Source organism: Novosphingobium hassiacum, from assembly GCF_014196055.1.
GTDB lineage: Bacteria > Pseudomonadota > Alphaproteobacteria > Sphingomonadales > Sphingomonadaceae > Novosphingobium > Novosphingobium hassiacum.
In genome coordinates this window covers 208,601-265,020 of sequence record NZ_JACICY010000005.1, presented here as the reverse complement: position 1 = coordinate 265,020, position 56,420 = coordinate 208,601, and the positions used below count along the sequence as shown (strand labels likewise).

The 56,420-nt window shown below is 63.2% G+C and carries 55 protein-coding genes and 2 tRNA genes (1 of these 57 cut by a window edge); 17 read left to right on the top strand and 40 right to left on the bottom strand.

Going from position 1 to position 56,420, the window contains the following annotated elements:
- The 6 genes from GGQ88_RS12300 to GGQ88_RS12275 all read right to left on the bottom strand — a co-directional run.
- Nucleotides 1-389, bottom strand: the 5' portion of a protein-coding gene (locus GGQ88_RS12300; RefSeq protein ID WP_183613625.1) for a TadE/TadG family type IV pilus assembly protein. Its footprint begins 256 nt before the window's first position; only the first 389 of its 645 coding nucleotides appear in the window; the start codon lies at nt 387-389; its stop codon lies beyond the left edge, outside the window.
- Nucleotides 390-415: 26 nt separating this feature from the next.
- Nucleotides 416-1,006: a TadE/TadG family type IV pilus assembly protein gene (locus GGQ88_RS12295; protein WP_183613623.1), complete on the bottom strand. Its 591-nt coding sequence runs from the start codon at nt 1,004-1,006 to the stop codon at nt 416-418.
- Nucleotides 1,003-2,862: a Tad domain-containing protein gene (locus GGQ88_RS12290; protein WP_183613621.1), complete on the bottom strand. Its 1,860-nt coding sequence runs from the start codon at nt 2,860-2,862 to the stop codon at nt 1,003-1,005. Before GGQ88_RS12290 ends, GGQ88_RS12295 begins: the two co-directional genes overlap by 4 nt.
- A gap of 203 nt (nt 2,863-3,065) precedes the next feature.
- Nucleotides 3,066-3,521: a TadE family protein gene (locus GGQ88_RS12285; protein ID WP_183613619.1), complete on the bottom strand. Its 456-nt coding sequence runs from the start codon at nt 3,519-3,521 to the stop codon at nt 3,066-3,068.
- Nucleotides 3,518-3,973, bottom strand: coding sequence for a TadE/TadG family type IV pilus assembly protein (locus tag GGQ88_RS12280; protein ID WP_183613617.1), 456 nt, complete (start codon nt 3,971-3,973; stop codon nt 3,518-3,520). The genes GGQ88_RS12285 and GGQ88_RS12280 overlap by 4 nt, the downstream gene beginning before the upstream one ends.
- Nucleotides 3,974-3,978: 5 nt before the next feature.
- Nucleotides 3,979-5,556, bottom strand: a complete 1,578-nt coding sequence (locus GGQ88_RS12275; RefSeq protein WP_183613615.1) for a pilus assembly protein TadG-related protein — start codon at nt 5,554-5,556, stop codon at nt 3,979-3,981.
- Nucleotides 5,557-5,752: 196 nt separating this feature from the next.
- Here GGQ88_RS12275 and GGQ88_RS12270 point away from each other — a divergent pair, with 196 nt between their 5' ends.
- Both GGQ88_RS12270 and GGQ88_RS12265 read left to right on the top strand, forming a co-directional pair.
- Nucleotides 5,753-6,310 carry a hypothetical protein gene (locus GGQ88_RS12270; protein WP_183613613.1) on the top strand — a complete coding sequence of 186 codons (558 nt, stop codon included), beginning with the start codon at nt 5,753-5,755 and terminating at the stop codon, nt 6,308-6,310.
- Nucleotides 6,311-6,395: 85 nt separating this feature from the next.
- Nucleotides 6,396-6,872 carry an EF-hand domain-containing protein gene (locus tag GGQ88_RS12265; protein WP_183613611.1) on the top strand — a complete coding sequence of 159 codons (477 nt, stop codon included), beginning with the start codon at nt 6,396-6,398 and terminating at the stop codon, nt 6,870-6,872.
- A gap of 76 nt (nt 6,873-6,948) precedes the next feature.
- On the opposite strand, the gene trmFO is transcribed toward GGQ88_RS12265, so the two are convergent.
- Nucleotides 6,949-8,316, bottom strand: a complete 1,368-nt coding sequence (gene trmFO, locus GGQ88_RS12260) for a methylenetetrahydrofolate--tRNA-(uracil(54)-C(5))-methyltransferase (FADH(2)-oxidizing) TrmFO (protein ID WP_183613609.1) — start codon at nt 8,314-8,316, stop codon at nt 6,949-6,951.
- Between the two features lie 68 nt (nt 8,317-8,384).
- Here trmFO and GGQ88_RS12255 point away from each other — a divergent pair, with 68 nt between their 5' ends.
- Nucleotides 8,385-9,092 (top strand): lysoplasmalogenase family protein, encoded by a 708-nt coding sequence (locus tag GGQ88_RS12255; protein ID WP_183613607.1) that lies wholly within the window; start codon nt 8,385-8,387, stop codon nt 9,090-9,092.
- A 16-nt stretch (nt 9,093-9,108) separates the two neighbouring features.
- Here GGQ88_RS12255 and GGQ88_RS12250 read toward each other — a convergent pair whose 3' ends face one another.
- Together GGQ88_RS12250 and gyrA are read right to left on the bottom strand one after the other, a co-directional pair.
- Nucleotides 9,109-9,459 carry a DUF952 domain-containing protein gene (locus tag GGQ88_RS12250; RefSeq protein WP_183613604.1) on the bottom strand — a complete coding sequence of 117 codons (351 nt, stop codon included), beginning with the start codon at nt 9,457-9,459 and terminating at the stop codon, nt 9,109-9,111.
- Nucleotides 9,456-12,212: a DNA gyrase subunit A gene (gene gyrA, locus GGQ88_RS12245; protein ID WP_183613602.1), complete on the bottom strand. Its 2,757-nt coding sequence runs from the start codon at nt 12,210-12,212 to the stop codon at nt 9,456-9,458. Before gyrA ends, GGQ88_RS12250 begins: the two co-directional genes overlap by 4 nt.
- Nucleotides 12,213-12,517: 305 nt before the next feature.
- Here gyrA and GGQ88_RS12240 point away from each other — a divergent pair, with 305 nt between their 5' ends.
- Complete coding sequence (locus GGQ88_RS12240; RefSeq protein WP_183613600.1) at nt 12,518-13,858, top strand: hypothetical protein; 1,341 nt, start codon at nt 12,518-12,520, stop codon at nt 13,856-13,858.
- A gap of 78 nt (nt 13,859-13,936) precedes the next feature.
- Here GGQ88_RS12240 and GGQ88_RS12235 read toward each other — a convergent pair whose 3' ends face one another.
- On the bottom strand, nt 13,937-14,590 hold the full coding sequence (locus GGQ88_RS12235; RefSeq protein WP_183613598.1) for a carbonic anhydrase: 654 nt from the start codon (nt 14,588-14,590) through the stop codon (nt 13,937-13,939).
- 65 nt (nt 14,591-14,655) lie between these two features.
- On the opposite strand from GGQ88_RS12235, the gene lipA reads away from it, so the two are divergent.
- Nucleotides 14,656-15,606, top strand: a complete 951-nt coding sequence (gene lipA, locus GGQ88_RS12230) for a lipoyl synthase (RefSeq protein ID WP_183613596.1) — start codon at nt 14,656-14,658, stop codon at nt 15,604-15,606.
- A 16-nt stretch (nt 15,607-15,622) separates the two neighbouring features.
- A complete protein-coding gene (locus GGQ88_RS12225; protein WP_183613594.1) occupies nt 15,623-16,084 on the top strand; it encodes an SRPBCC family protein in 462 nt (153 codons plus the stop codon).
- Here the strand turns inward: GGQ88_RS12225 and GGQ88_RS12220 are convergent.
- Genes GGQ88_RS12220 through GGQ88_RS12210 form a run of 3 tightly spaced genes read right to left on the bottom strand, consistent with a single transcriptional unit; the run spans nt 16,045 to nt 18,272 of the window.
- Nucleotides 16,045-16,548, bottom strand: coding sequence for a CinA family protein (locus GGQ88_RS12220; protein ID WP_183613592.1), 504 nt, complete (start codon nt 16,546-16,548; stop codon nt 16,045-16,047). The genes GGQ88_RS12225 and GGQ88_RS12220 overlap by 40 nt on opposite strands.
- A gap of 4 nt (nt 16,549-16,552) precedes the next feature.
- Nucleotides 16,553-17,095: a hypothetical protein gene (locus GGQ88_RS12215; RefSeq protein WP_183613590.1), complete on the bottom strand. Its 543-nt coding sequence runs from the start codon at nt 17,093-17,095 to the stop codon at nt 16,553-16,555.
- A gap of 16 nt (nt 17,096-17,111) precedes the next feature.
- Nucleotides 17,112-18,272, bottom strand: a complete 1,161-nt coding sequence (locus tag GGQ88_RS12210; RefSeq protein WP_183613588.1) for a bifunctional 2-C-methyl-D-erythritol 4-phosphate cytidylyltransferase/2-C-methyl-D-erythritol 2,4-cyclodiphosphate synthase — start codon at nt 18,270-18,272, stop codon at nt 17,112-17,114.
- A 102-nt stretch (nt 18,273-18,374) separates the two neighbouring features.
- On the opposite strand from GGQ88_RS12210, the gene dusB reads away from it, so the two are divergent.
- The 7 genes from dusB to hflX all read left to right on the top strand — a co-directional run bounded on the left by dusB (nt 18,375) and on the right by hflX (nt 27,814).
- Entirely contained in the window at nt 18,375-19,427 is a 1,053-nt protein-coding gene (gene dusB / locus GGQ88_RS12205) for a tRNA dihydrouridine synthase DusB (protein WP_183613586.1), read from the top strand.
- On the top strand, nt 19,424-20,542 hold the full coding sequence (locus GGQ88_RS12200; RefSeq protein WP_183613584.1) for a two-component system sensor histidine kinase NtrB: 1,119 nt from the start codon (nt 19,424-19,426) through the stop codon (nt 20,540-20,542). Before dusB ends, GGQ88_RS12200 begins: the two co-directional genes overlap by 4 nt.
- Before the next feature lie 2 nt (nt 20,543-20,544).
- Nucleotides 20,545-21,981 (top strand): sigma-54-dependent transcriptional regulator, encoded by a 1,437-nt coding sequence (locus tag GGQ88_RS12195; RefSeq protein WP_183613582.1) that lies wholly within the window; start codon nt 20,545-20,547, stop codon nt 21,979-21,981.
- Nucleotides 21,982-22,066: 85 nt separating this feature from the next.
- On the top strand, nt 22,067-24,298 hold the full coding sequence (locus GGQ88_RS12190) for a sensor histidine kinase (RefSeq protein WP_183613580.1): 2,232 nt from the start codon (nt 22,067-22,069) through the stop codon (nt 24,296-24,298).
- Nucleotides 24,299-24,311: 13 nt separating this feature from the next.
- Complete coding sequence (gene ntrX, locus GGQ88_RS12185) at nt 24,312-25,697, top strand: nitrogen assimilation response regulator NtrX (RefSeq protein WP_183613578.1); 1,386 nt, start codon at nt 24,312-24,314, stop codon at nt 25,695-25,697.
- A gap of 189 nt (nt 25,698-25,886) precedes the next feature.
- Nucleotides 25,887-26,468, top strand: a complete 582-nt coding sequence (gene hfq, locus GGQ88_RS12180; protein WP_183613575.1) for an RNA chaperone Hfq — start codon at nt 25,887-25,889, stop codon at nt 26,466-26,468.
- A complete protein-coding gene (gene hflX / locus GGQ88_RS12175) occupies nt 26,465-27,814 on the top strand; it encodes a GTPase HflX (RefSeq protein WP_183613749.1) in 1,350 nt (449 codons plus the stop codon). Before hfq ends, hflX begins: the two co-directional genes overlap by 4 nt.
- On the opposite strand, the gene mazG is transcribed toward hflX, so the two are convergent.
- The 10 genes from mazG to GGQ88_RS12125 all read right to left on the bottom strand — a co-directional run bounded on the left by mazG (nt 27,791) and on the right by GGQ88_RS12125 (nt 36,727).
- The gene (gene mazG / locus GGQ88_RS12170) at nt 27,791-28,579 is read right to left on the bottom strand and encodes a nucleoside triphosphate pyrophosphohydrolase (protein WP_183613573.1); all 789 of its coding nucleotides are present in this window, start codon (nt 28,577-28,579) and stop codon (nt 27,791-27,793) included. The two genes, hflX and mazG, sit on opposite strands and share 24 nt — an antisense overlap.
- 69 nt (nt 28,580-28,648) lie before the next feature.
- Nucleotides 28,649-28,819 (bottom strand): hypothetical protein, encoded by a 171-nt coding sequence (locus tag GGQ88_RS12165; RefSeq protein ID WP_183613571.1) that lies wholly within the window; start codon nt 28,817-28,819, stop codon nt 28,649-28,651.
- Complete coding sequence (locus GGQ88_RS12160; protein WP_183613569.1) at nt 28,816-29,583, bottom strand: MBL fold metallo-hydrolase; 768 nt, start codon at nt 29,581-29,583, stop codon at nt 28,816-28,818. Before GGQ88_RS12160 ends, GGQ88_RS12165 begins: the two co-directional genes overlap by 4 nt.
- Nucleotides 29,580-30,356: a TatD family hydrolase gene (locus tag GGQ88_RS12155; RefSeq protein ID WP_183613747.1), complete on the bottom strand. Its 777-nt coding sequence runs from the start codon at nt 30,354-30,356 to the stop codon at nt 29,580-29,582. The genes GGQ88_RS12160 and GGQ88_RS12155 overlap by 4 nt, the downstream gene beginning before the upstream one ends.
- Entirely contained in the window at nt 30,356-31,915 is a 1,560-nt protein-coding gene (gene metG / locus GGQ88_RS12150) for a methionine--tRNA ligase (RefSeq protein WP_183613567.1), read from the bottom strand. The genes GGQ88_RS12155 and metG overlap by 1 nt, the downstream gene beginning before the upstream one ends.
- Nucleotides 31,916-31,949: 34 nt before the next feature.
- Nucleotides 31,950-32,906, bottom strand: coding sequence for a DNA polymerase III subunit delta' (locus tag GGQ88_RS12145; protein ID WP_183613566.1), 957 nt, complete (start codon nt 32,904-32,906; stop codon nt 31,950-31,952).
- Complete coding sequence (gene tmk, locus GGQ88_RS12140; protein WP_183613564.1) at nt 32,903-33,532, bottom strand: dTMP kinase; 630 nt, start codon at nt 33,530-33,532, stop codon at nt 32,903-32,905. The genes GGQ88_RS12145 and tmk overlap by 4 nt, the downstream gene beginning before the upstream one ends.
- The gene (locus GGQ88_RS12135) at nt 33,529-34,707 is read right to left on the bottom strand and encodes a D-alanyl-D-alanine carboxypeptidase family protein (protein ID WP_246385882.1); all 1,179 of its coding nucleotides are present in this window, start codon (nt 34,705-34,707) and stop codon (nt 33,529-33,531) included. The genes tmk and GGQ88_RS12135 overlap by 4 nt, the downstream gene beginning before the upstream one ends.
- A 45-nt stretch (nt 34,708-34,752) precedes the next feature.
- Nucleotides 34,753-35,697, bottom strand: coding sequence for an SPOR domain-containing protein (locus GGQ88_RS12130; RefSeq protein WP_183613562.1), 945 nt, complete (start codon nt 35,695-35,697; stop codon nt 34,753-34,755).
- Nucleotides 35,681-36,727, bottom strand: coding sequence for a lytic murein transglycosylase (locus tag GGQ88_RS12125; RefSeq protein ID WP_183613561.1), 1,047 nt, complete (start codon nt 36,725-36,727; stop codon nt 35,681-35,683). The genes GGQ88_RS12130 and GGQ88_RS12125 overlap by 17 nt, the downstream gene beginning before the upstream one ends.
- A gap of 100 nt (nt 36,728-36,827) precedes the next feature.
- Between GGQ88_RS12125 and GGQ88_RS12120 the strand changes: the two genes are divergently transcribed.
- A tRNA-Ser gene (locus GGQ88_RS12120) sits at nt 36,828-36,917 on the top strand.
- A gap of 8 nt (nt 36,918-36,925) precedes the next feature.
- On the opposite strand, the gene GGQ88_RS12115 is transcribed toward GGQ88_RS12120, so the two are convergent.
- From GGQ88_RS12115 to GGQ88_RS12100, 4 genes are read right to left on the bottom strand one after another with little or no spacing between them, the layout of a single operon-like run.
- Nucleotides 36,926-37,072, bottom strand: a complete 147-nt coding sequence (locus tag GGQ88_RS12115) for a hypothetical protein (RefSeq protein WP_183613559.1) — start codon at nt 37,070-37,072, stop codon at nt 36,926-36,928.
- Between the two features lie 55 nt (nt 37,073-37,127).
- The gene (lpdA, locus tag GGQ88_RS12110) at nt 37,128-38,543 is read right to left on the bottom strand and encodes a dihydrolipoyl dehydrogenase (RefSeq protein ID WP_183613557.1); all 1,416 of its coding nucleotides are present in this window, start codon (nt 38,541-38,543) and stop codon (nt 37,128-37,130) included.
- Complete coding sequence (locus GGQ88_RS12105; protein WP_183613556.1) at nt 38,536-38,943, bottom strand: acyl-CoA thioesterase; 408 nt, start codon at nt 38,941-38,943, stop codon at nt 38,536-38,538. Before GGQ88_RS12105 ends, lpdA begins: the two co-directional genes overlap by 8 nt.
- Before the next feature lie 23 nt (nt 38,944-38,966).
- A complete protein-coding gene (locus GGQ88_RS12100) occupies nt 38,967-40,289 on the bottom strand; it encodes a pyruvate dehydrogenase complex dihydrolipoamide acetyltransferase (RefSeq protein WP_183613554.1) in 1,323 nt (440 codons plus the stop codon).
- 168 nt (nt 40,290-40,457) lie between these two features.
- Here GGQ88_RS12100 and GGQ88_RS12095 point away from each other — a divergent pair, with 168 nt between their 5' ends.
- Complete coding sequence (locus GGQ88_RS12095; RefSeq protein ID WP_183613552.1) at nt 40,458-40,916, top strand: universal stress protein; 459 nt, start codon at nt 40,458-40,460, stop codon at nt 40,914-40,916.
- Between the two features lie 54 nt (nt 40,917-40,970).
- Here GGQ88_RS12095 and GGQ88_RS12090 read toward each other — a convergent pair whose 3' ends face one another.
- The 9 genes from GGQ88_RS12090 to radA all read right to left on the bottom strand — a co-directional run bounded on the left by GGQ88_RS12090 (nt 40,971) and on the right by radA (nt 52,253).
- Entirely contained in the window at nt 40,971-43,385 is a 2,415-nt protein-coding gene (locus GGQ88_RS12090; RefSeq protein WP_183613550.1) for a ribonuclease R family protein, read from the bottom strand.
- 42 nt (nt 43,386-43,427) lie between these two features.
- Nucleotides 43,428-44,750 (bottom strand): M28 family peptidase, encoded by a 1,323-nt coding sequence (locus GGQ88_RS12085; RefSeq protein WP_183613549.1) that lies wholly within the window; start codon nt 44,748-44,750, stop codon nt 43,428-43,430.
- A gap of 56 nt (nt 44,751-44,806) precedes the next feature.
- Entirely contained in the window at nt 44,807-46,354 is a 1,548-nt protein-coding gene (proS, locus tag GGQ88_RS12080; RefSeq protein ID WP_183613547.1) for a proline--tRNA ligase, read from the bottom strand.
- Nucleotides 46,355-46,419: 65 nt separating this feature from the next.
- Complete coding sequence (gene phaR / locus GGQ88_RS12075) at nt 46,420-46,971, bottom strand: polyhydroxyalkanoate synthesis repressor PhaR (protein ID WP_183613545.1); 552 nt, start codon at nt 46,969-46,971, stop codon at nt 46,420-46,422.
- A 164-nt stretch (nt 46,972-47,135) separates the two neighbouring features.
- The gene (gene alr / locus GGQ88_RS12070) at nt 47,136-48,197 is read right to left on the bottom strand and encodes an alanine racemase (RefSeq protein ID WP_183613543.1); all 1,062 of its coding nucleotides are present in this window, start codon (nt 48,195-48,197) and stop codon (nt 47,136-47,138) included.
- Nucleotides 48,190-49,815: an MFS transporter gene (locus GGQ88_RS12065; protein WP_183613542.1), complete on the bottom strand. Its 1,626-nt coding sequence runs from the start codon at nt 49,813-49,815 to the stop codon at nt 48,190-48,192. Before GGQ88_RS12065 ends, alr begins: the two co-directional genes overlap by 8 nt.
- Nucleotides 49,816-49,901: 86 nt before the next feature.
- Entirely contained in the window at nt 49,902-50,318 is a 417-nt protein-coding gene (locus GGQ88_RS12060; protein WP_183613540.1) for an iron-sulfur cluster assembly scaffold protein, read from the bottom strand.
- Between the two features lies 1 nt (nt 50,319).
- On the bottom strand, nt 50,320-50,874 hold the full coding sequence (locus GGQ88_RS12055) for a CvpA family protein (protein WP_183613538.1): 555 nt from the start codon (nt 50,872-50,874) through the stop codon (nt 50,320-50,322).
- 11 nt (nt 50,875-50,885) lie between these two features.
- A complete protein-coding gene (radA, locus tag GGQ88_RS12050) occupies nt 50,886-52,253 on the bottom strand; it encodes a DNA repair protein RadA (protein ID WP_183613536.1) in 1,368 nt (455 codons plus the stop codon).
- Between the two features lie 130 nt (nt 52,254-52,383).
- Between radA and GGQ88_RS12045 the strand changes: the two genes are divergently transcribed.
- On the top strand, nt 52,384-52,905 hold the full coding sequence (locus GGQ88_RS12045; RefSeq protein WP_183613534.1) for a hypothetical protein: 522 nt from the start codon (nt 52,384-52,386) through the stop codon (nt 52,903-52,905).
- On the opposite strand, the gene GGQ88_RS12040 is transcribed toward GGQ88_RS12045, so the two are convergent.
- From GGQ88_RS12040 to efp, 4 genes are all read right to left on the bottom strand, one after another.
- Nucleotides 52,902-54,218, bottom strand: a complete 1,317-nt coding sequence (locus GGQ88_RS12040; protein ID WP_183613532.1) for an amidohydrolase — start codon at nt 54,216-54,218, stop codon at nt 52,902-52,904. The genes GGQ88_RS12045 and GGQ88_RS12040 overlap by 4 nt on opposite strands.
- Nucleotides 54,219-54,268: 50 nt before the next feature.
- Nucleotides 54,269-54,352, bottom strand: a tRNA-Leu gene (locus GGQ88_RS12035).
- A gap of 42 nt (nt 54,353-54,394) precedes the next feature.
- Nucleotides 54,395-55,219: an inositol monophosphatase family protein gene (locus tag GGQ88_RS12030; RefSeq protein WP_183613530.1), complete on the bottom strand. Its 825-nt coding sequence runs from the start codon at nt 55,217-55,219 to the stop codon at nt 54,395-54,397.
- A gap of 4 nt (nt 55,220-55,223) precedes the next feature.
- The gene (gene efp, locus GGQ88_RS12025; protein WP_183613528.1) at nt 55,224-55,787 is read right to left on the bottom strand and encodes an elongation factor P; all 564 of its coding nucleotides are present in this window, start codon (nt 55,785-55,787) and stop codon (nt 55,224-55,226) included.
- 110 nt (nt 55,788-55,897) lie between these two features.
- On the opposite strand from efp, the gene GGQ88_RS12020 reads away from it, so the two are divergent.
- Nucleotides 55,898-56,275, top strand: coding sequence for a hypothetical protein (locus GGQ88_RS12020; protein WP_183613526.1), 378 nt, complete (start codon nt 55,898-55,900; stop codon nt 56,273-56,275).
- The last annotated feature ends 145 nt before the right edge of the window (nt 56,276-56,420 follow it).

The following is a 56,420-nucleotide window of genomic DNA, read 5'->3' as shown; positions in this document are numbered from 1 at the left end:
CCCGTACCTGCCGGGCCGTAGACCGACTGGAAGCTGCGCTTGCCCTTGCAGCGCTGCCAATGGATATATTGCGTGTCGGCAGTGCCGGGTACGACTTCAAGGCTGCTGATCACGACGCGGCCATGCTCGAAAAGATCGATCGACCCCGACTGCACGTTGGCACCAAGCAGCAGATCGTTGATATCGCTCTCATAAATCCGCAGGTTCTCGAGCAACGATACGTCGCCGATGCGCGAGCCATTATCGGCAATGTGCATGGCCAGCTGGCTAATACGCATGTGCGTCACGGCCAGATTGCCCAGTTCTGCGCCCCACAGTCCAACCGTCAGCAGCAGCGGAAGCCCGAGCGCAAACTCGACCGCAGCAACGCCCGACTTCGAGCTGCGCAACGCAGACAATGCACGCCGGACCCGCGTCATGCGCAATTGCCCAGTCTGGCGACGTTCCTCTGAAGGTCGTATGGCTGATTGCGCAGGACCGTCGCGGCTGTCGACGTGACAGTGTCTGAAAATCCCAGCAGGGATGCCATCGGTAGGGGTCGTTGATAGGTCATCGACACCTTGTACAACACCGCGTCTCGCGCACCGCCGAGGCCGTTCAAGCCACGGTCCCGGTCCCAGGTGCCGCTTCCGTTCGCGTCCTCATACGGCTCGCCCGCATCGCAAATGCCATTGGCGTTGCTATCGGTGAAGTCCTCCGCCGTGCCGACATCCGAGAAGTTCGAGTAAGCCTTGCGCGCGAAAACGAACCTTGCGTCAGGAACGACCCTACCGACCTGCGCCGCAACCGCATTGTCGATAGCTCCCAGCGAGCTTCCGGCACCCTCGACGGTCGAGGACCGTGCGGCTTCCTGCAGTGCGCCTTGCAGCATGACGTTGGCGTAAAGCGTGAACCCCATGTCGAACAGGCCCATCAGCACCAGCACAAGTGCCGGGGAAATGAGCGCGAATTCGACGACCGTGGCACCCTCGCGGTTCCGGCGCAGTTGGCGTAGCAGGTCGGTCATATCGCAAGCCTCAGGTCACCGATCGACTTGGCGATCGTGCGGAATGCGTCCTGCAGTTCATCGGCGTTGGCAGCGCTGAAGTAGTGGCCGTTCCCTGCGCATGTCGTCATCACCGGGTTCAGGTCGGTTCCGAAGGCGACGAACCAAACCGTGATGTTCTTCTTCTTTGCCTCCTCGCAAGCGAAGGAGAACCGCTTCTCGATCGTCTGGGTCAGGGTCAGCGGCGAAGCCGAATTCCACCTGCGTTGCGCGATTGGCTCAACCCCATAGGAGGAATAGCTCAGGTCCAGCGACGAGGTCTGGCCGTCAGTCAGGAAAATCAGGTGGCGACTTGTCCGCTGGCGCGTCGAGACGTCGGCGTTCTCGCTCGAGAAGATCCCGGTGGGAGAGAGCAGGCGGGCCGCCCAGATCATCCCGATGTCGTGGTACGTGCTGCCTGCAGCAACCAGACCGTCGATATAGGCGTCATAGTCGGCCTGCGCCCACTCCTGCAGCTTCTTCGATGCGGCAGGGCAGGCGGCAAAGCCGGCAATGTATGGCGACACAAACTCCAGGTTGGTCCCGACCGCCGCCTTCTGAAACGATCCGGCACCACTCCACTCCTTTGCGCGCTCGTAAATGATCGATGGGTACATCGGCCGCCACTGGGTATCGGTGTCGCTGGCGCTCGGCACCAGATCCAGATCGAGATCCAGTGCCCGATCAAGATCGACGTTGTCGTAATCGTCGATCTCGTACGTTGAGCGCTCCTCGATGCAGCCGTTGGATTCCGCGCGCCAATTGGTCGTGCTCTTGGTGACGTCCTTGTACAGCCAGTTGCTGCCGGTACCCAGGCTCGGCTCGGTTATGTAGCGGTAGGTGTCGATGTAGCTCGCGTAGGTCGTCGTCGTCAGCGTGCAGGTCGTCCCTGAAAGCGCCATCGAGTAGACGTTGCCGTTGCGTGTGCGGTTGTAGGTGTACGTCGTGCGCGTGCCCGCCGGATTGGTCACTGCCTGTGTTGTGGTCGAGAGAAGGGCGGTGGACGTGGTCAGCGTGTTGGCCGGTGGCGTACAGCTGTACGTCCCGGACCAGTTGCGCGTAGCAGCCGAGGTCGACGTGGTCGTATAGTACGTGCCCGATACGGGCGACGACGCGCTGTAATAGCCATAGAGGCTCCCCGACCCGCCGCTTCCGACCAATGTTCGCGAAGGGTAATCCCAGGAGGGCACGACCCACTCGTCCTTGAGCAGGCCGCCCACGTTGACGTTGGTCGAATAGGGCACGAAGCCGTAGCGGATACGGCTCTCCGGCTGCCGGTTCGTCTCCATCGTGGCGTAGAACTGCTTCACCACCGACTTGAGCACAGCAATTTTTGGCGAGCTGTCGCCAGCGTTGGTTTCAGCCATCGACCCGGTGACGTCGAGAGCCATCATGATGTCGGTGTTGGGGATATTGAGTTCGGCACGGCACGATACCTCGATCGGTATTTCCTCCTTGCCGAAGAACTGCATGATGTCGGTCGGCACGATCACTGACGCGACGCCGCTGATCGACATGTCATCATCGATGGACATCTGGAAGTTACGGTCGATCGAACTGTAGATGCCGTCCGCAAAGTTCACGTTGAAGAAGCGGTTGCCCTTGCCGCTGACCTGGACGCCATCGGAATCCGGATCGAAGTTGTCGATCGCACCCAGTTCCTTGCGCGCGCCCAGCACGCCCGCATCGCACGCTTGCTGCAACCGCGATTGCACCAGATATGCGCGGCCCATATCGATGCTCGAACCGACCAGCGCGAGCAGGGGTAGCAACGAAAAGCCGATGATCGTCAGCGCGTTACCGGAGGTGTCACCAAGTATGTCCCGCGCAACTCGCAAGATCGAAAGCCTCGCCCTGGAGGCGAGACTTGATCGTTGGGAATGGAAATGGGAGGCCTTGCACATGATGGCGATTTACGCATGAATACGTAAGATATCGGCAAAATTACGTGGTTAATTTATCAATAATTCCGCGTATAGCCAGTATAAGTTTGACTGAAAGTCGATTATTCTGACAGGATCTGAAATATATGATCCCAATATCAGTCTTCTACCAAGAATATGGGTTGTGAGTAAGTTATTGTAAAATCATCGATACCTATCATGGCGAGAACGGTTGGTATGGAGTAGGTGAGCGTAATGCTCTTTTCCAGTGTGTTCGCGACCCTCGATGGGGTGACGGTCGCGACGTTCACGGAAAGTGAATTGTTCTTGAGGCCGTACGGCGACCGGGTAGCAATGTCGCGCGCGTGCTGCGCCAACTCATCGCTGCTGACGCGCTCGGCAACTGGGTTACTTTGAAAATCGACCACTGCAAAACGCATCGTATCCGAAGCGATAGAGCGCAGCGCATTATAGTTCTGCATGCCCAGACCGATCTGCAGAACGCCAAGCATCATCGCGATCAAGGTCGGCGCAATTAGAGCGAATTCGGTGACGACCGAACCGTTCGTATTGAACCCGAGGTCACGGAAGAGTACATTTTGGCGCATGGTCATGACTTCGTCGCCTGACCGTACTGAACAACGCGCTCCACATGAAAGTCTATGTCGGAACCGACGCCGAATTCGCGCCAGACCGGTCGGTAAGTGTCAGTCAGGGCGATTTTGACGTAATAGGACACTCTTGAACCCGCAGCGCACGAACCAATCTGATCGACCATGGCATTTGTCAAGTCGCAACGGTATGCAGGCAGCACCGTTATATGGTCGAGCGGTAATCCCGACGTCGTCGCGACGATCTGCTGCAGGGTGGTCCGCTCTGCCGCCGTATCGGGAACGGATGCCAACGCCACCGACTCCGCAACGCCAATCGCGCTCTGCAACTCGCTCTGGCGGCTGACCAGGGTGCTTGCCTGATACGCGCCGAGACTCAGCAGAATGATCACGGGGGCCACGATCGCAGTCTCGATCGCCATTGCACCGGCGATATCGCTCAGAAAGGACCGCATGGAAATCACCCGACCAGCTTCACGCGGCTGATTTCGGTGGCGACGATCGTGTCCTCGCTGTCACCGTCAGAGCAGAAACGCGTCATGTTCGCCGTGCCGGTGATCGAGATGGTGTTTGCTGCGATCATCAGGCAGCCCGTGTTCACCGTCGCAGTGCCGGTGAAATCCATCGCGCTGTTGGGAAGATAGATCGTGCCGTTAAGGACTGTTGCCGCATTCCCGTTGATAAGGCTGCGATGATCGGCGGTCGAAGACCGATCTTCGAACACCAGCATATTGGCCAGTGCATTCGCGTTCGCAGCAGATACGCCGGCCGTTACTAGGTCTGAAGCCTTGATCCCCGTCAGATTGACGCTCGATCCGCCGTTGATGGATACGTTCGCCCCGCTTTTAAGGACGAACATCACGCCGTCTCCAACAACCGAATACTGGCTACCAATGTCCAACCCGCCGCCGGTCAGGATATAGACGCCGGGGGCGAACGATGTCGCGCATGATACCTTGATGCCGCCGCTGTAGGTTCCGGGAAGCACGGATGCGAAGTCAGGCGAGGTTGTGCTGCTGACGTTCGAATATGTGGTGGCGAGGACCGTTTCCTTTTTCTCCCACACGATGTTGTTGCCTGAACCACTGTTGGTCTGGGTCCAGGTGGCCGTCGTCGTGTAAGTCGTGCCGTTGACCACGGTGTTTTCGACAACGACGTAGCTATCGTTGGACTCGGTCGAGTAGTCCTTGTTCGCATTCTTGTTCCCGGGCACCTGCGTCGTGGCGGTCTGCCATGTCGCGCCCTTCCAGTAGGTGTAAGTGACCGTGGTCTTCTTCTTGCGATCGGCACGGGTCGTCGTCGTGCCTTTGATGCACTCGTATGACCGCGAGACCTGGCTTGCGCTCGGGTTGGGTGCCGACAAATCCTTGAACGGATCGTACAGCCCCTCAAGATACTCATGCACTTCATCGTCGGTATGTGAAGCGAACCAATCGTCGATCCCGCCCTTGGACAGGATCCAACCCGCATCGATATCCGGATTGCCGTTCACAAGGATCGACGATTCTGACGTGGATAGTGCCGCAATGCCGCAGCGCGCGGTCACGACCGATGTACCGCCTAGCGTAACCGCTCCGCTTGTATCCTCGTCGAGCGCCAGCAGGCATGACGTGAAAGACGCGCCCGACGTGAACGCCGCCCTTGCCTGCGTCGATACCGTGGTAGCCTTCCCTGTCAGGAAGTTGGAAAAAGGCAGGGTGGCTGTGACCGAGGCCGTGACGCTGACGCTGTTGTTTGCGCCCCCATCGAAATTCGACAACGCCACCGTCGGCGCACCGTCGGTCATATCCTTCACGGTGGAAAGGTTCGCGTTGAATTCCTGCAACGCCCGCGTCGCATAGCTATCCCTGGTCGCCGTCTGCGTCCGTGCCCAGGCTCCTGCGAGTGCTGCCTGATCGACGGCAAACTGCAACTCGCGCTTCCACATGTACCATTGCGCGGTATCGACAGCGAAGCCGGCACCACCGATCATCGCCGGCAGCCCGAGAGCGGTCAGCAGCGCAGCGTTTCCGCTGGTGTTCTTCCTCAGCGCACGCATCAGTGATCGAATTTTGGCGATCATCTTGTTACAGGCCTTCGTTCCGGCTCCGGGCAGCATTAAGAGTATTCCGGACTCATTCATTAGAATGTCGTGGTTTGTTCATCTTGAAGCAGCGTGGTTGAGGACTCGTTAAGTCAAAGCGCATTCCCGAGGGTTGTTTGTAATGTCGAATTTACCATCGCAACCAGCCTATATGCTTGATCCGATTGAGCGTTTGGCACTCTCCTACGCACCGCGTTCAGCACGAGCGGCGTGGGAGGCGTTGATTTTTTTTAATCTCAAACTGGCGGAAGCCGCCAAACCCGGGCGTGAGCCAATGATGATTCAGTTGCGGCTGTCATGGTGGCGCGATCGCCTGTCCGAGCCTGCCGACAGTTGGCCCAAGGGTGAGCCGGTGCTGGCCGGTCTCAAGGTTTGGGAGCGTGAAGCGGCGGCGCTCATCGGTTTGGTCGACGGGTGGGAAGCGAAAATCGTCGGCGAGGATGGTGGCGTCGAACTGGCACAAGCGCAGATCGAATCCTATGTCGCGCTCGCCCGCCTGCTGGGCGAGACCGAACTTGCCGACGTGCGTCAGACTGCGGCACAACTCATAACCCCGGGCAGAAGCTCGTCGAGGCCGCCGAAGCTCGCGCGGGCGATGCGCCCGCTCGCGATCCTTCGTGCGCTCGCCATGCGCACGGAGCAGGGCGGAGAGCCGACGCCCTTGCGCGATCTTGCCATGCTGATGCGCGTGGGGCTGCTCGGGCGCTGAAACTCTCGCCACTTTCGAATGATCTCCCACTGCCCGACAGTGCACGCGTGGCTACGCTCGGCGCGCGTTGCTGGAGAGTGGTGTTATGGTGCGTGGGTTGCTCGGCGGTCTGGCCGCACTGATGCTTGTCGCCGCGGGCATCTTCTGGTGGCAGGGCCGCGCTGAAACCGGCTTCGGTGGCGAACCGCCTTCGCTGCCGGTCGATCAAGCGCAGGAAGCCGAGCCTGAGGACCTGCCCAGCGCGGATGTCGACGGCTTGATGGGCGTCGCGCCGCCCGAAGCGACCGCTGTCGGCCGCGAAACGCGCCGCTTCAACCTCGTCGACAAGGACCGCGACAACCGCATCAGCCGCACTGAAATGCTCAGCCAGCGCGCCAAGGCCTTCCGCAAGCTCGACGTGGACGGCAACAATCTGCTGACCTTCGAGGAGTGGGCCTTCGCCTCGGTCGACAAGTTCAAGACCGCCGACGGCAACGCCGACCTGTTCCTGACCCGCGAAGAGTTTGCCACCACTCGCCCGAAGGACAAACCCAAAACAAAGCAGCGGTGCACCTGCAAATAGCTCCCCTCCCGTTCACGGGAGGGCCATCAATAAACTCCCCTCCCGCCTGCGGGAGGGGTCGGGGAGGGCCTGTCCGCTACCCCAAAGTGGCCAACCACCCCGCCATGTCAGCCTTGCCCCGCTCGGTATAAGCCTCCTTGCGGGCCTTCTTCTTTACGCCATGCAACGGCGGAAACAGCCCGAAGTTCACGTTCATCGGCTGATAGGTCTCCGCCTCGGCATCACCGGTAATGTGCGAAAGCAATGCGCCCAACGCAGTCGTGCGCGGGGGCGGCGTCCAGTCGCGACCGGCGATCTGCGCCGCCGTCATCAAGCCCGCCAGCATCCCGACCGACGCACTCTCGACATAGCCCTCGCATCCAGTGATCTGCCCGGCAAAGCGGATGTGTGGCGCCGACTTCAGCCGCAACTGCCGATCAAGCAGCGTCGGCGAGTTGAGAAACGTATTGCGGTGCAGCCCGCCAAGCCGCGCGAACTCCGCGTTCTCCAGCCCCGGAATCGTCCGGAACACGCGCACCTGCTCGGCATGCTTCAGCTTGGTCTGGAAGCCGACCATGTTCCAAAGCGTGCCCAGCTTGTTGTCCTGGCGCAACTGCACCACCGCATAAGGCCAGCGCCCGTTTGGATGCTCCGGGGTCGCCCAGTGCGGATTGTCGAGGCCCACCGGCTTCATCGGGCCATAGCGCAGCGTCTCGATCCCGCGCGCCGCCATCACCTCGACCGGCATGCAAGCGTCGAAGTAGGGGGTGTTCGCCTCCCACTCCTTGAACTCGGTCTTTTCGCCCGCGATCAGCTCTGCATGGAAATTCTCGTACTGCTCACGCGTCATCGGACAGTTGATGTAGTCGCGCCCGTCGCCGCCTAGCGCGATCGAGGCTTCGGCGCCCTTGTCCCAGCGCGATGCCATCCACGCTACGTCCATGTCGATGCTGTCACGATAGACGATCGGTGCTATCGCATCGAAAAATGCCAGGCTGTCCGCGCCCGTCGCCGCGCCGATACTCGATGCGAGGGCAGGAGCGGTCAACGGTCCGGTCGCGACGATCGTCAAGCCATCGGACGGCAGCACGTCCACGCGCTCGCGCACGATCTCCAACGTCGGCTGCGCGGCCAATGCTTCCTCAACCGCCGCCGAAAACACCTCGCGATCCACCGCCAGCGCCGAACCTGCAGGCACGCGCGCCTTCTCGGCCGCAGCCATCAGCAGGCTGTCGCACCCGCGCATTTCATGATGCAGCAGACCGACAGCATTCTTCTCATGATCGTCGGATCGGAACGAATTCGAGCACACCAGTTCGGCCAACCCGTCGCTGTTGTGCGCCGCAGTGGTATCGCCGCCCCCGCGCATCTCCGAAAGGCGCACGTGCACGCCGCGGCGCGCCAACTGCCACGCCGCTTCGCTTCCGGCCATGCCGCCGCCGATGATGTGTACCTGATGTGCCATGCTCAAGCCCTTGGCATTGCAGCGCCGTTGCGGCAAGACCGACCGAAGTCCGTTAGGGAAGGGGGCCTGTGCCAAAACGCGCGCTGATCGAGAAACGACCGTGGCTGGTAGCCAGCCTGATCGCAGGCGTCAGCTACTGGCTCGCCGCCAAGGGCCATACTCCCGGTCTGTTTCTGATCGCATGGAAAGGCGCGGGCGTTGCGTTCCTGGCGGCCTACGCGTGGGCGCACCATCCCTCGCGCAATGCGCATCTGCTGGCGCTGGTCATGGCGCTGGGCGCGATCGGGGATGTAGCGCTTGAAGTGAACTTCACCGCTGGGGCGCTCGCTTTCATGCTCGGCCATCTCGCCGCGATCACGCTGTACCTGAAAAATCGTCGGCCAGCGCCGACTGGGAGCCAGAAGGCCGCCGCCATCGCGACGTTGCTCGGAGTGCCGCTGATCACATGGCAACTGACCCACGCCGTCGATGTCACCTTTTACGCCCTCAGCCTCGCTGGGATGGCCGCCGCCGCCTGGATAAGCAGCTTCCCGCGTTATCGCGTGGGAACAGGCGCAATGCTGTTCGTTGCGTCGGACCTGCTGATCTTCGCGCGAATGGGCCCGCTGGCCACGAGCGTCATACCCGGCCTGCTGATCTGGCCGCTGTATTATTTCGGCCAGTTCCTGATCTGCACCGGCGCCATCAAGACACTGCAGACCGTCCCTTCGTCATTCCCGCGCAGGCGGGAATCAAGTGGCGAGGGCAGAGCTGGGTTCCCGCGCAGGCGGGAATGACGCGGACCGGGGGCGTTCAACCCGCTACCGGCAACTTGACCCCATTAGCCTCGTCGCGCTCCAACGGGCCGTAAGCTACCGCCGCGCTTAGCGGCAGGTCGCCGTATATATGCGGAAATAGCTGCCCCCCGCGTGATGCTTCCCACTTCACCGCATCGCCCAGCGCTTCCAGGTCCACCGCGACCACGTGCAGATCATCCTGCCCGACAAAGTGCTTGTCGACCGTCTCGGTCAGTTGCGCAGCGGTCGACAGGTGGATGTAGCCATCGGCCAGATCGACCTGCGCGCCCTTGAACACGCCGGTCTCAAGCTCGGCCATCTGCGCCGCCGTGAGCACCTTGTAAGCGACAGTCGACTGCTCGCTCATTCCGTAGCACCCTCGTCGTCAACAGCGTCGCCGACATCGGGATCAGCCTGATCCACCTCTGCACCGACGTCCTCGACCACTTCAGGATCCTCGAGCAGCCGCACCGCGCTGACCACGTGCTCGCTGTCCGCAACCGTGAACAGCCGCACGCCCGCAGACCCGCGTCCGATCACGCGCAGCGATACCAGCGGCAGACGGATCAACTTGGCCTGATCGGTCACCAGCATCAGCTGATCGGCCTGCACCGCCGGGAAGCTCGCAACCACCGGACCGTTACGCGCGATGTTGTCGATATTGGTGATGCCTTGACCACCACGACCCGTACGACGATACTCGTAGGCAGACGACATCTTGCCGTAGCCGTTGGCGCAAACCGTCAGGATGAACTGCTCGCGCTCTGCCATGAAGGCATAGCGCTCCTGGTCGGCCATCTCGCCTTCCTTTTCACCCTTCCACGGAGCGTAGCGCAGATATTCCTCACGCTCTTCAGGCGAGGCGCCCACGCGGTGCAGAATCGACAGCGAGATCACCTCGTCGTCACCCTTCAGCGTCATGCCGCGTACACCAGTCGAAGTGCGACTGGTGAACTCACGCACTTCGTCACCGGCAAAGCGAATCGCCTTGCCTGCGCGCGTTGCCAGCAGCACGTCGTCGGTATGGTTGAGCAGTGCCACGCCGATGAGGCGATCCGCGCTGTCCTCTTCGAACTTCATCGCGAACTTGCCGTTCGACGGGATGTTCGCAAACGCATCCATCGAATTGCGCCGCACGTTGCCCTTGGCCGTCGCGAACACCACCGACAGCGCGCCCCATTCCGCCTCGTCCTCGGGCAGCGGCAGCACGGTCGCGATCGTCTCGTCCTTGTCGAGCGCGGGCAACAGGTTGATTACCGGGCGTCCGCGTGTGGTCGGCCCGCCCTCGGGCAGGCGCCACACCTTCAGGCGATAGACCTTGCCCTTGGTCGAGAAGAACAGCACCGGCGTATGCGTGCTGGTGACGAACATCGTCGCCACGGCATCTTCTTCCTTTGTCGCCATCCCCGAACGGCCTTTGCCGCCCCGGTTCTGCGCGCGGAAGGTCGAGAGCGGCGTGCGCTTGATATAGCCGTCGAGGGTGATCGTGACGACCATGTCCTCGCGCTCGATCAGGTCTTCGTCCTCGATACCGTCGGCAGGCGCGGTGATCTCGGACAGGCGCGGCGTCGCAAAAGCGGCGCGCACTTCGATCAGTTCCTGGCGCATGACCTCGAACAGCTTCTCGCGGTCGGCCAGAATTGCGAGATATCCGGCGATCGCTACCGCCAGACCTTCCAGCTCGCCGCCGATCTCGTCACGGCCGAGAGCCGTGAGCCGGTGCAGCCGCAGATCGAGAATCGCGCGAACCTGCGTTTCGGACAGGCGGTAGGTGGCATCGCCCGCCGTGCCGATGTCCTCGATTGCCTCGACCAGACGGATGTAGGGCGCTATGTCGCCCATCGGCCATTCGCGCGCGATCAACTTTTCGCGCGCCGTCGCCGGGTTGGGCGATCCGCGAATGATCCGTACCACTTCGTCGAGATTGCTCACCGCAACCACGAGACCGAGCAAGATGTGCGCCCGGTCGCGTGCCTTGTTCAGCTCGAACTTGGTACGCCGCGTGATCACTTCCTCACGGAAGCGGACGAACGCCTCGATGATGTCCTTGAGGTTCAGGACCTCGGGACGGCCGCCGCGAATCGCCAGCATGTTGGCGGGGAAGCTCGATTGCGCGGGCGTGTTGCGCCAGATTTGGTTGAGCACCACTTCGGGCGTCGCATCGCGCTTCAGCTCGATGACGACGCGCACGCCTTCACGGTTGGACTCGTCGCGGATGTCCGAAACACCCTCGATTCGCTTGTCCTTGGCGGCCTCGGCCAGCTTTTCGACAAGACCGGACTTGCCGACCTGATAGGGGATCGACGTAAGCACGATCGCGCGACGGTCGCCCCGGTTTTCCTCAACCTTGTGCCGCGCGCGCATGATGATCGAACCGCGGCCTTCATGATAGGCCTTGCGCGCGCCCGAAGTGCCAAGGATCAACGGCGCTGTCGGAAAGTCGGGAGCTGGAATGATCTCGATCAACTCGTCGATCGTGATCAGTGGGTTCTCCATATAGGCGAGGCAACCGTCGATCACTTCGCCCAGATTGTGCGGCGGAATGTTCGTCGCCATGCCGACCGCGATGCCGCCAGCACCGTTAACCAGCAGGTTGGGGAAGCGCGCTGGCAAGACCTGCGGTTCGTGCTCCGACCCGTCGTAGTTCGGGGTAAAGTCGACCGTGTCCTTCTCGATGTCGCCCAGCAGCGAATCCGCGACTTTTGCAAGCCGCGCCTCGGTGTAACGCATCGACGCCGGCGGATCGGGGTCCATCGAACCGAAGTTGCCCTGACCGTCGATCAGCGGCAGCCGCATCGACCAGTCCTGCGTCATGCGCGCCAGGGCATCGTAGATCGCACTGTCGCCGTGCGGGTGATACTTGCCCATGCAATCGCCGACGATGCGCGCCGACTTGCGATAGGCCTTGGTCGAAACGAACCCGTTCTCATGGCTCGTCCACAGGATTCGGCGATGGACCGGCTTCAACCCGTCGCGCACGTCCGGCAGCGCCCGGCTCACGATCACGCTCATTGCGTAATCGAGGTAGCTGGTCTTCATCTCGTCGACGATGTCGATCCGCTGGAATTCGCCATCCGGCGAAGGAGCGGGGGGGTCGATGATCGTGGTGTCGTCGCTCACGGTGGTGGCTTTTCGCTTCTGTTAATAGGGATACCCCGAGGCACTAGGACAATTGGTTGCCCAAAGCCAGCAACGGGCGCTGAATCGCCCGGATTTTCCACACTTGCGACAGACTGCCTGAATATTCGGACGATACGCCATTCAATCGCCGTTCAAGCTAAAAAGGATAGCTATCTCCCCGTTGCAAAGGTCCGGTTTCCGCGCCACTAGCGGGACTGACCTTGGTTGAGAGGATACCGGACAAACATGCGTACCGGGCAGGGGTTACCTTGCCTTCGCATCCGGTCAGACAGGAGACGATTTCTATGCGTAGTTCTTTCGGGTTGATCGGCAAGACCGCAATGGCCCTTGCGCTCTCGGCCGGCATGCTGACGGTCGGCGCGACCTCAGCCGTCGCCAAGGAAAAGGCCCCCAAGGAGCAGAAGGGATCGTATTCCAAGGAGTTCGTTGCCGCTGCCACGCCAATCCAGAAGACCGTGGGCGCGCTCGACGCTGCAAAGAAGTCGGGTGCCACGCCTGAAGCGCAGAAGGCGCTGCTCGGCAATGCAACGGCTGAACTCGCAGCAGCCGAAGCTGCAATTCAGACCCCGCTGGATCGCATGGCGGCGGGTGGCTGGGCGGTCAGCATCGGCGGCGTCCTGAACGATACCAAGATGCGCCAGCGTGGCGTCAAGAACATGCTCGACAGCGGCCAGGTCCCTGCCGCAAACCTGACGGAATATCAGTTCTATCTCGGCAACTTCGCCTATGCGAACAAGGATTACGCAACCGTCGTCAGTGCGCTGACTCCTGTCGTTCAGGCGAACTTCAAGGACGACACTGCAGCCGAGCTTCTTGCTGATGGCTATTCGCAGCAGGGCCAGCATGCCCAGGCGCTCGAAGCGTTGAAGGCTGCCGTCGCTGCGCGCAAGGCTGCCGGCGGTGCCGTGCCCAATAGCTGGTACAAGCGTGCCAACGTGATCGCCTATACCAACAAGCTTGGCCCGCAGGCGATCGAATGGTCGACGCTGATGGTCGAGAATGAGCCCTCAGCGCTGAACTGGCTAGGTGCAGGACAACTGGTGCGCGAGTTCGGGTCGTTTACCAACCAGGAATCGCTGGACCTTGGTCGGCTGTTGCTCCGTACGGGCGGCCTCAACAACGAAAAGAAGTTCGTTGAGCGTGAATACGTCGAATATATCGAGGCAGCCGATCCGCGTCGTCTTCCCGGCGAAGTGCTGAAGGTCGCTAACATGGGCGTCGCCGCGGGCGTATTGAGTGCAAGCGATCAGTTTGTGGCCGACGCGATAAGCCAGGCCAAGGGTCGCATCGGGCCGGACAAGGCCTCGCTGCCTGCGCTCGACCGCGAAGCCCGCGCTGGCAAGGACGGCAAGAGCGCGCTGGCTATGGCTGACGCCTACCTTTCGTACGACGACGCCGCCAAGGCTGAGGAAATGTACGCGATGGCGATCGCCAAGGGCGGCATCGACAAGGATCGCGCGGTGATGCGCATGGGCATCGCCCAGATCGACCAGAAGAAGTTTGCCGAAGCCAAGGCGTCTTTCGGTCAGGTCACCAACGCCACTCGCGCTCCGCTGGCGCGGCTGTGGTCGGCCTATGCCAGCACCCAGCTCCAGCCCAATGCGGCAGCGCCTGAGCAATCGTAAGATCGCGCTCGCAGACGCTGAATACCAAAAGGGCGGCCTTCGCGGGCCGCCCTTTTTCATATCCGGGTCATCGCAGGATCAATCGATCGGCGCAAACTCACCCGTCGTTTCGTCCAGCACGTGCAGCAATCCGTCCGAGATCGCAAAAAACGCGCCGCGCAGATGAAGCTCGCCGCTGGCCTCCTTGCGCTGAATGCACGGGAAGGTCCGCAGGTTTGCAAGGCTGGCGCGGACGCCGGCCTGTTCCATCGCACGTTCGGCATCGCGCCCGGTGGTTCCGTGCTGGTGGACCACATCCTCGCGGACATCATCGAGCAGCGCGATCCAGTCCGCGATAAAGCCGCCTTCGCCCGGTACCGTGCCCTTGAGGCTCTGCGTCAGTGCCGCTTGGGCACCGCCGCAAAGACCGTGGCCCATTACGACGATTTCCTTGACCTTGAGCACCTGTACCGCAAATTCCAGCGCTGCCGACACGCCGTGACGGCCCGGGGTCGTCTCGAACGGCGGGACCATTGCTGCGACATTGCGCACCACGAAGATTTCACCGGGGTCGACATCGAAGATTTGTGCAGGATCGACCCGGCTATCGGAGCAGGCAATGACCATCACCTTGGGCTCTTGCCTGTCGCCAAGTTCCTTCCAACGCTCCAGATTCGGCGTCCATCCGTGTGTGCGGAAGCGGTGGTATCCGGCGATCAGCCGGTCGAGATCGGGTGTGGGGGCCTGGGTCATGAGCGAGCTAATGCCCGCATAGATTGGGTCTTTCAAGTGCATGAAGTTAGGCTTATCTGGGCGGCATGACCGAGACCACGATATCGCCCGCACTCCGCCCCGCAAATACGACCGAACGCCAGCGCAAGCCTGACTGGATTCGCGTCAAGGCGCCGACCAGCAAGGGTTACGGTGAAACGCGCAACCTGATGCGCGAACTCGGCCTCAATACGGTGTGCGAGGAAGCGGCCTGTCCGAACATCGGCGAATGCTGGACCAAGAAGCACGCGACCGTCATGATTCTCGGCGACGTCTGCACCCGCGCCTGCGCCTTCTGCAACGTCAAGACCGGCATGCCGCGCGCAGTCGATCCGCTCGAACCGATGAACGTGGCGACCGCCGCAGCAAAGCTTGGCCTTGAGCACATCGTCATTACCTCGGTCGACCGCGATGACCTTCCCGACGGTGGCGCAGGCCACTTCGTCAAGGTGATCAAGGCGCTGCGCGAGACGACTCCGAACACGACCATCGAAATCCTGACTCCCGATTTCCGCAACAAGATGGAAGCCGCAGTCGAGGCGATCGTCGATGCAGGTCCCGACGTCTACAACCATAACCTCGAAACCGTACCGCGGCTCTATCCCACGATCCGTCCCGGCGCGCGCTACTACGCCTCGCTGCGGCTGCTCGAACAGGTCAAGCGCCACGATCCGCGGCTGTTCACCAAGTCGGGCGTTATGCTCGGCCTGGGCGAACAGCGGCTCGAGGTGCACCAGGTCATGGACGACATGCGCAGCGCGCAGATCGACTTCCTGACGATGGGCCAGTATCTCCAGCCGACGCCCAAGCACACTAAGGTAATCGAGTTCGTGCCACCCAAGGCATTCGACGCCTATGGCGCGATCGCGCGCGCCAAGGGCTTTCTGCAAGTCGCCGCCAGCCCGTTGACCCGCTCCAGCTATCACGCCGGCGATGATTTCCGCCAGATGCGCGCCGCACGCGAAGCGCAACTCGCCAAGGCCGCGCAAAAGGCCTGAAGCAGGACACAAGATCGTGCCGCGCATTGATCAGACCCGGGAACTGCCGTGGTCGGCAGACCAGATGTTCGACCTCGTCGCCGATGTGCGCCGCTATGCCGAATTCCTGCCATGGGTCGTCGCCACCCGCGTCAAGTCGGACAGCGACGACGTGATGATCGCCGACATGCTCGTCGGCTTTAGCGCCCTGCGCGAAAAGTTCACTTCGCGCGTGGTCAAGGACCGGCCGTCATCTATCAAGGTCGAATACATCGACGGACCGCTCAAGCAACTGGCCAACGACTGGACGTTCACGCCCAACCCGAACGGCGGATGCCGGATCGACTTTTCGGTGGACTTCACCTTCCGCAACGCGATCTTCGAAAAGCTGGCCGGACAGTACCTTGATGCCGCATTCCGCAAGATGGTCGCCGCGTTCGAAAAGCGGGCCGAACAGCTTTACGGCAGCAGCAGTTCCAGCGCCACCAGCGTCGCCTGAAAGCGCACTTCGGCGCGGGTCTTGGCATCCTCGAAGTACTTCAATTCAGCATTCGTCGTCTCGGGATCTTCGTTGCGCTTGGCGCAGGCGAAGACGACTGTCCCCACCGGCTTCTGCTCCGATCCACCGTCCGGCCCCGCCACGCCGGTGATTGCCACCGCAACGTCCGCGCCCGACTTCTTCAACGCGCCTTGCGCCATCGACCACGCGACCGCGATCGACACCGCGCCAAAGGTGTCGATCACATCCTCCGACACGCCGAGCATCTGCATTTTGGCTTCGTTCGAGTAGGTCACGAAGCCCCGGTCGAGGACTGCCGAACTGCCGGAGACTTCGGTCAACGCCGCTGCCACAAGCCCGCCGGTGCAACTCTCGGCCACCGCCACCTTGCGTCCCAGCGCGGCATTCTCTTCGATCACCCGCCGGGCAAGTTCGCCGATCTCGGCAGGAAGCAGGCTGTCCATGAGGTTAGTTCGCAGCCTTGCAGATAGGGAGGGACGAGGTCTTGCCGGCTTTTGGCTTGTCCGCCATCACCAGCACGAAAGTGATCAATTCAGCCGTGTTCTCGGCCGGCAGAGGCGACAGGATCCGCACGCCGCGTTCGATCGCGGTGCACTGATCCGGCTTGATTTCGCCGCCCACCATTTCCGAAACCATCGCCTCGACGAAAGGTTGCAACGCACTATCGGGCAGGGCACCGATGGTCTTGTTGAGCGAAGGATCCTTGGCCGATCCCAGCTTGAGAAAAGCGCTCTTCGCGCCCGGCCAGTTGGCCTGCTTGCGCGAGGCATATCGCCCGGCAAATTCGCTTCCGCGCGTCGCAAAGAAGCCGGTGGGCGCCAGATGTGGCTTGCATGCCGTCATCGCGCCTTCGATCACTGAGGGCAGCGCATAACCGACCAGCGAGCCTACTTCGCCCTCGTTGAGACATTCTGCTGCATGGGCCATTTGCACTTGCGCCAGCGCCAGTCCGGCCGCCGCTAAAAAGACTTTCCGGGAAAGCGTCATCACGTCAATCTCCAGCGGTTCAAACCGCGACCACCGTCGCCACAGCCTGTGCCGCGATACCTTCGCCACGACCGGTCAGGCCCAGACGTTCGGTGGTCGTCGCCTTGACCGAGACCGCGCCCAAGTCAATCCCGAGAATCCGGGCGAGCGCCTGACGCATTTCAAGCTTGTGCGGTCCGATCTTCGGGGCCTCGCAGATGATCGTCACATCGATGTGCGCAATCCGGCACCCAGCCTCGGCCACCAAATGCCCCGCGTGAGCCAGAAATCGATCGGACGAGGCACCTTTCCATTGCGGATCGGACGGCGGGAAGTGGTCACCGATGTCGCCGGCAGCAATCGCGCCGAGCAACGCATCGACCAGCGCATGGATCGCGACGTCGGCATCCGAATGTCCCGACAGGCCCTTGCCGTGGGGGATGTGCACCCCGCAAAGCCACAGTTCCTCACCTTCAACCAGACGGTGAACGTCGAAGCCCATGCCCGTTCGCGGCAACACGCTCATTTCCGTTTCCTCAAGATCGGCTGCAAACGTCACCTTGCGCAAGGCCTCGTCCCCAACCGTCAGCGCCACGACAAGACCTGCAGCAACCGCAACTTGTGCATCGTCACCCGCATCGGTCGCGCCCTGCCAGCCACGGTGAGCCGCAAGAATCGCCGCAAAATCGAACGCCTGAGGGGTCTGCACGCGAAATAGCCCATCGCGCGAAACCGCCGCCGCCATGGCGCCAGCCTCACCGCGCACCAGACTGTCGACCACCGGCAGCACCGGAATCGCCGCAGAGCTCGTCTCAAGGGCGGCCAGCAACGCATGGATCACCACCCGAGGCAGCACGGGCCGCGCAGCATCGTGGATCAGCACCCGCGCCGGGGCGTCTACCTCCAGCGACTCAAGCGCCAGACGCACCGAATCCTGCCGCGTATCACCGCCACGAATCCGTCGAACTCCAGCGATTCCAGCAAGACAGTCCGCCGCAACTTCGTCCCAGCCTTCGGGAATAGCCACCACCACGGGTGCGATTCCCGCCGCAACCAGCGCTTCTACCGAATGGCGCACCAACGGCTTGCCCCGCCACATCACGAACTGCTTTGGCACTGCGCCGCCTGTGCGCAGGCCCTTTCCCGCAGCGACGACGACTGCGGCAACTTTCGGTCCGGTGGGGGAAGGGGAGCCATCCATTGCGCGCTGCCTCTACCAGCGCATGGGCCGACGGAGCAACAGCCTTGCCGCAATGCCGACAATCGACTAAGCGCGTGCCTGTTTTTTAGGCAGATGTCCCCAATGTCGCACGTCCCGGTCCCGCCCCAGCTTCAGCCTATCCAGATCGGCCCGGTCACGGTCGATTGCCCGGTCGTGCTCGCGCCGATGACTGGCGTGTCCGACCTGCCGTTCCGCACGATCGTTCGCCGTTTCGGCTCAGGCCTCAACGTGACCGAGATGATCGCCAGCCCCGCCGCGATCCGCGAGACGCGCCAGTCGATCCAGAAAGCCGCGTGGCACCCGATCGAGGAGCCCGTGTCGATGCAACTCGTTGGCTGCGATCCCGAACAGATGGCCGAGGCGGCCAAGCTGTCCGAGGACAAGGGCGCTGCAATCATCGACATCAACATGGGCTGCCCGGTGCGCAAGGTCGTTAACGGCGACGCCGGGTCCGCGCTGATGCGCGACATCCCGCTCGCCACCCGCCTGATCGAGGCGACGGTCAAGGCGGTCAATGTCCCCGTCACCGTCAAGATGCGCATGGGCTGGTGCCACGATAGCCTCAACGCACCGGAACTCGCGCGCATCGCGCAAGACATCGGCGCAAAGCTGATCACCATCCATGGTCGCACCCGCAACCAGCTCTACAAGGGCAGCGCAGACTGGGCCTTCGTCCGCCGCGTCAAGGAAGCCGTGACCGTACCGGTTCTCGTCAACGGCGACATCTGTGCGATCGAGGACGTTGCCACCGCCATCGAGCAGAGCGGCGCAGACGGCGTGATGATCGGGCGCGGCGCCTATGGGCGGCCCTGGTTGCTCGGCCAGGTCATGCATTGGCTGCGCACCGGCGAACGCCTCGCCGATCCGACCCTGCCTGAACAATACGCCCTGATCATCGAACACTACCAGGCGATGCAGGAACATTACGGCGCGATCACCGGTGTCAACATGGCGCGCAAGCACCTCGGTTGGTACACCAAGGGCCTTCACGGCTCGGCCGATTTCCGCAACAAGGTCAACTTCATCGACGACCCCGAAGCGGTGGTCGCCAGCCTCGCCGAGTTCTACGGCCGCGCAATCGAGCACCAGCTTGCCTCGGGCGATGCTGTGGCGGAGCGGCGCGCAGCCGCATGATCGCGCTTCCCGACTGGCGCAGGCAGGAGGCCGGGCAAAAGCCCGATCCCAAGCGCGTCGTCGCCAGCCTCCCGCTCGCGCTGCTGCAACTCGATCCAGACCTGATCGTCCAGGCGGTCAATCCCGCTGCCGAGCAACTTCTCGGGCAGGGAGCGCGCCGCCTGATCGGCAAGTCGGTCGCCGAACTGTTCGAATTCGACGAGCCGCTGATCCTCGGCAGACTGGCTGAAGGCGAGGCGCAGTTGTTCGCGCGCGGTGTGCGCGTCCACATTCGCGGTCAGGCCCCGCGTCCGTTCGACGTGATGACCAGCCCGGTGACCCATTGCCCCGGATGGCAACTGCTGATGCTGCACGAAGGCGTCGGCGTCGAAGCGCTTTCGGGCGATGGGCGCGGCGCGGGCGGGGGCGAGGGCATCGCCCTGCGCGCGCCCGACGTGCTCGCCCACGAAATCAAAAACCCGCTGGCCGGCATTCGCGGCGCGGCCCAGCTGCTCGACCGAAAACTGTCGGAAAGCGACCGCGCGATGACTGGGCTGATCACCGCCGAAGTCGATCGTATCGCCAAGCTGATCGACCAGATGCAATCGCTTTCGCGCCGTCGCGCTGAACCGGCGCAGTCATGCAACCTGCACGAGGCCGTACGCCGCGCGCAGGCCGTCATCGCAGCGGGCGCGCCCGAACCCGTTGCGATCGAGGAGGAGTTCGACCCTTCGCTGCCACCGATCATGGCAAATCCGGATTCGCTGGTGCAGGTCATGCTCAATCTGATGAGCAACGCGCGCGAGGCCTGCCGCTTTCAGGCCAGGCCGCGCATGATCGTGCGTACGCGGTTCGCCAGCGGCATCCAGCTCCATGCAGGGCCAGGCGGCAAACCGCTGCGCCTGCCGATCGAGTTGCGCATTTCCGACAACGGTCCGGGTATCGACCCATCGCTGCGAGATCACATTTTCGAACCGTTTGTCACCGGCAAGAAGAACGGGCAGGGCCTCGGCCTCGCGCTCGTCCAGAAGCTGGTGCGCGAAATGAACGGCCGCATCACCCATGATCGCGACGAGCTTGGTGGCTGGACCCATTTCCGTATTCATCTTCCCGTCGCGGGCTCGGTAGCCGGATGAGCATGACCAAACGCGTTCTCCTCGTCGAAGATGATGCCTCGATCGCGCTGGTCATCACCGCTGCGCTCGAAGCCGAGGGCTTTGAAGTCGATCGCTGCGATTCCATCGCGGACCGCGACCGCTTTCTTGCCCGCCATCACTACAAACTGCTGCTGACCGACGTGATGCTGACCGATGGCGACGGCATCGAAACCCTCGGCGGCGTACGTGAAGCCGATCCCGCGCTGCCGATCATCATACTTTCGGCGCAGAACACGCTCGACACCGCAGTCCGCGCGAGCGACACCGGCGCGTTCGAATACTTTCCCAAGCCGTTCGACCTTGAAGAGCTCATCCGCACGGTAACGCAGGCCATCGGCAAGGCCGAAGCCACCGACATCGACGTGCCGCAGGACGTGACCCAAGGCTTGCCTCTTGTTGGTCGCAGCGCCGCGATGCAGGCCGTCTATCGCATGATCACGCGCGTCCTGCGCAACGACCTGACCGTGCTGATCCTGGGCGAATCCGGCACGGGCAAGGAGCTCGTCGCCGAAGCGATCCACCAGCTCGGCAACCGCCGCTCGGGGCCATTCATCGCGGTCAACACCGCTGCCATCCCCGCAGAACTGATCGAGAGCGAGCTGTTCGGTCACGAAAAGGGTGCGTTTACCGGCGCCGTCGCCCGCTCCATCGGCAAGTTCGAACAGGCCAGCGGCGGTACGCTTTTCCTCGACGAGATCGGCGACATGCCGATGCAGGCGCAGACACGCCTGCTGCGCGCGCTTCAATCGGGCAAGGTCCGTCGCGTCGGCGGGCGGGACGAAATCACGCTCGATTGCCGCATCGTCGCCGCAACCAACCGCGATCTCCTGCCGATGATTGCCGCAGGCACCTTCCGCGAAGATCTTTACTATCGGCTTGCTGTCGTCCCCATCGAACTCCCGCCCTTGCGCGAACGCACCGACGATATCGAAGCCCTGTCGCGGCACTTTCTCGCCAAGGCCGCGACCGAGGGCCTGCCACGCCGCCAGTTGTCGAGCACCGGCGCGGAAATACTCGCCCGTCAGCCTTGGCGCGGTAACGTCCGCGAACTGCGCAACTTCATTTATCGCGTGGCACTGCTTGCGCGTGAGGAAGTGATCGACGCGGTCGCCATCGAGCCATTGCTCACGCAATCCGAGGGCGCATCGTCGCCCCGGATCGATGACGTATCGCCACCCGCCACGTCCGATCTCGCCTATGCGGTTTCGGCATGGCTCACAGACAACGCGCCGCCCCACGGCGAAATCTACGACGCCGCGCTCGCTGCGTTCGAACGGCCACTGTTCCTCAACGTGCTCGCACAGACTGGTGGCAACCAGTTGCGCGCCGCACAGCAGCTTGGCATCAACCGCAACACCTTGCGCAAGAGACTGTCCGATCTGGGTATTTCGCCCGAGGATTATCTCGTCAGAGACTGAGACACATCACGTCGGCTGACGACGAGACCGCGTTTGTCGGTTTCCCCTTGCAATAATGCCACAGGGGTGTTGTGATCGTGCAACGATGCATCAGGAACGCTCAGTCAAGGTTCGACGTCTGCCGCGCTGGTGGCGGCGCGTGCTCGTGACCCTGCGACGCGCCAATGTTTTCCTGCTACTCGAAGGTGCCACGGCTACAGTTCTCGCCCTGATGGTCGCAGTAAGCTGGCTTACCGTCACCGGGTCGAGCGAGGAGGGGCAGGTTCTGCCGTCCCGCCTCACATCGACCTTGCTGATCGGCACACTGGTCCCGGCCATGGCGCTGCTGATCCTGGGTGGCAGGCGCCTGGCGATCCGTCGCGCCACGCGCAGCGTCGTCGGGTCGAGCGGGCGATTGCATGTCCGCCTTGTCTGGCTGTTCTCGCTGATTGCCGCCATCCCGACGCTGCTCGTCGTCGTCTTTGCCTCGGTCCTGTTCCAGTCCGGTGTCGAATTCTGGTTTTCCGACAACTCGCGCGGGATGCTCGAAAACGCCAACAAGCTTGCGCGCGGTTACTACGAAGACAAGCTGCGCGATGTCGGCAACGAAACCGTCACGATGGCCGGCGACATCCGCGACTATCTCGATCAGGCCGCGATCACCTCGACCGAATTTGCCGAGGGCTACTCGTTCCAGGTCCTCAGCCGCCAGCTCAACGAATCCGCGATCCTCGAACGCGCGCCCGACGGATCGCTGCGCACCGCCGCGATCGTCGATCCGGAGAAGAGCGATAGACGCCAGCGCGTGACGCCTGAGGATCTCAAGCGGCTCGACGCAGGCGAAAGCGTTGTTGTCACCGCATCGGCCGAGCGGATCGAAGCGGTCACTCCGGTCGATAAGCGTCGTGGCATCTACCTCTACGCCGCGCGCACCTCGAACGCGCTCGCACTCGAACAATGGGAGCGCGCGCAGACCGTCCTCAAGTCCTACGACATGCTGATCTCGCGCTCGCGCGCGCTGCAGTTGCGCTTCAATCTCGCGCTGTTCGGCGTCAGCCTCATGCTGGTCGGCGTGGCAGTATGGGCGGCATTGCGCTTTGCCGACCGGCAGGTTGCGCCACTCGCCGAACTGGTCTCCGCCGCGCGCACCGTCGGCAGCGGCAATTTCGCGATGCGCGTTGCACAAAGCAGCGGCTCGGACGAAATCGGGCTGCTTGCCCGCGCCTTCAACCGCATGACCCGTCAACTCGAAGGCCAGACACAGGCGCTGGTCTCCGCAAATGCGCAGCTCGAAGTGCGCCGCGCCTTCATCGAGGCGGTGCTTGAATCGATCACTGCCGGCATCGTCTCGATCGGACGCGATGGCGCGATCCAGCTGATCAACAGTTCCGCGCTACGCCTGATGCTCGATGCCAAGGCGCCTTCGCCAGTGGGACGCCCGCTCGCCGAAGTGTCGCCGGTCTTCGCCCAGCTTGTCGCCTCGCGCCAGGCCAGCAACGTCATCCAGCACCCGCTCGGCGGCGATTTGCGCACCCTTGCGGTCCGTATCGTCGAGGACAGCAACGGCCATGTCATCACGTTCGAGGACATCACCCGCCAGCTGCTCGATCAGCGGCGTGCAGCATGGTCCGACGTTGCCCGCCGCATCGCGCACGAAATCAAGAACCCGCTCACCCCGATCCAGCTGGCCACCGAACGCCTGCGCCGCCGCTATGGCCGTCAGATCGAGACCGACCCCGAACTGTTCGAGGAACTGACCGCCACGATCATCCGGCAGGTCGGCGAGCTACGCAAGATGGTCGACGAGTTCTCCTCCTTCGCCCGCCTGCCAAAGCCCGTGTTCCGCGCCGAGGATGCGAGCGATCTCGTCCGCCAGTCGATGTTCCTGCAGGAAGTAGCGCATACCGGCATCGCCTATAGCTTTGCCTGCGATGAACCCAGCGTGCCTGTCGAATGCGATCGCCACCAGTTTGGTCAGTGCATGACCAATGTCCTCAAGAACGCAGTCGAAGCGATTGAAGCCAAAGCAAAGGTTGAGGACGTCGATTACCGTGGGCGGATTGCGGTTACGCTTGCCGGGGATCTCGAGACGGTCACCGTCAGCGTGACCGACAACGGTATCGGCCTGCCTGCAGAGCGCGAGCGCATTCTCGAGCCGTACATGACCACGCGCGAGAAAGGCACCGGCCTGGGCTTGGCGATCGTCCACAAGATCGTCGAGGAACATGGTGGCGAGATGGCCTTCCAACCCGAGCCCGGCGGAGGCACCCGCGTCACGATGCGCTTCGCACGCAACCCCGTCTCATCAGCAGATACCAACGGCACCGAACAGGACTGACAGGACCCATACGATGGCACTCGATATCCTCATCGTCGACGACGAACGCGACATCCGCGAACTTGTGGCCGGCGTGCTCAGCGACGAAGGCTACGGTTGTCGCCTGGCTGCCGACAGCACCGCCGCGCTCGCCGCGATCGACGAACGTCGCCCGAGCCTCGTGCTGCTCGACGTCTGGCTTCACGGCAGCCCGATGGACGGCCTCGAAGTGCTCGATGAGATCAAGAAGCGCGAACCCGAACTGCCGGTGATCATCTTTTCGGGCCACGGCAACATCGACACTGCCGTTTCGGCGATCAGTCGCGGCGCGATGGACTTCCTCGAAAAGCCGTTCGAAGCCGAACGCCTGCTCCTGCTGGTCGAACGCGCGACCGAAACCGAACGCCTGCGCCGCGAGAACGCGCGCCTGCGCCAGGGCTTCGTCACGGCGGACGAATTCACCGGCAACAGCACCTCGATCAATCAGGTCCGTGCCACGCTCAAGCGTATCGCCAACACCGGTAGCCGCCTGCTGATCACCGGCCCCGCAGGATCGGGCAAGGAAGTCGCGGCGCGCCTGCTCCATTCGTGGAGCCCGCGTGCGCAGAACGCGTTCGTCACCGTCAATTCTGCGCGCATCACGCCCGAACGCTTCGAACAGGAGCTGTTCGGCGAAGAAGTCGATGGCAAGCTGGTCCGCGCAGGCCTGCTAGAAATGGCCGATGGCGGCACGCTGTTCCTCGACGAAGTGTCGGACATGCCCGCGTCCAGTCAAGCCCGCATCCTGCGAGTCCTCACTGAGCAATCGTTCGTGCGCGTCGGCGGGCACCGCCAGTTGCGCGTCGATGTCCGCGTCGTCTCGTCCTCGTCGCGCCCGCTCGAAAAGGAAATCGCCGAGCGCCGCTTCCGCGAAGACCTCTATTACCGTCTCAACGTCGTGCCTGTGACTATCCCGTCGCTGACCGACCGGCGCGAGGACATTCCCCCCCTCGTCGACCACTTCTTCGCCCGCTACGCCAACGAACAGGGCGTAGCACCGCCCGCCGTAACGCCCGAAGCGATGGCTGCGATGCAGAGCTATGACTGGCCCGGAAACGTCCGCCAGCTGCGCAACGTGATTGAGCGCACGGTCATCCTCGCCCCGCGCGATCGACTCGCCCGGATCGACGCCGATATGCTCCCTTCAGAGATCGTCAGTACGCCGATGGGCGGCGAAACCGGCGGCTCGGCCCTGATGGGCGTACCCTTGCGCGAAGCCCGCGAGAATTTCGAGCGCGAGTATCTCAAGGTCCAGATTCGCCGGTTTTCGGGCAATATTTCCAAGACAGCCAGCTTCATCGGGATGGAGCGCTCGGCACTCCACCGCAAGCTCAAGCTACTTGGCATGGCCGAACGCAAGGATGGCGAAGACGACGACTGACCGCGTTCACGCGCAAACAACATCTGCACATACGCATTTTTTCGGAACCCGGTGCAATTTCTCATGTTTACGCATGAGCCTTGGCACCATACATGTGGGACCGAACCCGGCCGAGACAGAAGACTGTCAAAGCCAGATCGCTCAGGCCCGTTACGAGACTTGAGCCAAGATAAAACGGAGTCACGTAAAATGACCGGAAAGACACTGACCGCACGGCCCAAGGCAAAAGCCGATCCCGTTCCGGCTGCCGAAACGGCACCTGCTGTAGCAACGCCGGGACCGACGGGCGGGAAGGGCCAGAACCTTCAGGACTTGTTCCTCAATCACCTGCGCAAGAACAAGACGCCTGTCACGATGTTCCTGGTAAAGGGCGTCAAGCTGCAGGGTATCGTCACCTGGTTCGACAATTTCTCGATCCTGCTGCGCCGCGATGGCCAATCGCAACTGGTTTACAAGCACGCGATCTCGACCATCATGCCCGGCCAGCAGCTGTCCGTCGCGCACTTCCAGACCGGGGGTGAGGAGAACGCCAAGAAGGCACGGCTGCTGCAGGAAGTGTTCCTGTCCAGTGTCCGCGACTCGGGCGTGCAGGTCACCATGTTCCTGGTCAACGGCGTGATGCTTCAGGGCAAGGTCGCTTCGTACGATCTGTTCTGCATGCTGCTCGAGCGTGAAGGCTACGTCCAGCTCGCCTACAAGCATGCCGTTTCAACAATTCAGCCGGCCGGCCACGTCGATTTGACGGGCGACTGGGATGGCGAGGAAACCTGAGCACTTTCGAATTTGGCAACAACACCGGCGACGTTGCCGGTGAGGTTACGCGCGGTGCGCGCGCGCTCGTGGTCCTCCCCGACATCAAGCAGCGGGGAGGGGGCCTCGGTGCTGATGCCGAATCTCGCCTCGAAGAAGGGCAGGGCCTTGCCCGCGCCATCGGGATCGAAGTGGTGGATTCGTTCATCCTGCCGATCCGCGCCGTGCGCCCCGCCACGCTGTTCGGTGAAGGGCAGGTCGAACGCATTGGCGTCGCCTGCAACCAGTCGGATGCCGAGCTGGTCATCGTCGACGGTTCGCTGTCGGCGATCCAGCAGCGCAATCTCGAAGAAAAGCTCAAGCGCAAGGTCATTGACCGCACGGGGCTGATCCTCGAGATCTTCGGCGAGCGTGCAGCGACAGCTGAAGGTCGCTTGCAGGTCGAACTTGCGCATCTGGATTATCAGGCTGGACGCCTTGTCCGGTCATGGACTCACCTGGAACGCCAGCGCGGCGGCTTCGGCTTCCTTGGCGGCCCCGGCGAAACCCAGATCGAGGCCGATCGCCGCCAGATCCGCAATCGCATGGGCCGCCTGCGCAAGGAACTCGAGCAGGTCCGCCGCACGCGCGGCCTTCATCGCGAACGCCGCCAACGCGCGCCGTGGCCGGTCATCGCCTTGGTAGGCTACACCAACGCGGGTAAGTCTACCCTGTTCAACAGGCTGACAGGCGCTGACGTCATGGCGGAAGATCTGCTGTTCGCCACGCTAGATCCCACCATGCGCGCAATTCGCATGCCCGGTGTCGATAAAGCCATTCTGTCGGACACGGTCGGTTTCATCTCGGACCTTCCGACCCAGCTCGTCGCCGCTTTCCGCGCCACGCTCGAAGAAGTGACTGCGGCGGACGTGATCGTGCACGTCCGCGATGTCGCCAATCCCGCAACGGCAGATCAGAAAGCCGAAGTCGAAGCGATCCTGGCCGACCTCGGCGTGAATGCCGATGACGGACCCAAGGTTCCGGTCATCGAGGCATGGAACAAGTGGGACCTGCTGTCCGCGGATGAGCAGGCAATGCGGCTCGACCTGATCGCCGCCAGGATAACTGAGACGGTTGTCGTGCCGGTGTCTGCGCTGACCGGCTCGGGCGTCGATGATTTGCTCGAAACGCTCGGCGAAATGCTCACCAGCGGTGCGCAAACGCTTGAGATGACGATTCCTTTGTCCAACGGCCAACGCCTCGCATGGCTGCACGCGCATGGCGACATCATCGAGGAGCGGCAGGTCGATCAGGCAGAGGAGGGGCCTGCGATGCGGATCAAGGTGCGTCTGACCACGCGCGAACTAGGGCGCTTCACCACGCTCTGATCGTTTCACTTGGCTCCACAAAGCCTCCTGCTCCTCGAGCGAAAGCGAAGGGAATGTTCCCGGAGCCAAAGCTTCCATGCCCCTGAACCGGCGTTCGAACTTGGCGTTGGCCTCGCGCAGCGCATCTTCGGGCGCGACGCCATATTTGCGTGCGACATTGACGGTGGCGAACAGCAGGTCGCCCGCTTCGGCAACGCGCTCATTGTCCGAGGTAGCCTCTTCAAGCTCCTGCAATTCCTCGACAACCTTGTCCACTGCGCCATGCGCATCCGGCCAATCGAAGCCCTGTCGTGCGGCTCGCTTCTGCAACTTGTCGGCGCGCATCAACGCCGGCAGCGCCAGCGCCACGCCATCCATTGCGCTCAGCGCACCTTTGGCTTCACGCTCGCTCGCCTTGGCGCTCTCCCACCGGTCATCGCGGCTCTGATCGCTTGGCGTCTCGTGACCGAAGACGTGAGGATGCCGCGCTTCCATCTTGTCGGCGATGGCAGCGGCAACATCGTCGAATGCAAACAGCCCGAGTTCTTCGGCGATCCGCGCGTGGAACACGACCTGAAGCAGCAGGTCACCGAGTTCTTCCTTCAGCGCCGCCATGTCATCGCGGGCAATGGCATCATCGACTTCGTAGGCTTCCTCGATCGTATAGGGCGCGATCGTTGCAAACGTCTGCGCGCAATCCCACTCGCAGCCATGTTTCGGATCACGCAAGCGCGCCATGATGGCAAGCAACCGGGAGAGCGATGTATTTCCGGTGAGAGGGGACATATCGACCGCCACAGAAAACCCTCGATTCAAAATTGATAATAAGTATTATGTTAAATGTAGGCGGCCGCTTTACCAACCGAGCATCGAGAACACGAGCGCCGCCGCTATAAACAGAAAGCCCCACAGCGCCGCTGCTCCCAGTCCTTCGGATAGCCCGATCCGCTGTCCGCGCAAGTTCGCGACGACCAGAACGAGCGCCATGGCGATGCCGATGATCCTGACGATATCGTCGCCCGTCACACCACGATCTCCAGGCCATCATAAGCCGGTTGAACATGCGCCGGCGTCTCGGCTGCAAGCGTCGCATAATCCATCGACTTGTCGAGATGCGTCAAGACGCCCTGGCCAACGCGGCAGGCCTCGATCAACTCCAGCGACATCTCAAGATGCGCATGCGTCGGATGCGGTTTACGGCGCAAGCAATCGACAACCAGCACATCGACCCGGTCGAACAGGCTGACCATGTCGCTGGTAATCTCGCTGAAATCTGTCGCGTAACCGACTGATTTTCCGCCCTGATCAAAGCGATAAGCGGTAGATTGCGCGGGACCGTGCGGCATCTGGCAATGTTTCACGCCCATTCCGCAGATCATCCGCACCCGATCGAGGTTATCCAGTGCGCAAATCGTGTGATAACCGTGCTCCCCGGCAAACACATAGCCGAACCGCTGCCGCAGCCGCCGCACCGTCTCACTGGTGGCATAGCCCGGGATCGGTCCTGCACGGCCATAGCGCAGAGGACGCAGGTCATCGATCCCATGGCAGTGATCGGCATGGTCGTGGGTCCACAGCACCGCGTCCACCCGGTCGATGTCACAGCTGAGAAACTGCTGGCGCAAGTCCGTCGGCGTATCGACCAGAATGCGGCTGCCGTCGTCGCCCTCGACCATGATCGCGACGCGCGTCCGCCGGTTCTTCGGCTCGGTCGGATCGCAATCGCCCCAGTCGTTGCCGATACGCGGCACACCGGTCGAAGTGCCCGCTCCCAGAACGACCAGTTTCACAGGGATGCCTTGCCGAACAGCCGGAAGAAGTTCGCGCCGGTCACGTCCGCCAATGCCTCGGTGCTTGTTCCGCGAAGCTCTGCGACAAATGCGCACGTGTTCGCCACGAACGCAGGCTCGCAGACCTTTCCGCGATGTGGCACCGGCGCCAGGAACGGCGCATCGGTTTCGACCAGTATCCGGTCATCAGGCAGATCGGCAGCAACCGCCTGCAAGTCCTTGGCATTCTTGAACGTCACGATACCCGAAAGCGATATCGTCAGCCCCAGTTCCAGCATCTTTCGTCCGAAGTCGGCCGACGCGGTGAAGCAGTGGATCAGCGCGGGGAATGCGCCGCGCGCCATTTCCTCGGCAATGATCCGGGCGGTATCGTCCTCGGCATCGCGCGTGTGCACGATCAGCGGCAGGCCGGTCTCTCGCGCAACGCGAATGTGCACCCTGAACAGATCCTGCTGAACCTGCCGGTCTGAATGGTCGTAATAGTAGTCGAGCCCGGTCTCGCCGATCGCGATAACGCGCGGATGCTCGGCCGCCGCAAGCAACGCTGCTTCGCCAAGGTCAGCGTGCGCGTCGGCTTCGTGCGGATGGATCCCGATGCTGGCCCAGACGTCGCTTTCGCGCTCCGCCGTGGCGACGATCGCATCCCATTCTGACCGCCGGGTCGAAATGTTGAGGAACCCTCGCACCCCGCTGTCGCGCGCACGCCCAAGCACCTCGCCCTGCGCTTCGACCAACCCCTTGTAATTGAGGTGACAATGCGAATCGATCAGCATCATGCCGCTTGCTCGGGCAGTTCGAGCCGTGGGAACGCAGGCACCGGCTGCGCAAGCTTCTCGCCCGTTGCCACCCGCGCCATGTACCAGTCGGCATCGGTCAGCGCGGTGTGATCGCGGCCATCCAGCGGGATGCCGATCTGGTCGAGCACCTTTGCCGCAGCCTTCGGTACGACCGGCGCAATCGCGATTGTCAGGTCACGGATCGCCATGAACAGCGTCAGCAACACCGCCTTCATCCGCGCAGGATCGGTCTTGCGCAGCGTCCACGGCGCTTGCTCGTCGACATAGGCATTGCATGCAAAGACCGCGCGCATCCACGCCTCTATCCCGGCGGAAAAGTTCAGCGCGGCAAATTCGCGCGGCAGCTCGTCATGCGTCGCTGCGAACACTGTGGCCAGCAGCGCTTCGTCAGCCTCGGCACTCGAAAATGCCTCAAGATCACCATCCATGTTCTTGAAGATCATGGAAAGAACCCGCTGCACAAGGTTTCCATAGCTGTTGGCCAGCTCGGCATTGCAGCGCGTCACGATCGCCTCGGCCGAGTAGGACCCGTCCTGCCCGAACGCCACATCGCGCATCAGGAAATAGCGCAGTGGGTCGACCCCGAACCGTTCGGCCAGTTCCAGCGGATCGGTCACGTTACCCAGAGATTTCGATTCTTTCTGCCCGCGATTGAGCAGGAAGCCGTGCCCGAAAACCTGCTTGGGCAGCGCGAGGCCCGCGCTCATCAGGAATGCCGGCCAGTATACGGCGTGAAATCGCACGATGTCCTTGCCGATCAGGTGCAGATCTGCAGGCCAATAGTTTGAAAAGTCGCCATCTTCCTTGGGAAAGCCCAACCCCGTCAGGTAATTGGTCAGCGCATCGACCCACACGTACATCACGTGCCCGTCGCTGCCCGGAACCTTCACGCCCCAGTCGAAGCTCGTCCGCGACACCGAAAGATCGCGCAAGCCGCCTTCGACGAAACGCATCACCTCGTTGCGGCGGCCATCGGGCTGGATGAACTGCGGTTGTGACTCGTACAGCGCCAGCAGCGGCTCAGCGTACTTCGACAGCCGGAAAAACCAGCTTTCCTCGACGGTCCATTCCACCGGCGTGCCCTGCGGAGACAGCTTCTCGCCCCCCTCCCCGGCCACCAGTTCGCTCTCGTCGTAGTAAGCTTCGTCACGAACCGAATACCAGCCTTCATACCGATCGAGATAGAGATCGCCATTGGCTTCCATCCGACGCCACAACTCCTGGACCGCCGCGTGATGCCGCTCCTCGGTCGTGCGGATGAATACGTCGTAGGAGATATCAAGACCGTCGCACATCACCATGAAATATTGCGACATTTCGTCGCAAAGCTCGCGCGGTGCTACACCCGTCTCGCGCGCTTTTTGCATCATTTTCAGGCCGTGCTCGTCGGTGCCGGTCTGAAACCGCACGTCGCGTCCCATTTGTCGCTGGAACCGCGCGATCACATCGGCAGCGATCGCCTCATAGGCATGGCCGATGTGCGGCTTGCCGTTCGGGTAGCTGATGGCAGTGGTGATGTAGAAGGGTTCGCCCATCGGGCCATTCGCTTTCGTGACAGGAATTCGAGGTCTATCGAGCGCCCTCCCTAGTCGGCGCGGCCGATGCCAGCAAGGAGCCGATTTGCGTCATCAGCAAGCCCGAATCAAAGTTGTACGTCGGCGCGACCGCAGCAAGGCTGACCAATCCGGCGTGTGCCTCGACAAGCCGCAGCCGGGCATGGTCGTCAGCTTGCCCCAATGCCCGCACCACCGTCATCCGCGCCGCCTCGATCGCCGCCATCTGCCGTTCGCGATCCGGTCGCGCGCCGATGGCCCCCGCCAATGCGCCGCGCAACGCAAGATCGCCGTCCCTGTCGCCAAGCAGCGCCGAGTAAATCGCCTGCAGCTTGCCAAGCCCCTGTTCGGCAAACGTCAGTGCGGCCCCCGGAGATCCACCCGCCACCGCCAAAGCCGCAGCCCGCGTCTCGTTGTCCAGTTGCGGCATCTCGGCGTCGAGCACGCGCATGACGTCGGCATCGCTCAACGGATGAAAGCGCAGGATCTGACAACGCGACCGCACCGTCGGCAACAATCGCCCCAGCACATGCACCACGAGCAAAAAGAACGTCCCCTGCGGCGGCTCTTCCAACATCTTGAGCAGCGCGTTGACCGCGCCCTTCTCCAGTTGGTCACCGCAATCGACGATCACCGCTCGCCGCGCGCCGAGCGTCGGCCGCGTGTTCAGACGGCGCCCGATTTCGCGTATCTGATCGACAGAAATGTTCCGCTTGGTGACATACGGCTTGCCGTCATCGCGCTTCTTGACCTCGTCGTCATTGGCCGGGAGCGGTCGCAGGACATAAAGGTCCGGATGCATCTCGAACGCGGGTTGGGGCACGCCCGGTTCGGCGACCAGTTCGGCCGCCGCAGCACGCGCAAAGCTTGCCTTGCCCAGCCCCTCGCGCCCCGAAAGGATCCATCCGTGGTGCATCCGCCCGCCCGCCATGGCAGAGCGCCAAGCCCGCCATGCGTCATCATGTCCGATCATGACAGCAACCCGGCAAGCGATCCGATCACGCCCGCGTGAACGTCGTCGGGCGTCCCGCCGGCCTCAATCACCGCAAACCTGCCCGGCTCTGCTTGCGCAAACCGCATGAACGCCTCGGCAACGCGGCGGTGATACGCCGCATCACGCCCCCCGATCCGGTCCGCGCTATCGCCATCGCGCAGCGAAAGACGTTCGGTAGCGACCTCAGGCTCGACGGTCAGCAGCAGCGTCAGATCGGGCAGCAGACCCGCGCTCCCGATCGTGTGAAGCGCCATGATCTCGTCGTCGGTCAATCCGCCGCCGCCACCCTGGTAGGCGCGGCTGCTGTCGACGAACCGGTCGCAGACGACCCACGCCCCGCGCGCGATTGCCGGGCGGATGAGCTTATCGACGTGATCCGCACGCGCGGCAGCGAACAGAAGCGCCTCGGCGCGCGCACCCCAGCCCTCGCCCTCGGTCGAGAGCAGCATGGCGCGAATCGCTTCGGCCCCTGTGGTTCCGCCTGGCTCGCGCGTGGTCACCACCTCCAGCCCACGCGCGCGCAGTGCGTCCGCCAGCATCCGCCCCTGCGTCGATTTGCCGACGCCCTCGCCCCCCTCGAGCGCGATGAACCGGCCTTGCGTCACAACCCTACCGTCCGCAGTACACCATCGCGCAATCGCGAAACGACGCCGCCACGTGGCACGCTCGCCCCGGCAACCAGCGGCAGGACATGGACCGGCTCGCCGGGAACGCGCACGAGCAGGCTGGCGACCGTCTCACCCTTGGCAATCGGCGCCTTCAACGGACCCTTGTACCGCACCGCAAGACTGTATCCGGCCCGCTGACCCGCCGGAGCCGTGACCGACAGCGCACGCGGCGCGACCAGCGGCACCGATCGCTCGACCCCGCCCTGCACCTCCGCCACAGCAACCTGCGCGCCTATCGGGAACAACGGCTGCGCACTCCACGCGGCAAAACCCCATTCGATCAGATCGCGCGATTGCCGCGTCCGTTCGATCGGCCGGTCGTATCCGCCGAGTACCATCACCAGTCGCCGACCCTGCCGCTCCGCTGAGCCGACAAAGCCGTATCCGGCCTCGTTGGTGAACCCGGTCTTCACCCCGTCCGCGCCTAATGTATGGCCGTACAGGGGGTTGTGGTTGGGCTGGGTGATGCCGTTCCAGGTCATCTGCGAATGCCCGTAGAACCGGCGATACAGCTCGGGAAACCGGGTCATCAAGGCACTGCTCAGCGTCGCCAGATCGGCAGCCGTCACATAAGTCTGACCCTCGTCCATCCAGCCATTGGGCGTGTTGAAATGGCTGTCGCGCATGCCGAGATCGGTGGCCGCGGCGTTCATCAGGCCGGTGAATGCCGGCACCGAACCGGTCGCGCCCTCTGCCAACACGACGCAGGCATCGTTGGCCGAAACCGTCACGATCCCTTCCAGCAGTTCGGCGACCGTCGGCTGCGCCTCGCGCGGCAGGAACATCGTGCTGCCCACGTTGCTCCACGCGCGAAACGTCTCGGGTCGCACCGGAATGCGCTGGTCCAGACGCAGTTTGCCTTTGCTGATCAGGTCGAACGCGACATAGCTGGTCATGATCTTGGTGATTGACGCCGGCACGAACCGGCGGTGCGCATCGCGCGCATAGAGTACCCGGCCCGATCCCACATCGATCAGCAAGGCGATCGGGGCGGAAAGCTCGGGCATCGGCGGAACTGCGCCGACCGGCGTCGATACTTCAGGCGCGGCAGCTTTGACCGGCAGCGCGGCAAGCATCAGGCACAGGGCAATCGCAACGGACTTCGAAGGCAACAGGCAATTCCCCGATCAGTCGAGGCCGCCTGTCCCCCAACAATTTCAGGGTGCGCTGACGACCTTTGCGTCGGCATAGCCCGCCGCGCGCACCTTCGCCAGAGCCCTATCGGCTTGTCCACGATCATTGTGCGGCCCGCTGCGCACGCGGAACAGCTTGCCGACCGAAGCGACCGTTCCACCGGTGGCGCTCGCCGCAGCCTCCGCACGCTGCCGGGTCGAGTAGGCCCCGATCTGTACGTAAAGACCCTTGGCCGCAGGTGCCGCGGTAGCGGGTTCGGGCTTCGGCGGAGCCGTTGCAGCTGGTGCCGGAGCAGGCGGCTTCGGCGTCGCGGCCGTTGCAGTCGTTGCAGGCTTCGTCACAGGCTTGGCTGTCGGTGTGGCCTTCGGGATCGGCGCGACCGGCGCGTCGATTGCGGCAGCAGGCATCGCAGCCGTCAAAGGTGCAACTGGCCCTGGCAGCTTGCGCTTGAGTACGGCCAGCAATCCTGCCGGCGTGTCCATCCGCGCCGGGGCCTGCATCCCACCACGCAGCAACGCACGCTCCACCTCGGGCGGATTGACCCGGCGCACGCGCACCGCAACCCGCGAATCGGCGCCTGCGCCAAGCTGTGCCCAAGCCGCAGCAGAGAGCGAGACGAGATCCTTGCCCTGCATCGGCCCGCGCTGCGTCAGACGCACCAGAATCGTACGACCGCTCTCCAGCGACGTCACTTCCACGTAACTCGGCAGGGGCAGCGTGCGATGCGCACCGCTCACGCCCTCATCGCCCGCCACGCTCGCGTAGCCCACCGAATCGTAATTCATCACGTCGACAGGCGTGTAGGTCACGCCATCGACGACGAAGGGATCACCCAGAACCATCGGATAATCACCCGCCGGCCCCGCCGACGAAGCGACAGGAGCGGCGGAAATTCGGGCATTCGCACCACCACAGGCGGTCAATACAACGGCGGCGGAAACGGCAATCCAGCTAGCGGCTGATTTCATCTGCAAGAAGTCCCACGGACAAGGCGTAAAAGTTCGAGCAGTTATAATCGAGGATAACCCTATAATTTCCCGTTAGCAGATAAGCAGTTCGCCCGCGCCCATCCGGCTCGAGGAGACTCGCCATCACATCGTCTGCTGGCCAAGAGCCGGATTGGGGCACGATCCCAAGCGCACGCCACTCTGCCATCGACTTCCATCCGGTGTGCCGGTCGAACACGCGCGGACAGCGCGGGCTGACCAGCTTTGTGGTCAACGCGCTACGGTCGAGACTGTCCGGAACGTTGACCGCAACGCCCCACGGCTCCCCGGTGCGCCACCCGGCATCGCGGAAGTAATTGGCGATCGATGCCAGGGTATCGGTGCGATTGGTCCAGATATCGGCAAACCCGTCGCCATCACCGTCCTGCGCCACGCGCAAATAGACCGACGGCAGGAACTGCGGATTGCCGAACGCCCCCGCCCAGCTGCCAACCAGCTTCGAACGCGGCACACCCCGGTCGACCATCTTCATCGTCGCGATGAATTCATCGGCAAACAGATCGCGCCTGCGTCCCTCATACGCAAGCGACGCCAGCGAACGCGGCAGGTCGAAGTCGCCTGTATAGCCGCCGTAATCGGTCTCATGCCCCCAGATGCCCAGCAGGATCTTGCCCGGAACGCCATAACGCCGCTCGATCCCGGCAATCTGTCCCGCCGCCGCGACATACTGTCGCTTCCCCCGCGCGATGCGCGATGCGTCGATGTGCTTGCGCCGGTACGGCTCGAACGCCGCAATCGGCCCGCTTGACGATCCGGGTTGCGCGCGGTCCAGCTGAATCACCCGCGCATTGAGTGTCAGCCCCGCCATGACTTGCGAAATCGTCGATTCCCGAACCCCTTCGCCCCTCGCACGGGCCGCCAGAAGCTGAAGATACTGTTGAAATCCAGCCTCTTCGCCTGTTGCCTGACCAACAGCAGGTCCGGCCAGGCCAAGCGCGAGCACTCCCACCATGGCCGCGCGAAAGAACGTGATACATTTGGAAAAAATCATCAGCCGAGTCTCGCACGGATGCATCGCCGTGGGAATCCCCTTTGCGACCGATGACTAAGGCGCTAACGGCAAACCGATTCCGGCGCACGCCGGATCGCGCGGACAGGTGGCCGAGTGGTTTAAGGCAACGGTCTTGAAAACCGTCGTGGGTGGAAGCTCACCGTGGGTTCGAATCCCACCCTGTCCGCCAGTTTTTGATCAAGCCTCTTCCGATGCCGGAATGTCGGCCGCGTTGATACGCATGTCATCCGTCGCGATCGCTTTCCACGGCGTGAGCGTGATCCGACGCTCGCACTCATCTTCCCACGAGCCGCAATCGATCGGCTCGACGATTTCGTATTCCATCGCATCTCTCCTGCCGATCCAACACCGAATCGCGCAGGAAGTTCCGTCACTTACGTCAGATATGGATCGCCCGCCCGTAGGCTGCCAGCACGCTTTCGTGCATCGATTCGCTGATCGTGGGATGCGGGAACACGGTGTGCATCAATTCGGCTTCGGTCGTCTCAAGGGTCTTGCCCACAACATAGCCCTGGATCATCTCGGTCACTTCCGCGCCGATCATGTGAGCGCCCAGAAGTTCGCCGGTCTTGGCGTCGAACACCGTCTTCACGAAGCCCTCCGATTCACCCAGCGCGATGGCCTTCCCGTTGCCGATGAACGGAAATGTGCCGACCTTGAGCGTATAGCCCGCTTCCTTGGCTTTCGCTTCGGTCAGGCCGACGCTCGCAATCTGCGGGTGGCAGTAGGTGCAGCCCGGAATATTGCCGCGATCCATCGGGTGCGGATGCACGTCCTTGTTGCCAAGCTCCGCTGCAATCGCCTCGGCAGCAATCACGCCCTCATGGCTCGCCTTGTGCGCCAGCCACGGCCCGTCAGTCACATCGCCGATGGCCCACACGCCCGGAACGTTAGTCCGGCCAAAGCCGTCTGTCTTGATGTGGAAACGCTTGTCGGGTTCGATCTTGCACTCTTCGAGACCGAGGTTCTCGACATTGGGGACGATGCCGACCGCGACGATTACGTGGCTGAAATCGGCCTCCATGACGCTGCCGTCCTTCTTGGTGATCGAGGCCTTCACGCCGTCCTTGCCCACGGTCAGCGACTTGACGCCAGCTTTGGTCAGGATCGTCATGCCTTGCTTAATCAGCGCCTTTTCGAGGAACGCTGAAACGTCGGCGTCCTCGACCGGCACGACCCGGTCCATCATCTCGACGACCGTGACCTTCGATCCCATATCATTGTAAAAACTTGCGAATTCTATGCCAATTGCGCCCGATCCGATGACCAGCAATTCGGTCGGCAGCTCCTTGGGCGTCATTGCATGGCGGTACGTCCACACCCGCTCTCCATCGGCCTTGGCGAACGGCAGGTCGCGCGCGCGCGCGCCGGTGGCGATGATCACGTGCTTCGCGCTGATCGTCTCGGCACCCTTGTCGTTCGTCACTTCGACCGACGTCGCTGATTTCAGCACGCCCGCGCCCATGTGCACGGTGATCTTGTTCTTCTTCATCAGGTGGGTAACCCCCTGATTCAATTGCTTTGCCACGCCGCGTGAGCGCTTGACCACCGCGTCCAGATCGGCCCGGATATTGTCCGCCGCCAGTCCATAGGACGCCGCGTGCTTCATGTGGTTCAGCACTTCGGCCGAACGCAGCAGCGCCTTGGTCGGAATGCAGCCCCAGTTGAGGCAGATCCCGCCGAGATTCTCACGCTCGACGATCGCGGTCTTCAACCCCAGCTGGGCGCAACGAATCGCCGACACATAGCCGCCTGGGCCGGATCCAAGGACGATGACGTCATATTGTTCAGCCACGTGAGTGCTCCTGTAAGTCGTTTCGCGGCAAGGGCCGCGGCTTGCGGTTTTCGTCGATGGCGACGAAGAAAAATCGCGCTTGGGTTACCATCTGGCGCTCCTCACCGGTGCGGGCGCGACGCCAGGTCTCGACGTCTATGGTCATCGAGGTGCGACCCGAAGCGCTGAGCTTGGCATAGACTGACACTTCGTCGCCGACGTGGACGGGATGATGGAATTTCATCCCCTCAAGCGCGATCGTCGCAGCCCTTCCTTTTGAAGTCCGCGCCGCGACAATGCCGGCCGCCATGTCCATTTGCGCCATCAGCCATCCGCCGAAGATATCGCCTGCAGGATTTGCGTCCGCGGGCATGGCAGTGATGCGAATGGCCGGTTCGCCAAGTGCCAGCGGATCGACCATTCCTGCATCCTCTGTCGTGAGAGTCAGGCCACCAGCCCGAGCGGATTTTCGATCAGCACCTTCAGCGCCTGCATCAGCTCGGCACCATCTGCGCCATCGATCGCGCGGTGATCGAACGAGCCGGTCACGCTCATCACCGTCGCCACGGCCAACGCACCGTCGATCACGTAGGGCCGCTGCTCGCCCGCGCCCACCGCCAGGATCATGCCCTGCGGTGGGTTGATGACCGCATCGAACTGCTTGATCCCGAACATGCCCAGGTTCGACAGCGACGCGGTGCCGCCCTGATATTCGTGCGGCTGCAACTTGCCCTCGCGCGCCTTGCCCGCCAGCGCCTTCATCTCGGTCGCGATCGCCGAGACCGACTTGTTGCCCGCATCGACGATGATCGGCGTGATCAGACCCGAGGGCGCTGCCACCGCCACCGAGATATCTGCGCGCGAATAGGTCCGCAGCTCGGTTCCGGCAAAGCTGACGTTGCACTTGGGCACCTGCACCAGCGCCTTGGCCAGCGCCTTAATCACGAGATCGTTTACCGAAAGCTTCACGCCCTGCGGCTCGAGCGCCTTGTTCAGTTGCCCGCGCAGCTTGAGCAGCGCGTCGAGCTGGATATCCACCGTCAGGTAGATATGCGGCACGGTCTGCTTGGCCTCGGTCAGGCGGCGCGCAATCGTCTTGCGCACATTGTTGAGCTTCGACGCCTCGTAGGGGATGCCGAAATCGGGGATCTCGGCGGGCGCGGCCACCGGAACTGCAGCCTTTGGTGCTGTCGGCGCAGGCGTAGCAGCAGCAGCAGGCGCAGTCACCGCGACCGGAGCAGCACCGGGCTCCGCACCCTCGACATCCACCTTGACGATACGCCCGCCCGGCCCCGTACCCTTGACCGCCGCAAGATCGATCCCGCGGTCGGCTGCAATCCGCTTGGCAAGCGGGCTGGCGATCACGCGATCACCCGCTGCCTCAACTGCAACCGGCTTTGCCGCAGGAGCAGGCTCGGCTTTGGCGACCGGAGCAGGAGCAGCTTCAGCCTTCGTCACCGCCGCAGGCTCAGCCTTCGCAGCCGGTGCCGCCTTTGCCGCCGGAGCAGCCGCACCAGCATCCTCGTCCTCGCCCGCAATCGTCGCGATCACGGTCCCGACCTTCACGCCCTCGCTGCCCTCGGATACGTCGATCGAAACGATCGTGCCCTCATCGACCGCTTCGAACTCCATCGTCGCCTTGTCGGTTTCGATCTCGGCCATGATGTCGCCCGATGAAACCTTGTCGCCGACCTTCACGAGCCATTTAGACAGCGTGCCTTCTTCCATAGTTGGCGAAAGGGCGGGCATCTTGATCGCGATGGGCATGGCGGTGTGGTTCCGTCTAGGTGGCGCAGCATGCGGTCCGCCGTAACGGAAACCAGCCCTGCATCTTTTGTAGTCCCCATTTCACCAGCATGGCGCGTCTGGTCAAGTGGCTTGCCGCTTGCACCGCATACGAATTTGCCGGTACCTAGCAGTTTGGAGGGTCAAATCATGCCGCAGCGCATCTATCTGGTCATGATGGACGAGACCGAGGAGGCGCGCGCCGCCCTGCGCTTCGCCGCCCGCCGCGCTGTTCGCACCGGCGGTACCGTCCACATCCTCGCCGTCGTCCCCCGACAGGAGTTCGCTGTGTTCGGTGGCGTCCAGGCCACGATCGAGGAGGAAGCACGCGACCGCGCCGAAGTTTTGGCCATGACAGCGGCGGGCAGCCTGACCAGCCAGTCCGGCCTCACCCCGGTCATCGCGGTGATCCAGGGCGATGGCCCGCAAGTCGTCCGCGCCTATCTCGCCGATCACCCCGAGATTTCCGCACTCGTACTTGGCGCCGCCAGCGAAGGCAGTCCAGGTCCTCTGGTTACCCACTTCGCCGGAATCGCAGGCCAACTCCCCTGCCCGCTGATGATCGTCCCCGGCGCCATGGCCGACGAGGATATCGACCGGCTTACCTGACGCGGGGGCAGAGCCCAACTTCAGACGCGCAGGATTGCTTCGCGACGCTCTCAATCAGCGCTTGCCCTTGCCCTGATGGCGGATATTCGAAGGGCGCCCCCGCTTACCGGGAGCATGCCCGGCTTTGAACGGCCGTCCCTTGCCACTTGGCTTCCCGCGATCGCCGCCGTCGTCCCGAAACCCGCGCCGCTCGACCCGCCGCACGCCCTCGTCGACTTCTACCGGCTCGAACTTCAGCGCACCCGTCAGCGGGTTCGCCTCGGCCAGACGCAACTTCATGATCATGCCGATGGCAAACTGCTCGCCAGTTTCCTCGCCGATCAGCCGCTGCGCCTTCTCGTCATAACCGAAGCGCTCGGCACCCAAAGTCGAAACCGGCACCAGTCCATCGCCACCCAGCCCGATGATCGTCGCGAACAGACCGAACTTCTGGACGCCGGTGATTCGCGTATCGAACACTTCGCCGATCTTGCCCGAGAGCCATGCCGCCACATAGCGGTCGATGGTATCGCGCTCGGCCACCATCGCGCGTCGCTCGGTCACGCTGATTGCGTCCGAAATCCGTCCAAGATCGCCGCGATCACGGTCCGAAAGCCTCGATGACGCCGGTAAATCCGACTTCGGCGCGGGCTGCTCGAGCTTGTAGGCATCGACCAGCGCGCGATGCACCAGCAGATCAGAATAGCGCCGGATTGGCGAGGTGAAATGCGCATAGCTGCCTAGCGCCAGGCCGAAATGCCCCGCGTTGCGCGGCCCGTAATAGGCCTGCGTCTGGCTGCGCAGCACCGCCTCCATCACCAGCGCCTTCTCGGTCTCGTCGGTAACGTCCTTCAACAGCCGGTTGAACAGCGAAGGCGTGATGACCTGCCCCAGCGCCAGCTTGCGGTCGAACGTCGCCAGATAATCCTTGAGCGCGATCAGCTTCTCACGGCTCGGCGGCTCGTGAATGCGGTACACGACCGGGGCGACCTTGGCTTCCAATGCCTTGGCCGCCGCAACGTTGGCTGAAATCATGAAGTCCTCGACCACGCGATGCGCGTCGAGCCGTTCACGCAGCGCGATCTCCTCGATCTTGCCTGCAGCATTCAGCACCACGCGGCGTTCGGGCAGCTCGAGGTTCAATGGATCACGATCGTTCCGCGCTTTCTCCAGCAACCGCCATGCAGCCCAAAGGTTCTGCAGCACAGCGATGCCTACGGCACCGCCACCACCCCCAACCCCCTCCTCTAAAGAGGAGTGGGCCTTGCTGAGCGTCTCCCCCTCCTCTTCAGAGGAGGGGGCCGGGGGGTGGTGTGCCCCACTCGCAACATCAATTCGCCGCTGCGCCTCTTCATAGGCAATCACCTCGGCAATGCGCACCAGAGCGCGTGTGAACCGCCACTCCGTGATCCGCCCTTGCGCATCGATCGCGATATGACACGCCATCGCCGCGCGATCCGCCCCGGCCTTCAGCGAACACACGTCCGCGCTCAGCACCTCGGGCAGCATCGGCACTACACGGTCAGGGAAGTACACCGAATTGCCGCGCTTGCGCGCCTCGCGGTCCACCTGGCTGCCGGGTCGCACATAGAAGCTGACATCGGCGATCGCGATCAGAGCCCGAAATCCTCCCGCGCCATCCGGCTCGGCCCAGATCGCATCGTCATGGTCGCGGGCATCGCTCGGGTCGATCGCCACGATCGGCAGGTGCCGCAGGTCCTCGCGGTGCTCCTCGCTCAACGGCAGCGCAGCCGCAACCTTGGCCTCGTCCAGCGCCTCTTGCGGGAAGATAAAGGGAATCCCGTGCTTGTGGATCGCGATCAGGCTGAATGCGCGTGGCGCCAGCGGATCGCCGAGCACTGCCGTCACTTTCATCCCCGCCCGCGCCGAACGCCCCGCGGGTTCGGCCAGCACGAGTTGCCCCGCAACCGCTCCGCCAAGATCCGAAATCGGCACCGAATTGCGCACGCGCTTGTCCACCGGCGCAAGCCAACCCTTGCCGGTGCCGTCCAGTTCGACCACGCCCAGCAACTGTTCGTCGTTGGCGGGCAGCTTCTTCATCGGATGCGCCAGCCAGCCCGAGCCTGCCTCTTCGGTCCGCGCCAGTACCCGGTCGCCAACCTTCAGCGCTGCCTGCCGGTCCTTGGCATTGCCGCGCCCCTCGATCACACGCAAACGCGGCGGAGGCGTGGCATCGTCGGGCTGCCATGAATCAGGAATGGCAATCGGCTCGCCGTCCTCGATCTCGACAACGCGCAGCACGGTCACCTTGGGCACCCCACCCATGGCGTGGAACGAACTGCGGTTGCCATCGATCAGGCCCTCTTCGGCCATATCCTTGAGCAGCGCCTTGAGCGCGATCTTCTCGGTCCCCTTCAGTCCGAAGGCCTTGCCGATCTCACGCTTGCCGGCAGGCCCCTCGGCTTGAGCGATGAAGTCCAGCACCTGCTGACGCGTGGGAAGACCTTGCGGATGTTTGAACTTTGCCATGCCCGCCATGTGGTCGTTCGCCCCCCCGATGGCAAGCTGCGATCAAGGTTTCGGCAAGGGCGCAAACTGCCCGCCCGGCACTGCCGAAGCCACCGGACTCGCGCTGCCATCGGCTGCCACCGCACTCACACCGAACAACCAGTCATCCGCCCGCACGCCCGCCAGCTTCACGCCCGTCGCCGCCGTCTCGCTGACCATCGTCTCCCACGCCGGAGCATCGGTCCGTCGCTGCCAAACGACATACTTCGCCGCGCCTGGCACCGCCTGCCAATCCAACTCGGTGGACGTCTGCACCGCACCCTTGACCACGGGAGCAGGCGGCGTTGGCGCACGCGCCAGTCCCGCCAACGCCCGCACGTTCAGCCGCGTCACCTTGGCGAGGTAGGCGAAATCCATCTCATCCACCGTATCGCCGAACTTCACCCCGCCCTCCGTCCGCACATCCTGATGCTGGTGCTCGTAATCTTCGACAGCCACGGTGAAGCGCACCGCCGGATAGCCCTTGTCCGAAAAAGGCAGCTGATCCCCGCCCCGGCCCATGCGGTCCGCTCGCCAGATCTGCCTCGCCGCAAGACCCCTGGCATCACCCGCCGCAAGCCCGGCCACCCACCGCGATATGTTGCGCGAAGGACTGTCGTTCTCCCCGCCGAACCGCCGCATCTGCGCGCGCAAGGCATCGGTCGCATCGGCCCGCGGCCCCTCGGAAAGCACGCGAACGTGTGTGTCATCACGATAGCCATCGGACCCACGCGACCCGCCGACGATGTCGTTGTTGAGCACCGCCTTCACCGTCCAGCCCTGCTCGGCCGCATAGTCAGCCAGCAGCTTGCCGCCGAGCAAGCCCTGCTCCTCGCCCGAAAGCGCGGCGTAGACGATCGTGCCTGCATACCTGGATTGCGACAGCACCCGCGCCGCCTCCATAACCAGCGCCACGCCGGACCCGTCGTCGTTGGCACCCGGCGCATCGCTGGTCGCGTTCAGGATATCACTCACCCGGCTGTCGATATGTGCCTGAACGATCACCACTTCGTTTGGCCGCTCGGTGCCCCGCTGGATCGCCACGACATTCACAAGCCGCGTCGGCACCGGCACACGATCACCCCCGCTCACCATCCGTTCGGGCTTCACGATCTCGAGACAGCCGCCACAGCCGCGCGACGTCTTGCGAAACTCCGCCTCCGCCCAGTCCCGCGCCGCGCCGATCCCGCGCACCGGATCGTCCTGCACCGAGAGCGTATGCCGCGTCCCGAACCCGACAAGGCGCTCGACATCGGCACGCAATCGCGCCTGCGATATCGTGTCTTCAGGAGCAGCCATCGCTGCGTGGGACAGGATTAGCGAGATACCGACGAGAAAGTAGCGCATGGCCTAGCATGACCGCCCGAAGCAGCCTCGCCAAGTCCGCCCCCCAATAAAGGTGGCTAGTACGATCGCGCGATCAGGATCGTCTCGACCGCAGGCTCGCCCGTAAACGGGCACAGCCCATCAGGCTTCGGCGCATTCAAAGGCGTGTTGCGAATCGTCAGCTTCAACGCCTTCAACTGCTCCACCACCTTGTCGAGCGCCGCTCCGGTCGGCTTCGACCAGCCCAGTTCGACCCAACCCGGCACTTGCGCGCTTTCGGCGAAATAGGCTGAAAGCCCCGCCAGATCGGTCACATCGCGCACGATCAGCGCATCGCGGCGCGCGCGGGCTTCATCGTACAGCGCAGCCTGAATGGCTTCCAACTCGGCTCCCGCCGCCGCAATGAACTCGTCCTTGGCCCGGCCGACGAAGTTGGGCTTGGCATCCGCGCGCCACAACTGGTCACGCCGCAAGGCCGAAACCTGCCCGCCTTCCGCGTCGCGCCCACCGATCTCGAGGATCAGCGGCACGCCCTTCTTGACCCATGCCCACCGCTTCTGCGTCGCCTTGCCCGGCCGCTTGTCGAGCAGCACGCGCACACGTTCATCGAATGCCGACTGCTTGGCCAGTGCCTTGCGCAGATCCTCGCAGTACGCCAGCAGAGCCTCGTCGCTGTCGTTGTCGCGCAGCATCGGCAGGATCACGATCTGCTGCGGCGCCACCTGCGGCGGCACGCGCAATCCGTCGTCATCGCCATGCGTCATGATCACGCCGCCGATCAGACGCGTCGAAACGCCCCACGATGTCGTGTGCGCCAGCGCCTGCTGACCTTCCTTGTTCTGGTAGTTGATTCCCGCCGCTTGCGCGAAAGTCGTGCCCAGATAGTGCGACGTCCCTGCCTGCAGGGCCTTGCCGTCCTGCATCATCGCCTCGATCGAGAACGTCTCGACCGCGCCCGGAAAGCGCTCGTTCTCGGGCTTTGGTCCGGCGATCACCGGCATCGCCAGCGGCCCTTCGGCAAAGGCACGATACATTTCCAGCGCGCGCAGCGTCTCGCTCATCGCGTCGGCCTCGTCGGCGTGCGCAGTATGCCCCTCTTGCCACAGGAATTCGCTCGTCCGCAGGAACATCCGCGTGCGCATTTCCCAGCGCACCACATTGGCCCACTGGTTGACCATCAGCGGCAGGTCGCGCCAAGATTGCACCCAGCGCGCCATTGCCGCGCCGATCACCGTCTCGGATGTCGGGCGGACAACCAGCGGCTCTTCCAGCTTCGCTTCGGGATCGGGGGTCAACCCGCCCTTGCCGTCCGAGATCAGGCGATGGTGCGTGACCACCGCCATTTCCTTGGCAAAGCCCTCGACGTGCTCTGCTTCCTTGGCGAAATACGACAGCGGGATGAACAGCGGGAAGTAGCAGTTCTCGACGCCCGCTTCCTTGATCTGCGCATCCATCAGCTTCTGGATGCGTTCCCAGATGCCATAGCCCCACGGCTTGATCACCATGCAGCCGCGCACGCCGGATTCCTCGGCAAGCTCGGCCTCGGCGATCACGGCCTGGTACCACTGGGCGAAGTCGTCGGCGCGCTTGACGTTGAGCGCGTGCCGGATAGCTGGCTGGTTCATGGCGCAGCCGTTAAGCCGCAAAATCGTTTCCCGCAATGCCCAGCTTGGGCTTGCGGGTCACGACATCAGTTGGAGAGCTGGTCCAGCTTGCGCTTCATTTCGGCCATCTGTTCGCGCAAGGCATCCAGCTCGCTCGTCTCCGAAGCGGGCTTATCCTCGTCCTTGGCAACAGCGCCGGGAACGAAAGCAGCAGCCGCAGCCTTGAACATTTCCATGTTGCGCTGGGCAATCTGGGCGAGCGGATTAGACCCGATGCTTTCCTCGATTGCCTTGCGCATCTTCGCCTGGTTGTCGCGGAAATGGTCCATCGACGCTTCGAGATAGCTCGGCAGGAATGCCTGCATCGAATTGCCGTACATCCCGATCAGCTGGCGCAGGAAGTTCGTCGGCAACATCTGCTCGCCAGCTGCCTCCTCATCCATGATGATCTGGGTCAGAATCGCGTGGGTCAGGTCGGCACCGGTCTTGGCGTCGATGACTTTGAAGTCGACATTGTCCTTCACCATCTGTGCCAGATGGTCGAGCGTGATGTAGCTCGAGGTGCTTGTATTGTAGAGACGGCGATTGGCGTATTTCTTGATCGTCACCACTTCGCCGGCTTTTGCTTCGCTTGCCATATTATGCGTCCCCACTGCGACATAGTGCTATTAGCATGTGCAGCATGTGCAGCGCAACAAACATGACAAGCGTCGTCAGCTTTTGGTCACGGATGATTTTAGACGCAAGATCAGGCACTAGGCCCGCCTGACGGGGCGGGCGCGACAGATGCTTCAAGAACGGTTCAAATCGTGTGAAAGCGGGAAAACCGGCGCCCCATCAAAGTCAGCAGTTCGTATTGCGAAAGCCCGCTTTCGCGCGCCGCCTGCGGGAGGTTGTAGCGGGCGGTCAACCAGTCTCCCTCCCGACATTCGGGCACATTCGATAGATCGACGATTGTGAGATCCATCGACACCCGACCGACGACCGGGACCTCATGCCCGCGCCAGTCGAAGCGACCCTTGCCAGACCAGCACCGCAGATACCCGTCCGCATAACCGATCGCCAGCACGCCCACGCGCATCGCCTGCTGCGCAGTAAACGTCGCATTATAGCCGATTAAATCACCCTCACGCAGGTCACGTACCTGGATAAGCGCCACTTCGGGAAACGCCACTTGTGCAATGCAACCGGCCAGTTCAGGCCGCGCAATACCGCCGTACAGCGCCAGCCCGGGCCGCGTCAGATCCGCGTGATAGGCCGCTCCGAGCGCGATGCCGGCACTGTTGGCGAGGCTGTACCGCCTTGCACCGACCTGCTCGCGCACCGATTGAAACCGCGCGCGCTGCACGTCGTTCTGCGCGACATCTTCGTCCGCACTGGCAAGGTGACTCATGCAGATGTCGATATCCAGATCGCCCAGCACCGGGTCGCCAAGCTCGGCAATTCCCAGCCCCAGTCGGTTTATCCCGGTATCGACCATCAGATGGCAGGCCGCACCACCAGCCTCGCGCCAGCGCCGCGCCTGCGACAGCGTGTTGATCACCGGCCGCACGCCGCTCGCCTTTGCAAATGCGACATCGGCATCGTTCATCGGACCATGCAGAACCGCAATCTGCTCAGGCTGAACCAGCGGCAGGAGATCGGCGACCTCTCCCCAGTGCGCCACGAAGAACGTGCGACACCCCGCATCGGCCAGCGTCCGCACCGCGCGCACCGCGCCGATGCCATAGGCATCAGCCTTGACCGCCGCACCTGCCTTCGCCTGCCCGGACAGGGCATCGAGGGCTCGCCAGTTGGTGCGCAATGCGTCGGCGTCAAATCTCAGCCGCAGCGGCGATGGGGGCGGAGGCGGTGCGTCAGTCATCCACGAATTCTGTCGGCAGCCCGCCCTTGAGACCCCAGATCGCCACGATAAGTGCCACGGCCACGATCACCCAGGTGTACCACAGCCCCGCATAGGGATCGCCGGTCCGCGCCACGATATAGCTCGATATCAAAGGCAGAAAGCCTCCGAAATAGCCCGTGCCCAGATGATAGGGGATCGACATCGAACTGTAGCGAATGCGCGGCGGGAACATTTCGGACAGTAACGCCGCCACCGGGCCGTAGGTCGCGCCGGACATCGCCATCAGCATCAACAACGCGAGGATCACCGTTGCGATCCGCCCCGGCGACGGCGTCACTTTCGCAAAATCGTAGCCGTGATCCGAGAGCGCGGTCTGCAGCGCGGCAGATCGCACAGCGGCCTTCTCGGACCATGGATAGCTTCCAACATCGAACGCCTCGGTCCCGATCTTCACCGCAAAGGTGGGGGCCTTTACCAGCGTGTAGGTGACCCCCGAAGCCGCAAGATCGGCGAGCAGCTTGCCGCAGTTGCTTCGTTGTTCGGATGCAAACGGACTGTAGCTGCAGTACGGCCCCGCCACCATGACCGGATTGCGCGCCGCCGCCGCCGTCAGTTCCGGATTGGCCGCCGATCCCATCAACCAGAACGTGGGGAACAGCATCAGCAACGTGGCCGCATATCCGATCACGATCGGCTTCTTGCGCCCGATCTTGTCCGACAGCGCGCCGAAGATCAGGAAGAACACCATGCCCACCCCCGCACCTACACCGACCATGATCTCGGCGGTGGTGTCCTCTACCCGCATCGCGGATTTCAGGAAGCTCAGGCCTGAGAACATTGCCGTATACCAGATCACCGTCAGGCCGGCGGCAATGCCGAACAGCGCGATGAAGATCCGCTTCTTGTTGCCGGGATAGGTGAAGCTCTCGACGAACGGGTTTCCGGCCAGTTCGCCTTCGTCCTTCATCTTCTGGAAGACCGGGCTTTCCGACAGCTTCAGTCGCATCCACAACGATATCGCCAGCAGTGCAATGCTCAGCAGGAACGGCACGCGCCAGCCCCACGCGTCGAACGTCTCCGCGCTCATCAGCGCCTTGCTCGACAGCACCACGATCAGGCTCAACACGAACCCGCCAACCACACTCGCCTGGATGTAGCTGGTATAATAGCCGCGCCGCCCGCCGGGTGCGTGTTCGGCGACATAGATCGCCGCACCGCCATACTCGCCACCCAGCGCCAGCCCCTGCAAAACGCGCAGAAAGATGATGATGATCGGCGCGGCCAGGCCGATCGTATCGGCCGAAGGGATCAGCCCGACCCCGGCCGTGGCGATGCCCATCAGCGTTACCGTCACCAGAAACGTGTACTTGCGCCCCAGCTTGTCACCGAGATAGCCGAACAGGATCGCGCCCAGCGGCCGGAAGCCGAAGCCCACCGCAAAGCCCGCCCAGACCAGCAACACCTGCAACGTCGCGTTGTCGGACGGGAAAAACGTCCGCCCGATGATCGACGCCAGCGTGCCGTAGATGAAGAAGTCGTACCACTCGAAGATCGTGCCGGCAGAGCTTGCAGCGATGATCAGGCGGATGTCGGATGCACTGGGTTCTGTCGCGCGGTCGCCGCTTGTTGTCGTCATCGCGAAAGAATCCCACCCTGCTTGTTGACGATGCTCTAGCGAACTGCCCCGGCACACGAAAGCCCCGGATTCGGGGATGGCGTATGCTACTTCAGCGCCTCGATTGCGGCGTCCCACGCCAGCAGGATCGCACCATGCCGTGCCGGATAGGCGCGCGCAGGCTCCACCAACTCGATCCCCGGCCATTCGGGCCGCAGACCGTTGCCAGCCAGCCACGCGCCAAGTGCGGCCCGCGCAGCGCGAAGGTCGTCCGCAGTTAGCCCGACAGCGCCCCGCGCAAACAGCGCAGCCGAGGCCTGCCCGACCGCGCAGGCGTGCGGCCTTATGCCCACGGTCGCGATCCCGCCATCGGACGCGAGCGACACCGCGATGTCGATCGTGCTACCGCAACTGCGCGAACGCGCCGATCCCTTGAAGGGCAGCGCATCGTCCATCGGGTATCGGGTCAATTCCATCGCCGCAGCAAGCACTTCGGGCGTGTACAGCCCCCGTCCAGCACTCATCTCAGTTGCCCAGCGCTGCAGCGCGAGCCTTGCGCTTGGCGACTTCGCGCGCCTGATCGGCTGCCTCCTCGCGCCGTTCGGAGATCAGCGTAAGCAGTTCTTCGCTCGCGGCATTGAGGAACGGATAGGTACGCGACTGGGTGATCCATTCGGGCCGCCCGTCCTTGCCCCAGACCACGTCATAGGTGAACACGACGATCGAATAGCCGAGCACGATGATGATGAAGCCCTTCACCGCACCGAACCCGAAGCCGAGGATGCGGTCGATCGGGCCGATCAGCGATTCTCGGCTCGCACTTCCCATCCGCCGCGCGATGAACCGCGTCGCCAGATACGGCCCAAGCAGCAGCAGTGCAAAGGCAAGCACGCCTGCCCCGGTTTCCGTCGGCAGATGCCCGGCCAGCCAATAAGTAGCGGGCTCGTGAAAATAATGGACCGCCAGCAGCGCCAGGCACCAGGATGCCAGCGACAGCACCTCTTCCACGAACCCGCGAAAGAAGCCGCTGACCGCACCAAGCCCTACGAGGAGCAGTACAACATAATCGAAGCCCGTCATCGCCGCGGAACCTATGACCCGCCCATGACCCGGTCAATCAGATTTGGCAGCAGCCGCAGCGGCGTATAGCGCAGTCCGGCCACCTTCTCCGCGCCCGCATCTGGCCCGCACCCGCGCGTGAAACCCAGCTTCGCTGCCTCTTTCAGCCGCACCGGCGTATGCGCCACCGGCCGCACCTCACCCGATAGCGATACTTCGCCGAACCAGATCGAATCGGCGGGCAACGGCTTGTCCGACAGCGCCGAGACAAGCGCCGCCGCCACCGCGAGATCGGCCGCGGGATCGGTTAGGCGATAACCGCCCGCGACGTTGAGATAGACCTCCGCCGTCGAGAAGTTCAGCCCGCACCGCGCCTCCAGCACCGCCAGCAGCATCGCGAGCCGCCCGCTATCCCAGCCAACCACCGCACGCCTCGGCGTCGCTCCGCTGGCCAGACGCACGGTCAGGGCCTGGATCTCGACCAGCACCGGCCGCGTTCCTTCGAGCGCCGGAAACACCGCGCTTCCCGGCACTTCCTGGTCGCGCCCGGACAGGAACAGCAGCGAGGGATTGCCCACTTCCTCAAGCCCTGCGCCCGCCATCGCGAACACGCCAATCTCGTCCACCGCACCGAAGCGGTTCTTGATCGCGCGCAGGATGCGGTACTGGTGGCTGCGCTCGCCCTCGAAGCTCATCACCACGTCGACCATATGTTCAAGCACGCGTGGCCCCGCGATCGACCCGTCCTTGGTCACGTGCCCGACCAGCACCATCGCCACACCGTTTTCCTTGGCATAGCGGATCAGTTCGAACGCGCAGCCGCGAACCTGGCTCACCGTCCCCGGCGCGCCCTCGATCTGATCGGAATGCATCGTCTGGATCGAATCGATCACCAGCAGATCAGGTGGCGTCATCGTGCCCAGCGTCGTCAGGATGTCGCGCACCGAGGTTGCCGCCGCCAGCATGATCGGTGCCTTTCCCAGCCCGAGCCGGTCCGCCCGCAGCCGCACCTGATCGGACGCTTCCTCGCCGCTGATATAGACCGCCGCCCCGCCCGCCAGCGCAACCTTGGCCGCAGCCTGCAGCAGCAACGTCGACTTGCCGATCCCCGGATCGCCGCCCATCAGGATCGCCGATCCCGGGACGAGCCCTCCGCCCAGAGCGCGATCGAACTCTGCGATCCCGGTCTTGCGCCGTTGCGGCAGCGCAATCGGTTGATCAAGTGAAACGAACGCCACCTTGCGGCCGCCGCCGGAAAGGTCGTGCTTGGCCGAGAACACCGTCTCGGGCGCTTCTTCAGCCAGCGTGTTCCATTCGCTGCAATCGGCGCACTGCCCCTGCCAGCGGTTGGAAACACTGCCACAGGCCTGGCAGACAAAGCGGCGTTTGGGTTTGGCCATGGCCTCGCATATCCGGAACATATCTGGAACACAAGCCGGCTCGATCGGCTGTCTTCACCATTCCGGCAAGACTTTCCTAACCATGCCGCTTGCCATCATCGTTAACGAGCCTCTGCTATTTCCTCAGCACATGGCCGCAGTAACTTCCCACTTCCTCGGTATCGATCCGAAAATGTATCGCCACTTCGCGATGCTGACGATCGGGTTGACGACGGTCTTCGCACTGTTCGCCGATGGCGAAACGCGCGAGACGATGGCGCAGAACAGCCAGCGCGCCGAACTCAAGCGCGCCGATGAAAGCAAGTTCGGCAAGACTAAGCTGGTCGACAAGCGCGGTGACAAGCCCCGCAGCAACGCAAGCGGCGGGTTCAATGGCACATTCGGCGCGCCGATGGACGGCGGTGGCAGCGTGAGCGGCAACAGCAGCTACATCCCGCCCGCCCTCGCGCTGAAGTCCCCGCCGATCATCATCGAAGTCGATCAGGCGGCTTTGGCGAAGATGTCGCCAGAACAGCGCAAAGCCTATCTCAAGCGGCTCGAAGACGAACGCCAGCGCCGCATGCGCGAAGGCCCGGTCGTGCCCACGCCGCAGCAAGTCAGCGCGCTCGCCGCCGCCTCGGCCGCGCGCGCAGGCTCTGACTCGATCGACTAGCCCGCAACCGGCATCAGCCCCATCGCGGTCGCGACCAGCGCCTCGGCTGCCGTCGCGATCACCTTGTCGGCCTCGGGCGCGAAGAATGGACTGTGCAGCGAAGGCAGGCTCACACCCTCGGCTTTCGCCTTCGCCAGCTTGTCTGCAGGCTGTCCACCGACCCACAGAATCGTCGACTCGATCCCGGCATCGGCCCGTCCGAACTCTCCGAAATCCTCGCCCGCCATCGTCGGCGTCGTCTCGATGACGCGCTCGCTCCCGAAACGCGCAGTCAGCTTGCCATGCACCTCGCGCGTGAACGCAGGCGTGTTCCACGTCGCGCGAGTATGCGGCTCGCGCACCACGATCAGCGGCATCCGCTCGTCCGGCACGCCTGCCGCAATCGTCTCACCCTTGGCGATCCGCGCGATGCCGCTCAGCAAGCGGTCGCGCTGCTTGTCGCCATAGCTGCGAACGGTCAGCTGCAGCTGCGCCTCGTCGGGAATGATGTTGTGCTTGGCCCCTGCGTGAAAGCTGCCCACGGTCACCACCGAAGGCTCGAACGGACTGGTTTCGCGGCTGACCAGCGTCTGCAGCCGCATCACGATCGCACTGGCCAGCACGATCGGGTCCTTGGTCGTTTGAGGATAGGCCCCGTGCCCGCCCAGCCCGCGCACGGTCAGGTCCACGCTGTCGACGTTGGCTAGCGCAAACCCCGGTATCGTCCCGATCACCCCCGCCGCCAGATCGCCGGTATCGTGGAACGCCAGCGTGTACTTCGGCTTGGGAAATCGCGTGTACAGCCCGTCGTCCAGCATTGCCCGCGCGCCCAGGCCCATCTCTTCGGCCGGTTGCCCGATCAATACCAGCGTGCCCGACCAGCCCTTGCGATTGGCGGCCATCAGTCGCGCAATCTCGATCCACGCCGTCATGTGCGTATCGTGTCCGCACGCGTGCATCACGCCGCTCTCTACCCCCGCGGTCGAAGTCCCGCGCACCTTGGACGCATAAGCCAACCCAGTCTTTTCCACGACTGGCAGTGCGTCCATGTCGGCGCGGATCAGCACGACCGGCCCCGGCCCGTTGCGCATCACTGCAACAACGCCCGTCTGGCCGACCTTCTCGGTAACGTCGAACCCCGCCTTGCGCGCCTCCGCCGCCAGCTTGGCCGCAGATTTGAACTCCTGGAAGCTCAGCTCCGGATTGGCGTGGAAATCGCGATAGATATCCATCAGTCCCGGCATATCCCGCGCGATCGTATCGCGCAGGGCATCGGCTTGTGCGGGGACAACAGTAAGCGCGAGAGCCGACATGGCGGCAGCCATAAGTTTCATGACGCCCACGCTACCCGCTGCGGCGCCCGAAACAACGACTTTATCGGAAGTGGTGCCCCTGGCCCGACTCGAACGGGCACGTATCTCTACAAACGATTTTGAGTCGTTCGCGTCTACCATTCCGCCACAGGGGCACGGATCCGAGGGCTGCCCTTAGCCAGCCCTCGGTCCAAAGGTCAAGCGTTGCGAAGTGCGCCGACCAGAAGCTTGTGCAGCTTCGAATGCAGGGCATCGTTTCCGGCAAGCAGCGTCTCGTCGCAGATTGGCTGCGAACGGCCCTTGTAGTCCGACACGAAACCGCCCGCTTCGCGCACCAGCAGGCACCCGGCGGCCGTGTCCCACGGCTGCAGACTGCTCTCCCAGTATCCGTCATACCGACCAGCGGCGACCCACGCGAGATCGAGCGAAGCCGCGCCGTTGCGACGAACGCCGGCAATGCGCGGACCGAGCTCGGCGTAAATCCGCACCCACTCGTTGATGTCGCCACGTCCCGCAAACGGGATGCCCGTCGCGATCAGCGCTTCGTCAAGATAGCGGCGCGCAGAAACACGCAGACGGCGGTCCTGCAGCCACGCGCCGCGGCTCTTCTCGGCCCAGAAGCTCTCGTCGGTGATCGGCTGATAGATCAGGCCTGCGGTCACTTCGCCCCAGCCCCTGCCGTCCAGCGTCGGTTCCTGCACCGCGATCGAGATCGCGAAGTGCGGAATGCCGTGAAGGAAGTTGCTCGTGCCGTCCAGCGGATCGATGATGAAGCGCGGCTTGCCGTCGTCACCCGGAATCTCGCCGCCCTCTTCCATCAGGAAGCCCCAGCCCGGACGCGCTTCGCGAAGCTCGTCCCACAGCGTGCGCTCGGACATCTGATCGGCCTTCGAGACGAAATCCGCCGGACCCTTCTTGCTGACCTGAAGATGCTCGACCTCACCGAAGTCGCGGCGCAGGCGGCCGCCCGCTTTGCGCGCCGCGCGTTCCATCACGCGCATCAGGCCGGAAATTGCTGCCATCTACTCAGCCCACCTTGCCGACGTACGAGCGCTCGTACACATCGACGATGATCCGCGTGCCGCTGCCGATGTGCGGCGGAACCATCACGCGCACGCCGTTGTCGAGGATCGCAGGCTTGTAGCTGGACGAAGCCGTCTGGCCCTTCACCACGGCGTCGGCCTCGACGATCGTGGCTTCGACCTGATCGGGCAACTGCACCGAAATCGGGCGCTCGTCGTACATTTCGAGCAGCACGGTCATGCCGTCCTGCAGGAATGCAGCGGCATCGCCCAGAAGGTCGGACGGCAGCGTGATCTGATCGTAGTTCTCCACGTCCATGAACACCAGATCCTCGCCCTCGGCATAGAGGAACTGGAAATCCTTGGTGTCGAGGCGAACGCGTTCGATCGTGTCCTGGCTACGGAAGCGGACGTTGGTCTTGCGACCATCGATCAGGTTCTTCATCTCGACCTGCATGAACGCGCCGCCCTTGCCGGGCTGGGTATGCTGGGTCTTGGCAACTTTCCAGATGCCCTTTTCGTATTCCAGGATATTGCCCGGACGGATGTCCACGCCGCTGATCTTCATGATGGAAAGAGCCTTACCGTGAGTAGGGAAGCGCGGCCCTTAGCCGCTCGGGCCGATTGCTTCAAGCAGGCGATTGCTTGAGAGCTGCGCGGCGTGCTAGCGCGAGGCCCATGAAGCGCGCGATATTCCTGAGCCTTGCCCTGTGCAGCATCACAGGCACCGCCCACGCGGTCCCCGGCGGCATGCTCCAAACCCTGCCGAAGGGACCTTGGACTTGCGAGATCCCCGGTGACGCCACGGCCGTTCCGGTGCCCAAGCCCGAACTCAGCTTCATCACCGTTCCTGATTCAAGCTACATCGCGCCCGATGGCGTGCGCGGCTCCTATCTGCTTCTGGCGGACCGTCTGACGCTCACCAGCGGCACCTTCAACGGGCGCCGCTTCCTGATGGACGGCAGTGCGCTGATGCGCGAACTTGGCGAAGGCGATCAGCAGACCGGCATCCGCTGCGTTCAGGCAGGGCCGGTGCTGCTCCCCACGCCCGGCTGATGTTTGATGAATTGACGCATCCCACCCCGTTCGTGGGGGGGGGGGGGGGGGGGGGCCGCGGGGGGGGGGGGGGGGGGCCCCCCCCCCCCCCCCCAAAAAAGGAACGAGGGCAAAAGGAAGAAGAGAGGACGGGGAGGAGAGAGAG

Excerpts from the sequence above, each read along its gene's own strand:
- GGQ88_RS12295 (WP_183613623.1), bottom strand. The coding sequence starts at position 1,006 with ATGACCGACCTGCTACGCCAACTGCGCCGGAACCGCGAGGGTGCCACG.
- GGQ88_RS12285 (WP_183613619.1), bottom strand. The coding sequence starts at position 3,521 with ATGACCATGCGCCAAAATGTACTCTTCCGTGACCTCGGGTTCAATACG.
- GGQ88_RS12280 (WP_183613617.1), bottom strand. The coding sequence starts at position 3,973 with ATGCGGTCCTTTCTGAGCGATATCGCCGGTGCAATGGCGATCGAGACT.
- GGQ88_RS12275 (WP_183613615.1), bottom strand. The coding sequence starts at position 5,556 with ATGCGTGCGCTGAGGAAGAACACCAGCGGAAACGCTGCGCTGCTGACC.
- GGQ88_RS12270 (WP_183613613.1), top strand. The coding sequence starts at position 5,753 with ATGCTTGATCCGATTGAGCGTTTGGCACTCTCCTACGCACCGCGTTCA.
- GGQ88_RS12265 (WP_183613611.1), top strand. The coding sequence starts at position 6,396 with ATGGTGCGTGGGTTGCTCGGCGGTCTGGCCGCACTGATGCTTGTCGCC.
- trmFO (WP_183613609.1), bottom strand. The coding sequence starts at position 8,316 with ATGGCACATCAGGTACACATCATCGGCGGCGGCATGGCCGGAAGCGAA.
- GGQ88_RS12250 (WP_183613604.1), bottom strand. The coding sequence starts at position 9,459 with ATGAGCGAGCAGTCGACTGTCGCTTACAAGGTGCTCACGGCGGCGCAG.
- GGQ88_RS12240 (WP_183613600.1), top strand. The coding sequence starts at position 12,518 with ATGCGTAGTTCTTTCGGGTTGATCGGCAAGACCGCAATGGCCCTTGCG.
- GGQ88_RS12235 (WP_183613598.1), bottom strand. The coding sequence starts at position 14,590 with ATGACCCAGGCCCCCACACCCGATCTCGACCGGCTGATCGCCGGATAC.
- lipA (WP_183613596.1), top strand. The coding sequence starts at position 14,656 with ATGACCGAGACCACGATATCGCCCGCACTCCGCCCCGCAAATACGACC.
- GGQ88_RS12220 (WP_183613592.1), bottom strand. The coding sequence starts at position 16,548 with ATGGACAGCCTGCTTCCTGCCGAGATCGGCGAACTTGCCCGGCGGGTG.
- GGQ88_RS12210 (WP_183613588.1), bottom strand. The coding sequence starts at position 18,272 with ATGGATGGCTCCCCTTCCCCCACCGGACCGAAAGTTGCCGCAGTCGTC.
- dusB (WP_183613586.1), top strand. The coding sequence starts at position 18,375 with ATGTCGCACGTCCCGGTCCCGCCCCAGCTTCAGCCTATCCAGATCGGC.
- GGQ88_RS12200 (WP_183613584.1), top strand. The coding sequence starts at position 19,424 with ATGATCGCGCTTCCCGACTGGCGCAGGCAGGAGGCCGGGCAAAAGCCC.
- GGQ88_RS12195 (WP_183613582.1), top strand. The coding sequence starts at position 20,545 with ATGACCAAACGCGTTCTCCTCGTCGAAGATGATGCCTCGATCGCGCTG.
- GGQ88_RS12190 (WP_183613580.1), top strand. The coding sequence starts at position 22,067 with ATGCATCAGGAACGCTCAGTCAAGGTTCGACGTCTGCCGCGCTGGTGG.
- ntrX (WP_183613578.1), top strand. The coding sequence starts at position 24,312 with ATGGCACTCGATATCCTCATCGTCGACGACGAACGCGACATCCGCGAA.
- hfq (WP_183613575.1), top strand. The coding sequence starts at position 25,887 with ATGACCGGAAAGACACTGACCGCACGGCCCAAGGCAAAAGCCGATCCC.
- mazG (WP_183613573.1), bottom strand. The coding sequence starts at position 28,579 with ATGTCCCCTCTCACCGGAAATACATCGCTCTCCCGGTTGCTTGCCATC.
- GGQ88_RS12155 (WP_183613747.1), bottom strand. The coding sequence starts at position 30,356 with ATGCTGATCGATTCGCATTGTCACCTCAATTACAAGGGGTTGGTCGAA.
- metG (WP_183613567.1), bottom strand. The coding sequence starts at position 31,915 with ATGGGCGAACCCTTCTACATCACCACTGCCATCAGCTACCCGAACGGC.
- GGQ88_RS12145 (WP_183613566.1), bottom strand. The coding sequence starts at position 32,906 with ATGATCGGACATGATGACGCATGGCGGGCTTGGCGCTCTGCCATGGCG.
- GGQ88_RS12130 (WP_183613562.1), bottom strand. The coding sequence starts at position 35,697 with ATGAAATCAGCCGCTAGCTGGATTGCCGTTTCCGCCGCCGTTGTATTG.
- GGQ88_RS12125 (WP_183613561.1), bottom strand. The coding sequence starts at position 36,727 with ATGATTTTTTCCAAATGTATCACGTTCTTTCGCGCGGCCATGGTGGGA.
- GGQ88_RS12115 (WP_183613559.1), bottom strand. The coding sequence starts at position 37,072 with ATGGAATACGAAATCGTCGAGCCGATCGATTGCGGCTCGTGGGAAGAT.
- GGQ88_RS12105 (WP_183613556.1), bottom strand. The coding sequence starts at position 38,943 with ATGGTCGATCCGCTGGCACTTGGCGAACCGGCCATTCGCATCACTGCC.
- GGQ88_RS12100 (WP_183613554.1), bottom strand. The coding sequence starts at position 40,289 with ATGCCCATCGCGATCAAGATGCCCGCCCTTTCGCCAACTATGGAAGAA.
- GGQ88_RS12095 (WP_183613552.1), top strand. The coding sequence starts at position 40,458 with ATGCCGCAGCGCATCTATCTGGTCATGATGGACGAGACCGAGGAGGCG.
- GGQ88_RS12090 (WP_183613550.1), bottom strand. The coding sequence starts at position 43,385 with ATGGCAAAGTTCAAACATCCGCAAGGTCTTCCCACGCGTCAGCAGGTG.
- GGQ88_RS12085 (WP_183613549.1), bottom strand. The coding sequence starts at position 44,750 with ATGCGCTACTTTCTCGTCGGTATCTCGCTAATCCTGTCCCACGCAGCG.
- proS (WP_183613547.1), bottom strand. The coding sequence starts at position 46,354 with ATGAACCAGCCAGCTATCCGGCACGCGCTCAACGTCAAGCGCGCCGAC.
- phaR (WP_183613545.1), bottom strand. The coding sequence starts at position 46,971 with ATGGCAAGCGAAGCAAAAGCCGGCGAAGTGGTGACGATCAAGAAATAC.
- alr (WP_183613543.1), bottom strand. The coding sequence starts at position 48,197 with ATGACTGACGCACCGCCTCCGCCCCCATCGCCGCTGCGGCTGAGATTT.
- GGQ88_RS12065 (WP_183613542.1), bottom strand. The coding sequence starts at position 49,815 with ATGACGACAACAAGCGGCGACCGCGCGACAGAACCCAGTGCATCCGAC.
- GGQ88_RS12060 (WP_183613540.1), bottom strand. The coding sequence starts at position 50,318 with ATGAGTGCTGGACGGGGGCTGTACACGCCCGAAGTGCTTGCTGCGGCG.
- GGQ88_RS12055 (WP_183613538.1), bottom strand. The coding sequence starts at position 50,874 with ATGACGGGCTTCGATTATGTTGTACTGCTCCTCGTAGGGCTTGGTGCG.
- radA (WP_183613536.1), bottom strand. The coding sequence starts at position 52,253 with ATGGCCAAACCCAAACGCCGCTTTGTCTGCCAGGCCTGTGGCAGTGTT.
- GGQ88_RS12045 (WP_183613534.1), top strand. The coding sequence starts at position 52,384 with ATGGCCGCAGTAACTTCCCACTTCCTCGGTATCGATCCGAAAATGTAT.
- GGQ88_RS12040 (WP_183613532.1), bottom strand. The coding sequence starts at position 54,218 with ATGAAACTTATGGCTGCCGCCATGTCGGCTCTCGCGCTTACTGTTGTC.
- GGQ88_RS12030 (WP_183613530.1), bottom strand. The coding sequence starts at position 55,219 with ATGGCAGCAATTTCCGGCCTGATGCGCGTGATGGAACGCGCGGCGCGC.
- efp (WP_183613528.1), bottom strand. The coding sequence starts at position 55,787 with ATGAAGATCAGCGGCGTGGACATCCGTCCGGGCAATATCCTGGAATAC.
- GGQ88_RS12020 (WP_183613526.1), top strand. The coding sequence starts at position 55,898 with ATGAAGCGCGCGATATTCCTGAGCCTTGCCCTGTGCAGCATCACAGGC.